The following is a 56897-nucleotide window of genomic DNA, read 5'->3' on the forward strand; positions in this document are numbered from 1 at the left end:
CTTGATCCCGAGATCCTCGGCGATCATCTGGCCCTTGGTCAGGATCGCGATGTCCTCGAGCATCGCCTTGCGGCGGTCACCGAAGCCCGGCGCCTTGACGGCCGCGACCTTGAGGCCGCCGCGCAGCTTGTTGACCACGAGCGTGGCCAGCGCCTCGCCCTCGATGTCCTCGGCGATGATCAGCAGCGGCTTGCCGGTCTGGACCACGGCCTCGAGCACCGGCAGCATCGCCTGGAGCGAGGAGAGCTTCTTCTCGTGGATCAGGATGTAGGGGTCTTCCAGCTCGGCGACCATCTTCTCCGCGTTGGTGATGAAGTACGGGGAGAGGTAGCCGCGGTCGAACTGCATGCCCTCGACCACGTCGAGTTCGGTCTCGGCGGTCTTGGCCTCCTCGACGGTGATGACGCCCTCGTTGCCCACCTTCTGCATGGCGTGGGCGATCATCTCGCCGATCTCCTTGTCGCCGTTGGCGGAGATCGTGCCGACCTGGGCGACCTCGTCGGAGGTCGAGACCTTCTTGGCGCGGGCGATGATGTCCTTCACCGCAGCGGCGGTGGCGAGGTCGATGCCGCGCTTCAGATCCATCGGGTTGATGCCGGCGGCGACGTACTTCGCGCCCTCGCGGACGATGGCCTGAGCCAGCACGGTGGCGGTGGTGGTGCCGTCACCCGCGATGTCGTTGGTCTTCGAGGCCACTTCGCGCACCATCTGGGCGCCCATGTTCTCGAACTTGTCGGCGAGCTCGATCTCCTTGGCGACCGTCACACCGTCCTTGGTGATCCGCGGGGCGCCGAAGCTCTTCTCGATCACGACGTTGCGGCCCTTGGGGCCGAGCGTCACCTTCACCGCGTCGGCGAGGATGTCGACGCCGCGAAGCATCTTGTCGCGGGCGTCGGCGGAGAAACGAACGTCTTTCGCTGCCATGGTTTGCCTCTTGTCGTTAGGTTGAACCCCAAGGCCGGAGCGGCCTCAAAGGGTCGGGACGGGTGATCCGATCAGAGGGCGACGACGCCCATGATGTCGGATTCCTTCATGATCAGGAGGTCCTGACCGTCGATCTTGACCTCGGTGCCGGACCACTTGCCAAACAGGACGCGGTCGCCCTTCTTGACGTCCAGCGGGTTGATGCGGCCGGTCTCGTCGCGGGCGCCGGGGCCGACGGCGACGATCTCGCCCTCTTGCGGCTTCTCCTTGGCGGTGTCCGGGATGATGATGCCGCCCTTGGTCTTCTCCTCGCTCTCGATGCGACGGACGACCACGCGGTCGTGCAGCGGACGGAAGTTCATGAGCTGCCCTCTTGCTTCAGGTCTGAAGTTGGCGTTGATGCGGCCGCGAGGCCGCGTCCAAACCCGACTGTTAGCACTCTGTCTCGGCGAGTGCCAAAGACCGCGGTGAGGTAGGCTCGGCGGCGTGTCGTGTCAAGACGGTCGCACCCCCGCGCGACGGCGTGATGGCGGGGCGGCCGCCCGTTCTTCCAGATGGATCCCATGCGCCGATGCTGAGCCTGCACGGACCCGAAGGCCCGCTGGCGATCGAGCCCGGCGGGCGCATTCCGGACGGGGCCGTCTGGCTCGACATGAACGATCCGACCCCGGAGGAGGCCGCCGCCGTGGAAGCGTCGACCGGGCTGCGCGTCCCGTCGCGGGCGGCTCTGGCGGAGGTCGAGAATTCGAGCCGCCTGCGCCGGGTGAAGGGCGGGCTCTCCCTCTCGACACCGATGATTACCTTCGAACGCAGCGACTCGCAGCTGAAGCCGCTGGGCCTCATGCTGACGAAGGACCACCTGGTCACCATCCGCTTCCACGAGTTGCGCAGCTTCGCCTCCGCGGCGAAGCGGATCGCCGAGGGTGACGGCAGCGTGACGCCGAGCGAGGTCTTCCTGGTCGTGCTGGAAGAACTCGTCGACAACCTCGCGGACGCGCTGGAGGACATGGCGACGGAACTCGACACGCTCTCGTCGCGGATCTTCGATTTCGATGTCCGCGGCCCCGAGCGGCGCCGGTTGGAAAGCCCGCCCCCGCGGCGCCGCGATCTGGCGCTGCGCCGGATCCTGCACGGGATCAGCCGCCGCGGGAAAGCGTTGGGGAAGATCCGCGCCAGCCTCCTCGGACTGGAGCGGATCGTCCCGTTCGTTTCAGCGGCTTGTGACGGGCTGGGCCTTCCCGAGGATGGCCGCTTCGAGACGATCAAACGGGATATCGAGTCCCTCGACGAGTTCGAGACGCGGCTGGCAGAAAACGTTCAATTTCTGCTCGACGCGGCACTAGGTCTTATCAACATCGAGCAGAACAATGTCTTCCGGGTGCTGACCGTCGTCTCGGTGGTCGGCGTGCCCCCGACCCTGATCGCGTCGATGTACGGCATGAATTTCAAGCACATGCCGGAATTGGACTGGACCTACGGCTACCCCTACGCCCTGGCCCTCATTCTCGTGAGCGCGCTCGCGCCGATCATATATTTTCGGATGCGGGGCTGGTTTTGATACTATAATTTTCGAGATGTTTTTATTATTCGCTATCAATAATACTGAAGTAATGACTCTATATAATACTGTTTTCGATTGATATCAGCACCGTATTATAGAACTCAAATGGTGATACCAAAATTCAATTTAGGATTAGGATTGGATTAACGCGTCCATGGTTTTGAAAGATGCATCACAAGCGGGTGCAGCCATGTTCAAGCGGACGACCTACAGCGAATCTCAGGCCAAGATCGATGCGCTCAATCGGTCATTGGCAATTATTGAATTCAATATGGATGGTCACGTCACAAGTGCGAACGAAAACTTCTTGAAATTGATGAAATACGCGCTCGACGAAATCATCAAGAAGCACCATTCGATCTTCGTCGATGATGCGTCCGTCAAATCGGATGACTACGCGGCCTTCTGGGCGAAGCTGAGGTCCGGTGAATACGTCACCGGCGAATTCCTCAGGCTCGACAAGGAGAAGCACCCTGTCTGGCTCGAGGCGACGTACAATCCGATCCTGGATGCCAGCGGCAAGCCCGTGAAGGTCATCAAGTTCGCCAGCGACATCTCGGTGAAGAAGAACCAGATCGACCGGCTGATGTCGATGATCGACAACATGCCCGTGGCGGTGATGACCGCCGATCCGCGCGACAACTTCCGGATCAATTACCTGAATACGACCTCGCGCCGTACCCTCGGTCCGCTCGAGCAACATCTCCCGATCAAGGTCGATGAGATGCTCGAACATTCGTTCGACGTGTTTCACAAGAACCCCCGCCACCAGCGCTCGATGCTGGCCGATGCCAGCCGCCTCCCGCACCGCACCAAGATCAAGGTCGGGCCGGAGACGCTGGACCTGCAGGTCACCGCGGTCAACGACGAGAAGGGGAACTACATCGGACCGATGCTGACCTGGTCGGTGGTGTCGGCCCAGGTCCACATGGCCTCCGAGGTCAACCGGGTGGTCGCGGCGGTCGGATCGGCGATCGAGGAGATGCAGCAATCGGCAGAGGGGCTCACGCAGTCGGCCAATTCCGCCCGACAGAGGGCCACCTCCGTGGCCGCGACCTCGGAGCAGATGAACAATGCCATCCAGGAGATCTCCGGGCAGGTCGGGCGGGTCTCAGAGCGGGCGCAGCAGATCGCCACCCAGGCCGGGACCACCGACGCGACGATGCGGCAGCTGGCCGAGAATGCCCGGAAGGTCGACGCGGTGGTGGGCATGATCAAGTCGATCGCCGACCAGACCAACCTTCTGGCGCTGAACGCGACCATCGAGGCTGCGCGCGCCGGCGCGGCCGGCCGCGGCTTCGCGGTGGTGGCCAGCGAGGTCAAGGCGCTGGCCGAGCAGACCGCCAAGGCGACCGGCGAGATCACCCAGCAGGTCTCGGCGATTCAGAGCACGACCGGCGAAGCGGTCGGCGCCATCGAGATGATCACCGCGGCCGTCGGCGAGCTGTCCAAGCTGACCCTGGCGATGGCGAGCGCTGTCGAGGAACAGGCGGTCTCGACCCACGAGATGTCGGGCAATATCGGCGGCGTCTCACAGGCGGCCAACGCGACCGGCCAGTTCGCCGAGGCGGTCCGGGGCATCGCCGGAAGCCTGGCGGACCACTCGTCGAGCCTGTCGGAGAGCGTGAACCGCTTCATGACGGCGAACTGATCCGATCGATCGGACGACGCGAACCGCTGCAGGCTCAGTCCCGGGCGAGCTGTGCCCGTCCAATGGCGAAGACCCGCCCGTCTCCCAGGAGGTGGGCGGTGAAACCCTTCGGGAACAGGCCTTCGATGGCCCTGTCGCGGACGTTGAGGCCCCCCGCATAGGCGCCGAAGGCCGGCATCACCACGCGGCTGCCGTCGGTGACGAAGCAGCGGCGGCGGACCGCGCGGCCGCGCATCGCGACCTTGCCGCAGGGATGGAGGTGCCCGGCGATCTCCCCGGGCGCGTCGCCTGGGCTCGGCTCGTGGCGCAGGACCAGGCCGCCCAGTGTCAGCGCGTCGGCGTAGCGGCCGCCGACCCCCTGGCTGATTGCGGCATCGTGATTGCCGGCGATCCAGACCCAGTCCCTGCCGTCCTGGAGCGCCGCCACCATGGCCCGGTCACCGGGCTCCATGCGCTCGGGTCCGCGGGCATCGTGGAATGAATCCCCGAGGGCAACGACCCGGGCGGGTTCGTGGCGCGCCACCGCCTCGTGCAGGCAGGCGAGCGTCTCGCGGGTGTCGTAGGGCGGCAGGAACTGGCCGGAGCGGGCCGCGTAGGACGAGCCCTTCTCCAGATGCAGATCGGACACGATCAGCGTCCGGTGCTCCGGCAGCCAGAGGCCGCCGCACAGGTCGAGCACCAGGGTCTCGCCCGCGAGGTGCAGAGTCGGGTGCTTGTGAGTCTTCTCGAGTTTCAGGCCGGCCGCCAAGATCGCATCCTCGGTGTCGTCGGGGGAGGGCGGATCGACCGTCAGGACAGGGCCTCTTGAAGAAGCTCCGCCTCGGCCTCGGCCAGGATCTCGTCGGCGCCCTCGCCGTAGACCCGCTCACGCCCGATCTCGAGCATCACGGATACGGAGAGCGGCGAGACCCGGTCGAGAGACCTGTACGTGATTCGCCCCCGGATGCGCTCTAGCATCATGCCGAGGCGCCTCACGTCGAGGAGTCCGGTTGCCGCATCCTGCCGCGCGGCGCGGAGCAGGAGATGGTCGGGCTGGTGCTTGCGCAGCACGTCGTAGATCAGGTCAGTGGAGATCGTGACCTGGCGCCCGGACTTCTTCAGCCCGGGATGGTGGCGCTCGATCAGCCCGGCGATCACCGCGCATTGTCGGAAGGTGCGCTTCATCATCGCCGACTCGTCGAGCCAGGCTTCCAGGTCGTCACCCAGCATGTCGACGGCGAACAGGTCGCCGATGAAGTCCGGATCGAGGGCGGCGCGCTCGGACACGTCACGGGTCGTCCAGATGGCGATGCCGTAATCGTTGGCCGCGAAACCGAGGGGGCGCAGGCCGTCGCGCTCCAGCCGCCGGGTGAGCAGCATGCCGAGGGTCTGGTGGGCAAGCCGGCCCTCGAACGGAAACGCCGTCAGATAGTGCCGCTTGCCCCGGGGAAAGGTCTCGACCAGGAGATCCTGCTCCCCCGGGAGCACCGAGCGGCGGCGCTGCTGCAGCAGATACGCGCCGATCTGCTCCGGCAGGCGGTCCCATTCGGACGGGTCGGCGATCAGCGCCCGGACCCGCGCAGCCAGGAAGGTCGAGAGCGGGAATTTCGCCCCCGCGTAGGACGGGATCGCCGGGTCTGTACCGGGCGGCGCGCGGGTCACGAGGCACTCGTCCTCTGCGAGCCCCTCGAAGCGCAGGGTCTCCCCGGCAAACAGGAAGGTGTCGCCCACCGTCAGGGTCTCGGCGAACTCGTCCTCGATCTCGCCCAGCACCCGGCCGGACTTGGGCAGGACCGTTCCGGGCTTGCCCCGCAGGCTCCGGCCGAGGCGCACCCGCACCCGCGCCGCCTCGACGATGGTGCCGACATTCATCCGATAGGCCTGGGCGGTGCGGGCGTCGCGCACCCGCCACAGCCCGTCCGGACCGCGCAGGATCTTGGCGAAGCGCTCGTAGGCACGCAGGGCGTAGCCGCCGGTGGCGACGTAATCGATTACCTGCTCGAAGGATTCCCAGGTCAGCCCGGCATAGGGCGTGGCCGAGACGATCTCGTCGTAGAGATCCAGCGGATCGAAGGCGTCGGCGCAGGCCATGCCGAGAACGTGCTGGGCGAGCACGTCGAGGGCGCCCCGGCGGGCGTCGGGGGTGTCCTGCGCGGCCTCCTCGACGGCGTCCAGCGCCGCTTGGCATTCCAGCATCTCGAAGCGGTTGCCCGGGACGAGATAGGCCTTCGAGGGCTCGTCCATCCGGTGGTTGGCCCGGCCGATCCGCTGCATGATCCGGCTCGCCCCCTTCGGCGCGCCGACATTGACCACGAGGTCGACGTCGCCCCAGTCGATGCCGAGATCGAGGGTCGCGGTGCAGACGATCGCCCGCAATTGCCCCGCCGCCATGGCGGCCTCGACCCGGCGGCGCTGCTGCGCGTCGAGCGAGCCGTGGTGGATCGCGATCGGCAGGGCGTCCTCGTTGAGCCGCCACAGCTCCTGGAACGTGTATTCTGCCTGGAGGCGGGTGTTAACGAAGACCAGCGTGGTGCGGTGGTCTTTGATCAGCGCGTAGATCGCCGGCATGGAGTGCCAGGCGGTGTGGCCGGAGATCGGCAGCGCCCGGCCGAGGTCGAGCATGCGCAGATCCGCCCGCGCGCCGCCGGCCACGGTGACGAGGTCGGCCATGGGCGCCGCGGTTTTCCCTCCCCCCTCTGCGGGGGAGGGTGGGCCGGCCGCCAGGCCAGCTCGGGAGGGGGGAGCGACGCTGCAAGACATCGCGCGACTGCCATGAAGGCTTTCGCCCGTTCCGGACGCCGGGTTCCCCTCTCCCCCCCTGCTGCGCGGAATACCCTCCCCCGCGGAGGGGGGAGGGGGAAGCGGGCCCTGCGGCACCAGATACTTCCGCAATTCGTCCGGCTCGCGCACGGTCGCCGAGAGCCCGATCGCCGAGAGCCCCGGGCTCAGGCGGTGCAGCCGCGCCAGCGCCAGCGACAGGAGATCGCCGCGCTTGGAGGTCACGAGCGCGTGGAGCTCGTCGAGGATCACGCAGCGCAGGCCCGCGAAGAACGCCGCGGCCTCGCGGTGGGCGATCAGCAGCGCCAGCTGCTCGGGCGTGGTCAGCAGGATGTCGGGGGGGCGGCTGATCTGCCGGGTCCGCTTATGCGCGGGCGTGTCGCCGGTGCGGGTCTCGACGCGCACCGGCAACGCCATCTCGGCGATGGGCGCGTCGAGGTTGCGGGCGATGTCGACGGCGAGCGCCTTGAGCGGCGAGACGTAGAGGGTGTGCAGCCCCTTCGGGACCAACTTCTGCCGCCCACGCTCCGAGAGTTCGACGAGGCTCGGCAGGAATCCCGCCAGGGTCTTTCCGGCGCCGGTCGGCGCCACCAGCAGGGCCGAGCGGCCGGTCCCGGCGATCCGCAGGAGTTCGAGCTGGTGCGGCCGGGGCGCCCAGCCGCGCGTCGCGAACCAGGCCCGGAACCGCTCCGGCAGGACCGCGGACGGATCGCTCAGGCGAGCGCCATCAGGAAGCGGTCAATCAGTTCCAGGGCTCGCTCGCTCATGGGGCCCGCGTAGCGGGCGAAGACATGGCAGCCGCCGGGATAGATCGCCGTGTGCCCGCCATTGCCCGCCGCGGCCCAGCGCGCCGACATGTACAGGGTGTCGTCGAGGAGCGGATCGGCGGTCCCGATGGTGAACAGGGCGGGCGGAAGACCCTTCAGGTCCGCGTAGATCGGCGACACGTCCGGCCGGCGCCGGTCGATGCCCTCACGGACGTAGCCATCGGCGAATCGGGTGAGGTCGCGGGTGTTGACCACCAGGCGCTCCTCGCCCCAGTTGCGCACCGACGGGGTCAGACCGAGGTCGAAGAAGCCGGCATTGAGGTTCGCGCCCCGGAAGGCCCGCGGCAGGCCGTGCTGGTCGCGCAGCCGCAGCAGCACCATCACGGCCAGATGCGCCCCCACCGACTCGCCGCCGATCGTCAGCGCATGGACCCCGAACTCGGCCTTGCCGGGCCCCGCCAGCCACAGGGCCGCGGCCTCACAGTCGAGGAGGGCGGCCGGGTAGGGGTGCTCGGGTGCCAGGCGGTATTCCACCGACAGGACGACGAAGCCGCAGGCGTCGGCGATGCGTTCGAGCCAGGGATCCTGCTCGTCCGCGGAGCCCCAGACCCATCCGCCGCGGTGGATGTGGAGATAGGCGCCGCGCAGCTTCGCACCCGGCTTTGGGCGGATCACCCGCAGCTTGAGCGGGCCGCCGGGACCGTCGATGGTCAGCCACTCGGCCCGGGCGCTGTTCGGCATCGCGGGCGCGGCCTTGGTCCCTGCCCGGCGCCGGGCGCGCACTTCGGCGATCGGCAGCGACCAGGGATCGGGCAGCGCGGCGTGGGCGGCGACGATCTCGGCATTGAGCCGGAGCGTCTCGGGATCGATCGTCGCCGGGTCGAAGAGGGCGTGGTCGATCATCGTGCGTCTGGTCCCGTCGGCACTCGAAGCCTCTCACGAAACGTCCGGGATCCGGAAATCGCCCCCTGGCCCGGGCGGGACAACGGGAATTCGGCGCCGGCTCCCTCCGTCGCCGAGTCCGACATCTTGGCGAGATCGACGCCGGTTGCCATCTCGGGTTGGCGGCAGAACCCTGCCAACGCCCGATCGGCCCTCGGGTTTCGACGCGGTGTGGTGTCCCGGCCACGGTTCCGCCCGCTTCATCCCCGATCCCCGCGGCACGACTTTTCACGAGGGTACGATGCTCGTCGATCACCAGCGGCGCCCACCGGGCTACGGGCAGGATGCACCGCCGCCGGGCGGTGTCTACGGGGCGGAGCCTTCTCGACCCCGGGACTCGGCCTTGCGGCGCTTCCTGGGCGGCTCCCCGGCCGGCGTGTTCCTGCGCCTGTTGCTCCTGTCGGTGCTGGTCGGCGCCTTCATGTCGATGCTCGGCCTGACGCCCGGGCGCCTGTTCTGGCGCCTGTACGATTCGGCGCGGGCGCTGTTGGAGATCGGCCTGGCATCGCTGCACGATTTCGGCGGCTGGATCGTCGCCGGGGCGATCGTTGTCGTGCCGCTCTGGCTGATCGCGCGGCTCTTCGCCGTCTCGCGCTGACCGACCGTCCGCCGGCGCGGGTTCACGAATCGTTCGCGACCGCTAAGCTGATGGCATGAGGCCCATGACCATCCGTTCGGGCCGGCCGACGCATCGCCGCGTGCTGGTCCTGGCCCTGCCGATGACGCTCGCCAACGTTACGACGCCGATGCTCGGCTTCGTCGGCGCGGCGGTGATCGGACGCCTCGGCGACGCGGCCCTGCTCGGCGCCATCGCGCTGGGCGCCGTGATCTTCGACGCGATCTTCTGGTCCTTCGGCACCCTGCGCATGGCGACCGCGGGGCTCACCGCGCAGGCGGTCGGGGCCCGCGACGATGGGGAGGTCGACCGGATCCTGGCCCGGACCCTTGCGGCGGGCGCCCTGATCGGCCTTGCCCTGGTGGTGCTCCAGTGGCCGGTCGGCGAGGCCGCCTTCGCGATCAGCGGGGCGAGCGGTGCCGTGGTCGCCGGCCTGACCACCTATTTCCACATCCGCATCCTGTCCGCACCCTTCGTCCTGGCGAACTACGGCGTACTCGGCTCGGTGCTGGGCCGCGGGCGGACCGATCTCGGCCTACTGCTCCAGGTGGCGATCAACCTGACCAATATCGCACTGACGCTCGCCCTGGTCCTGGGCTTTGGCCTCGGTCTGGCGGGCGCGGCGCTGGCGACCCTCGGCGCGGAGGCGCTGGGACTGGGATTTGGGCTCGTCATCCTGGCCCGGCTCGGCTCGCACCCGTTCCGGGTGCCGCTGCGCGACCTGCGTGATGCGGCGGCGCTACGCAGGACGCTCAGCGTCAACGTCGACGTGATGCTCCGGACCCTGGCGCTGATCACCGGGATCGTCCTGTTCTCGGCCCTGGGCGCCCGGCAGGGCGACGTGGTGCTCGCCGCCAATTCAGTGCTGTGGAATCTCTTCCTAATCGGCGGCTTCTTCCTCGACGGCTTCGCCACGGCGGCCGAGACCCTGTGCGGCCGCGCGGTCGGCGCCCGGGACGCGAACGCATTCCGGATCGCCGCCAGCTTAAGCCTGCGCTGGTGCCTGGGATTCGGGCTGGGCGTCAGCCTCCTGTCGTTCGTCGGCGGCCACGCGTTCATCGATTTCGTGACCACGAACGGCCCGGTGCGCGAGACCGCGCGGACCTATCTGCCGCTCGCCGCGCTGGCGCCGCTCGCGGCTGCGGCACCCTTCGCCTATGACGGCATCTATATCGGTGCGACCTGGACCCGGGCGATGCGCAACCTCACACTCTGCGCGCTGGCAGCCTATGGAACGGCACTCGGGATCGTGCAGACCCTGGATCTCGGCAATGCCGGGCTGTGGATCGCCTTCGTGACCTTCCTGGGTGCCCGCGGCGTCGGACAGGCCATCGCCTATCCCGCCCTCGCCCGGGCGACGTTCACGAGCACGGACTTGCAGGTGCTCCGCCCGGCCGCCTGACGCGGATTGCAGTGCCGCTCATCATGCAGGCCATCCGCGAACCGGATGTCGCCGCGGCTCGGGCACGCCCTAATGCGGATCCTTCCAGGTCGTGGCGACGGTGGCGGGCGCAGCCGGTGCCGCCTGGGCCACCGGACGCGGTGCGCGCGCTGCCACCGCATCCGCCCGGCGCGGGAGCGCCCGCCGCGGCGCCGCATATCCGTAGCGGCGGCTTCTCCGGACCCGGCGATGCCCCCGCTCGGACGCGTGCCCCACGAAGCCGCCGACCACCGCGCCGGCCACCGCACCGATCGGGCCGCCCACCAGTGCTCCCGCGACCGCGCCGGATCCGACCCCCAGCGTCGTCCGGCTCTGAGCCGAGGCAGCCCCCGGTGCCGCGAGGGCCGCGACCATGGTGAGTGCGGCCAACACTGTGCGCATGATTGAAATTCCAAACGTAGAGACTTGCGTTGCGGCCGCCTTTAAGCGGCGGAACATGACCAAACCGCGGCCTCGTTCCGCGAAGACCCGCGCCGGTGTCAAACGGCGGCGGAACTCACGGGACCCGACTTTCTGGGTGTGGCGCGCGCCGCCGCCTGCTTTAGGGTGCGCCGCAACGACGGGAGGCCGCCCGGCGGCCGCGGGACGAAGCAGGAGGAAGACACGCATGGCCATCACGACGGATCTGCGCCTGCGCCGGAGCGTGCTCTACATGCCCGGCTCGAATCAGCGCGCCCTCGACAAGGCGAAATCCCTGCCCGTGGACAGCATCATCCTCGACCTCGAGGATGCGGTCGGCCCGGAGGAGAAGGAGATCGCCCGGACGCAGGTCTGCGCCGCGGTCAAGAGCGGGGCCTATGGCGACCGGGAGCTGGTGATCCGGGTCAACGCGCCGCAGACGCCCTGGGGCGAGGCGGATCTCCACGCGGCCATCGAGGCCAAGCCCGACGCGATCTTGATGCCGAAGGTCTCGTCCTCGGCCGTGCTGGAGAGCATCGCCGACCGGCTCGAATCCCTCGACGCGGCCGAGGATATCGCGATCTGGGCGATGATCGAGACGCCGGCCTCGATCCTCAACATCCAGGAGATCGCCCGGGCCAAGCGCGATCCGCGCAAGCGCCTGACCTGCCTGGTGCTCGGCACCAACGACCTCGCCAAGGACACCTGGGCGAAGATCGTGCCGGGGCGGGTCCCGATGCTGCCCTGGATGATGATGGCGCTCGCCGCCGCCCGGGCCGAGGGCCTCGCGATCCTGGACGGCGTCTACAACGACATTGCCGATACGGACGGATGCCGGGACGAGTGTCGGCAGGCCCGCGACCTCGGCTTCGACGGCAAGACGCTGATCCATCCGACGCAGCTGGAGCCGGCCAATTCCTCCTTCGCGCCCACCGAGGAGGAGGTGCGCCGGGCGAAACTGGTGATCGAGGCGTTCGAGCGCCCCGAATACGCCAAGCGCGGCGCGATCAAACTCGAAGGCCGGCTCTACGAGCGGCAGCATCTCGGGGTGAACCGGCGCGCCGTGACCTGGGCCGAGGCGATCAAGGCGAAGGGGTTCTGACCCACCCTCCGCCGGCGGCCGTGAAGCGCGTCCGCTGGGTGCGCGCGTCGCGGGCCGTGACGGCGACCTGCCCGCCCTCCTCGAGCTCCGCCAAGGCACGCAGCACCAGGGCATGCTCCACCCCGAAGGTGCGGGCGAAGGCGCGGCTGTCACCCGGAAGGCCGAGGTCCAGCGCCGCCAGGAGTCCCGCCGCCAGCGGATCGAGGTCCGGATGCGCCCCCGAGATCCGCGCGAGGGCGGCGACGAACGCCGCCTCGTCGGGCGCCTGACTCACGCGGCGGCACGTGCCCGCAGGGTCACCAGCACCGACTTGGACGTCGGCGTGTCGCTCTTCTCACCGTAGGTCGAGAGCGGCACCAGCACGTTCAGCTCCGGATAGTAACCGGCGAGAGAGCCACGGGGCATGTCGAAGGGCACGAGGCGGAAATCCTCAGCCTGTCGGGCGACGCCGTCGTCGTGCGTCCCGACGATGTCGACCCGCTCCCCGAATCGGTCGCGGAGGTCCGCGCAATCGTCCGGGTGCGCGAACAGCACCCGGCGCTCGCCGTAGACCCCGCGGTAGCGGTCGTCCAAGCCGTAGATCGTCGTATTGTACTGGTCGTGGCTGCGGAAGGTCTGCAGGACGAAGGTGTCGCGTGCCTTCCGCGCGGCCTGATGCTCGGTCTCGGCCGGCAGGGATTCCGCCGAGAAGTTGGCCCGGCCCGACGGGGTCTCGAACACCCGTTCGGCGGCGAGATTGCGCAGCATGAACCCGCGCGGCTTGCGCACCCGGCTGTTGTAGCCGGCAAATCCCGGGATCGTGGCGGCGATCGCGTCGCGGATCCTGTCGTAATCGGCCGCGAACCCGGCCCAGTCGATCGCCGCCGAACCGAGGGTCGCCTCGGCGATGCCCGCGATGATCGCGATCTCGGAGCGCAGGTCCTTGGAGGCCGGCTTGTTGATGCCCCCCGAGCCGTGGACCATGCTCATCGAATCCTCGACGGTCACGATCTGCGTCTTGCCCCCGGCGTTCCGATCGATCTCGGTGCGGCCCATGCAGGGCAGGAGGTAGCCGATGGCGCCCGGCACCAGATGGGCATGGTTGAGCTTGGTGGCGATGTGGACGGTAAGCCGGCAGGAGGCCAGCGCCTGCGCCACCACCGGGGTATCGGGCGTCGCGCGCAGGAAGTTGCCGCCGAGCCCGATGAACGCTTTCGATGTGCCGTCCCGCATGGCGCGGATCGCCGCCAGGACGTTGTGACCAGGCTTGCGGGGCATCGCGAGCCCGAAATGATGCTCCAGGGCGTCGAGGAAGGCCGCGGGTGGCCGCTCGTTGATGCCGACCGTGCGGTCGCCCTGCACGTTCGAATGGCCCCGCACCGGGCACAGCCCCGCGCCGGGACGGCCGATATGGCCGCGCAGGAACAGGAGGTTGGCGATCTCGCGGACGGTTGCCACCGAGTGGCGGTGCTGGGTCACGCCCATCGCCCAGGTGGCGATCACGCGCTGCGCCTTCAGATAGACGTCCGCCATCGCGGCGATAGCGTCCATCGTCAGGCCGGACTGGTCGAGGATGGCCTCCCACGCGGTCGCCTCGACGGCGGCGCGGTAGGCGTCGAGGCCCGCCGTGTGGTGCTCCAGGAAGGCGTGGTCCAGCAGCGACGGGCGGCCGGCCGCCAGGGCCTCGGCATCGCGGGCGAACACGATCTTGGCGATGCCGCGGAAGGCCGCCATGTCGCCGCCGGAGCGGGGCTGGAGGTACTGGCTGGCGATCGGGCGGCTCGCGCCGCGCAGCATCTCGACGGTGTTCTGCGGGTCGGCGAAACGCTCCAGACCGCGCTCGCGCACCGGATTCAGCACCACGACCTCGGCGCCCCGCTCAGCGGCGCGGCGCAGGTCGCCAAGCATCCGCGGATGGTTGGTCCCGGGATTCTGGCCGACGCAGAAGATCGCGTCCGCCTTCTCGAAATCCTCCAGCAGGACGGTGCCCTTGCCGATGCCGATGGCGTCGATCAGGGCAACGCCGCTCGCCTCGTGGCACATGTTCGAGCAATCGGGGAAGTTGTTGGTCCCGTAGGCCCGGGCGAAGAGCTGGTACAGGTAGGCCGCCTCATTCGAGGCGCGGCCTGAGGTGTAGAACTCGGCTTGGTCCGGATGATCGAGCCCGCGCAACGTCGCGCCGATCTCCGCGTAGGCCTCCTCCCAGCTCACCGGAAGGTAGCGGTCGCTTGCCGCATCGTAGCGCATCGGGTGCGTGAGCCGGCCCTCACCCTCCAGGGCGTAGTCGCTCCAGCTCCGCAACTCGGTCACGGTGTGACGCGCGAAGAAGGCGGGCGGCGTCCGCTTGTCGGTCGCCTCCCAGGAGACCGCCTTCACGCCGTTCTCGCAGAATTCGAAGGACGAGCCGTGCTCCGGATCGCCCCAGGCGCAGCCGGGGCAATCGAACCCGTCGGGCTGATTGGCCTTCAGCAAGGCACGGGCGCCCGTGAGCGGCGCGCGGCTGCCGAGCAGGTGCTTGCCGCAGCTCTTCAGAGCGCCCCAGCCGCCGGCGGCGGAGGAACGCTTGGAAGACCCTTCGGACTGGGCCATGGATCGGTCCTGAATTGGCTGGCGCGAGCGATCTCGCAAACGCGAGATAAGCGTCTGCGCATGGGCCTCACAACGGCGCGCGGGCGCAGGCCCCTCATGCGTCGGACACAGGCTAAGCTTCGGCTCCGCAAAGCCTTTCTAAACGGCGTTCGCGATCGTTCAGGCGGCCCGGGCGAGATCCGCGGCCTCGCGGCCCACCAGCGACGTCAGGCTCGTGACGCCCGCCCGGTCCATCCGCTCCAGCAGGCCCGCCTTGATGCGCCCGACGAGCCCTGGACCGTCGTAGACCAGGGCCGAGTAGAGCTGGACGAGGCTCGCCCCAGCCAGGATCTTGATCCAAGCCGCCTCGGCCGAATCGACGCCGCCGACGCCGATGAGCGGCACCGCATCCCCGATCCGCAGCCGGGCCTGCGCCAGCATCCGGGTCGCCGGCCCGAACAGCGGCCGGCCGGACAGGCCGCCGGTTTCCCGGGCGAGCCCCCGCTCGACGAGGCTTTCCGGCCGCGCCACCGTCGTGTTCGACACGACCAGCGCCTGGACGCCCCGGCGCCGGGCGGTGGTGCAGACGGCGTCGAGGGCGTCCAAGGTCATGTCGGGCGCGATCTTCAACAGGATCGCCGCCGAAGCCCCCGCGGCGTCGCGGGCCTCCACCGTCCGGGCGAGCAGCTCGTCGAGGAACGCCTCCCCCTGGAGGTCGCGCAGCCCCGGTGTGTTCGGTGAAGAGACGTTGACGGTGACGAAATCGACGAGCGGCGCAAGGGCAGCCGTGCAGGCGGCATAGTCGGCGAGGCGGTCGGTCGAATCCTTGTTGGCCCCGATATTGACGCCCACGATCCCGGGCCGGCCCGCCCGGGCCTGCAGCCGGGCGGCCACCACCGCCAGACCCTCGCTGTTCAGCCCGTAGCGGTTGATCACCGCCCGGTCGGCGCGCAGCCGGAAGACCCGCGGCTGCGGGTTGCCCGGCTGCGGCCGCGGCACCACGCCACCGACCTCCACGAATCCGAAACCGAGGCCGAGCAGCGCGTCCGGCACCCGCGCGCCCTTGTCGAAGCCGGCCGCGAGCCCGACCGGATTGGGGAACCGGCGGCCGAGGAGTTCGACGGCGAGGCGCGGGTCGTCCTTCGGAATCCGCACAGGCGGTATCAGCGCGAGGGCCCGCAGGGTCAGATCGTGCGCGCGCTCCGCATCGAGGCGGTGCAGCAGCGGCCGCACGAGCGGGAAGGCGTGCCCAATCATGCCGGGGGGAGCCCGGCGGGGAAAACGTGGCGACCATCCGCGTCCAGGGGCAGCGGCTCCGCAGATATCACCGCTTCGAGCGGCAGCGCGCCGTAGAGATGGGGGAACAGATCGCCCCCCCGCGAGGGCTCGAAGCGCAGCGCCGCACCGAGCGTGTCGGCCTCGACGGCGATCAGGAGCAGGTCGGCCTGCCCGGCGAAATGGCGGGCCGCCGTCTCGGCGACCTGCGCTGCCGTAGAGAAGTGGATGAAGCCGTCCTGGCGATCGATGGGCGCCCCCGTGAACCGGCCCGCCGCCTCGGCCTCCCGCCACAGGCCCCGTGGACAGATCTTGTAGACGAGCGGCATCGAAGCTCCCCGGAACCGACGCGTGGCTGGATAGAGGCGCCGCCCGCCCGCGGCAACTCGGGACCGCCCCGGGATTCGAGGAGCGATTGCATTCTGCGGGCCGTAGTTCTACTTTCCTACGATGAGGCCGAGCGTCATAGCGCAGCGTCCGAACCGGGATATGTGCGCACGACCGTACAACGTCTGGTATTTCCGCTCGTAACCGCGGGGTGTCGACCATACCCGGCGGCGCAACGTTCCAGCGCCCCCACGGCAGCCGATTCCGGGCTGGCGGGATGGGGGTTGCCGGCCTCGTCAGGGTGATCCATCGAGCCCGCTATGCTGTCGCACGAGCAGATCTGGAACGCCATCGACCGGCTCGCCGAGCGCCACGGCTATTCGGCCTCCGGCCTTGCCCGGCGCGCCGGGCTCGACGCGACGAGTTTCAACCGGTCCAAACGCGTCGGCGCCGACGGGCGCAAGCGCTGGCCGTCGACGGAATCGGTGTCGAAGGTGCTGGCCGCCACCGGATCGAGCCTGGACGAGTTCCTGCGCCTCATCGAGGCCCGCGAGATCCCGGCGCGCACCATGGTCCCGTTGATCGGCCTGACCCAGGCCGGCGCCGGCCGCCTGTTCACCGATGAGGGCATGCCGACCGGCGGCGCGGGTTGGGAGGAGATCGAGTTTCCCGATCTCGGTGAGGAGCGCGCCTTCGCCCTCGAGATCCAGGGCGATTCCATGCTGCCCCTCTTCCGGGACGGCGACGTGCTGATCGTCTCGCCCACGGCCAGCGTGCGCAAGGGCGACCGCGTCGTGGTCCGCCTGCATGGGGGCGAGGTGCTCGCCAAGGAGTTGAAGCGTCGCACGGCCCGGACCGTGGAGCTGGCCTCCCTCAACCCCGAGCACGAGGACAGGGTCCTGAACCTCGGCGAGGTCGCCTGGATCGCCCGGGTGATGTGGGTGAGGCAGTAGCCGAAACGGCCCGGGGCCCTGTCGCGAATTCGGTCACGGATTCGGTCACGGCTTGGCCGAAGCGCCGTTCGCCGCTATCGCTGGCCCGTCGCGGGCCTTCCGCATCCGCTGAGCGCGAACGCAGCATGGCGAAGCCCGAGACGGATCGAGATGCCGGGGCGCGCGTGCCGCTGACGCACGAGGCCCGCACGCTCTTCGACGCCCTGCCCACGCCGAGCCTTTTGCTCGACGCGCAAGGCCACATCCACCACGCCAATCCCGCCGCCGAACGGCTCACGGGCCACCCGGCGGAGGCGCTGGTCCGGCAGGGTCTCCACCTGATCCTGGCCGCCCGTGCGACCGCACCCGATCCGGCCCGCGACGGGGACCAGGTATTTCCGGCGGCACATGCCGACGGGACGAGCTTCTGGGCCTGCCTCACCACGGCGCCTCTGCCCGGTACGACCGAACGGATCGGCCAGCTCATCGACATCACGGCGCGCCGGGAGGCGGAGGGGGCGCTCGCCCTGTCCCGGCAGCGCGAGGCGCTGGGCCTGCTGACCAACAGCGTCGCGCACGAGTTCAACAACTTCCTCCAGATCCTGATCGGCTACATCGACGGCCTGAAGCGCCGGCTCGGCGACCGCCAGGAACCGTTCATCCAGCGGGCGATCTCCCGCTCGGCCGACGCGACCGAGCGGGCCGCCATCCTGACCCGGCAGCTGCTCGCCTATTCCCGCCGCATCGCGCCGGAGGTGCGCGCGGTCGATCTCGACGCCATCGTGGCGGATCTCGCGGACCGCATCGGGTCCGATCTACCCTCCGGGGTCCGCCTGACCGTGACGGCCACGCCCGGCCTGCCGCGGGCGATCAGCAACCCGACGCAGATCGAGTTCGCCGTCCGGCATCTCGTGGCCAATGCCTGCGAGGCGATGCCGTCCGGCGGCATGCTGACGCTGTCGACCTTCCGGACCGATCCCGGCGACCGCGCGATGCAGGCGCCGGGCGAGGGGAGCGTCGGCATCCTCGTGGGCGATACCGGGCAGGGCATGTCGCCCGAGATGCTCGCCCGGGCGCTGGCGCCGTTCCAGACCAGCCGCGAGGCAGGGCGCGGCGCCGGCCTCGCGATCGTCCACGGCCTGATGAAACGTCAGAACGGCACGATCACCCTCGACAGCCGAAGCGGGGAGGGGACCCAGGTCCGGCTGTCGTTCCCGGCGGCGCCGGAGCGCACGCTCCACTGAATCTGTGGGAAACGGCATCGCGTGGATCGCGGCCAGGACTAAAACGCGCGGTGGGCCGTTCCCATATTGTTGCTGGCGCTCCGCGCCGTTCAGTTCTCGTCCTCAGAGGCGTGTACATGTTGACCCAGATCTCGCGCCGCCGGCGCGTGGCCGCCCTCCTGGCACTGGCCGCGACGCTGACCGTCGCGGCGCCCGCCGCCGAAGCCCGTCCGGGCGGGGGCGGCTCCATGGGCTCCCGCGGCTCGCGCACCTTCACGGCCCCCTCCGCCACGCCGACGGCACCGGGCGGCGGCATGACGATGCAGCGCTCGCAGACGGCGCCGTCCCCCGGCATGGGCAATCCGGGCCTGCAGGCTCCGGGCGCGTCCGGCCGCCGGTTCGGGGGCGGGTTCTTCGCGGGCCTGCTCGGCGCCGGCCTGATCGGCGCCCTGCTGGGCGGCGGCTTCTTCGGCGGCCTCGGCGGCCTGACCTCGATGATCGGGCTGCTGTTCCAGATCGGGCTCGTCGTCTTCGTGGTGATGCTGGCCCTGCGCTTCTTCCGCCGCCGGAACGAGCCGGCCGGGGCCGGCGCGCCCTACACGCGCTCGTCCATGGACGGCGCTCAGGGTCCCTCCGGCCCGATGGGTGGTGCCGGGGCCGGGGGCGGCCTGTTCGGCGGCTCACGCCCCGTGCAGACGCGCCCGGTGCAGGTCAGCCCGGCCGACTATCAGGCGTTCGAGCGGCTGCTTGCCGATGTCCAGGATGCCTATACCCGCGAGGATCGGGTAACGCTCGGCAATCTGTCGACGCCGGAGATGGTGAGCTACTTCGATGAGGAGTTGCGCAACAACGCCGCCCGCGGCGTCGTGAACAAGATCTCCGACGTGAAGCTCCTGCAGGGCGACCTGGCAGAGGCCTGGGCCGAGGACCGCACGGAATACGCCACCGTGGCCATGCGCTACGCCCTCAAGGACGTGATGGTGGAGCGCGGCAGCGGCCGGATCGTGCAGACCGACGCGCCGGAGGTCACGGAACTGTGGACCTTCCAGCGGCAGCCCGGCCGTGGCTGGGTGCTGTCGGCGATCCAGCAGACCCGCTGACCGCAACCGCGCCCCGGGGGCACATGATTCACGCCGGCGCCGTCACAGCGGCGCCGGCGTTTCTGTGTGCGTCCCAGAGGTTGGCGAGATCGACGAAGCCTGCCACCGGAATCTCCTCGGCCCGCGCCGTCTCGGCCAGACCGGCGGCGTCCAGCAGGCGGCTGGCCTCCGGTGTCAGCGCCTTGAGGCTCTGGCGCAGCATCTTGCGACGCTGTCCGAAGGCCGCACGGGTCACCGCCTCAAGGGCCCCGGCCCGGCAGGGCAGGGGACACGCCCGCGGTACCAGCCGGACCACGCTCGACGTGACCTTGGGTGGCGGCACGAAGGCCGAGGGGCTCACGTCAAACAGGATCTCGGCCTCGGTGCGCCAGCCGCAGAGGACGCCGAGGCGGCCGTAATCGGCCCGCTCCTCCGGCCCGGCCACAATCCGCTCGGCCACCTCGCGCTGGAACATCAGCACCGCCTGATCCCACCAGGGCGGCCAGACTTCGCCGTCGAGCCAGCCGGTGAGCAACGCCGTCCCGACATTGTAGGGCAGGTTGGCGACGATCCGCGCCGGCCCGGACCCCACGAGGGGCCGCGGATCGAAGGCGAGGGCGTCGGCATCGACGACGTCGAGGCGGCCGGGATAGTGGGCGGCGATCTCGGCGAGCGCCGGCAGGGCGCGGGCATCGCGCTCGATCGCCACGACCCGGGCGGCCCCCTCGGCCAGCAGCGCCCGGGTCAGGCCGCCCGGGCCGGGGCCGACCTCCACCACCGTCACGCCGTCGAGGGGCCCCGCGGCGCGGGCGATCCGGCCGGTGAGATTGAGGTCGTACAGGAAGTTCTGGCCGAGCGCCTTGCGGGGCTCCAGCCCGTGCCGGGCGACGACATCACGGAGCGGCGGAAGACCGTCCCCGGCGCTCACAGCTCGTCCTCGGGTTCGAAGTGCCGGGCACCCGGGGACCGGGGCCGACCGGCATAGATGCTGAACGGGATGATTTCGGCGCCGTCGGACGCCTGCGCGCGACCGGTTGCGTTGGCGGCAAGCTGCGCGGCGAGGCGCAGGGCCGCCATCAGGCTGTCGGCCCGCGCGATGCCCTGGCCGGCGATGTCGAAGGCGGTGCCGTGGTCCGGCGAGGTTCGCACGAAGGGCAGCCCGAGGGTGACGTTGACGCCGTCGTCGAACGCGATGGTCTTGATCGGGATCAGGGCCTGATCGTGGGTCGGCGCCAGGGCGACGTCATAGGTCGCGCGGGCGCGGGCGTGGAACAGCGTGTCGGCGGGCAGGGGCCCGCGGATGTCGATGCCGGCGGCGCGCAGGCGGGCCACCGCGGGGGCGAGCACATCCCGGTCCTCATGGCCGATCGTGCCGGCCTCGCCCGCATGGGGATTCAGGCCGGCCAGGACGAGGCGCGGCTCGGGCAGGCCGAATCTTTGCCGCAGGTCCCGGGCGACGATGGTGGCGGTCTCCTCCACCAGTTCCTGTGTGAGGAGGCGGGGGACGTCCTTGAGGGGCACGTGGATCGTCACCGGCACCACGGCGAGGTCGGCGCTCCAGATCATCATCACCGGCCGCGGCGGCGTGAGGCCGGGGGGCACCGCGAGGGCGGCCAGGAACTCGGTGTGGCCCGGATGGGCGAACCCGGCCCGGGTCAGCACGAACTTGGCGATCGGATTCGTTACCACGGCGCTGGCACGCCCGGCCTTCACGAAGCCCACCGCAGCGGTGATCGACTCGATGGTGGCGCCGGCATTCACCGTATCCGGCACGCCGGGCTCGGCGGCGACGAGGGCGCCGCTCGGAAGCGGCACCACCGGCAAGGCGCGGGGAAACACCTCCGCGGCGGTCTCGGGATCGACTTCGGCCACGGGAACGAGGCGTCCGAGACGGTTGGCCAGGCGCTCGATGAAGGCCGGATCGCCCACCAGGAAGAAGGGCGGCAGCGGATCCGCGCCGCCGCGCCCGAGCCAGGCGCTGAGCGCCAGTTCCGGACCGATCCCGGCGGGGTCTCCGAGGGTGAGGGCAAGCGGCGGCATGGACGGTCTATAGCGCCGGCGCGGCGTAGGCGCACCCGCGCTGTGAAGTTCCCACTTCTCCATTTGAGGAGGCCGGATCCGCGCGGTTCTCCCTCCCCCCCTCTCCGGGGGAGGGAGGGCGCGTGCCAGCTCCGCGGTGCCATACCCGGCGACCCGACTATGATCCCAACCGCGATGGGTAAAGCCGCAAGCCGATCCGCGGAACGTCACCGCACCGAGGCGATGCCGTCCGCCGTGGTCGCCGTGCCGACGTTCTGGCGCAGATCCGCCTCGCCGAGCGTCTTCAGCTCGACCCGCAGCAGCACCGTCTGGTTGCGCTCGCGCACGCCCGTGGCGGTGGCGATCGGCGAGTTGATGTAGTTCAGCGAGACGGTGGTGCACTCGTCCTGATAACCGCCGCCGAAGCTCGCCCCCGAGAGGTAGAACCGTCCCGGATTCTGGTAGACCGGCACGGTCCCGACCGAGTTGGCCAAGTAGGAGGTCAGCGCGTCCTGATAGGTGTTGCGCACGTCGAGATAGTGCGTGAGGTCGACCAGCAGCGAGCCCGAGATGAACCAGTTCGGCGTGATGTTGTAGGTGGCGGTGGCGGTGATGCCCTCGCGGTAATGGCTGTAGCCCAGCAGCGGCTGCGCCTCGTAGTAGGAGTAGAAGGCCGACAGGGTCAGCGGCAGGAACGGCGCGAACCGTGCCGTCGCGCCGGTCTCGAACCGCGCCACGTGGAAGTCAGCCTGGTTGAAGCGGGCGCGGGTGATGAAGGTGATGTTCTGGTTGGGCGAGACCTGGAACCGCCCCACGAAATCCGACCGCTGGGTCTCCAGTCCGGAATCGAGGCCGACATCGGCGATGTCTCCGCGGCGGAACGAGTTGACGCCGGCGAGCTGGATCGACTCGCCGAACAGGACGTTCGCGTACCAGCCCGACGGCGTCACGACCGAGTACTGGCCGCCGAGATTGGTGCGCACGCCGCCCTCGACCCGGTCGTAGCCCGAGAACTTGTCCCACTCGAACAGCGACGTGTCATCGAAGACGAGGCTCTGCGCGTCCTCGTTGGGCAGGTGGCCGATCCGCGTCTCGGACGGGCGCGCGATGATCTGGCCGATCGGCTCCAGGGTATGGACGCCGAGCGCGCCAAAATTGGCGACGAACGGATACCGGTAGTCCAGGCCGATCGCGGGCATCACCCGGCCGGCCAATCCCTGATCGACGTGCGCGATCTGTGGGACGAGGTCGTTCTGGTAGCCCGAGAAGCTCGTGCTGTTGAAGAACGCGTCGGTGCGCAGATAGGCGAAGGGCGTGAACTTCTGACCCATGTCGTCGATGAAGCTGCGCCGCCAGGAGAGTTCCGCCGAGGCGCGGGTGTTGTTGCCGGCGAGCCCCTGGATCGCGCAGGTCCCGCGCTGGAACACCGTGCAGGTCTGATAGAGCGGGAAGCTCACGCCGTTCACGCTCGGCGAGAACAGGTAGCTCGCGGTGCGCGGCAGGCCCTGATACTGGGTCGTCTCGCGGTTCAGGCTGGTGATGTTGGCCTGGAAGCGCACCTCGCCACCGATCTCCGCGGGGCCGTTGATGCGCTTGTCGTAGTCGATGACCGGCGCGACGATCGGCTGCTGCTTCTGCCAGTCGAAGCTCGACAGTCCCTTGAAGTAGTAGCCCCGCGCCTCGAACCACGAGCGGTCGCCCTGGCCGATCAGGTAGCCGGTCGAGGTCGCCTCACGGAAATAATCCGTGGTGATGTTCTGGTTGCGGATCCGGTAATTGTCGAGGAACCACTTGTCGGTGACGCCGACGACGTCCCAGCCGGTGCGCCAGCGCTCATTGATGTAGAACCGGCCCTGCGATTCAACCGAGCCGCGGAAGTCGCGCTCGCCGGCCCCGAGGGGGCTCGGCAGGAAGGCCGAGGGCGTGGTCTGCGAGATGCCTGACAGGCGCAGGTTGTAGAAGCCGTTGTCGATCCGCTGGCGGAACTCGCCCTGCGCCAGCACACCCTGGCGGCTGAGCACGGTCGGCGTCAGAGTCAGGTCGTAGTTGGGTGCGAGATCCACGAAGTAGGGGAGCGACACCCCGCTGCCCAGGGCCGTCGTCGAGATGAAGCGCGGCGTCAGGAAGCCGGTCTTGCGCTTCACTGTGGGATCGGGCGCCTCGAAATACGGCAGATAGGCAACCGGGATCCCGGCGATTTCAAGGGTCGAATCGTCGAAGTAGACCGTGTGGGTCTCGTTGTCGTGAATGATCTTCTGCGCCTTGATCTGCCAGAGCGGCGGCGTCTCGGGGTGGTCCTTACAGGGCTCGCAGGCGGTGTAGCTGCCGGACTCGAAGCTGGTCTGCTCGCCGTTCAGGCGCTCCGCCCGGGGGGCGGAGAAGCGGGTGCGCACCGTCTCGAACTTGCGCTGCACCGTCTGCTGGCCGCGGAAGGCGTCGACGAAGCCGGTCTTGAAGTCGTCGGTGAGTTCCATGCGCGCGCCGGTCACGACGCCGCCATCGGCTTCGGTGAGGCGGACGTTGCCCTCGGCGAAGACGCGGCCGGTGTTGCGGTCGTAGCGCACCCGGTCGGCCTGAAGCGTCCGCGGGCCGTAATGCAGCTCGGCGTTGCCCCGGGCGGTCACGGTGCTGTGGTCGTTGTCGTAGATCAGCTCGTCGGCCTCGACGAGGAGCTTCTCGCCCGGCTTGCCGGTCCTGAGTTCGGGCAAACCCTGGGCATGCGCCGACAGGCCTCCCGCCAGCGGCGCGGCGAGCGCCAGCATCGCCAGGAGACCTACCTTCCGCAGGATGTCGGTGACCTTACGCAACGCGCGTCCCAACCCCTGTGACGTCTGCCGCCACCAACCTCACCACCGGTCTCCCTGCCCGCGACGGATCGCGGGTGTCAGCCGTCTTCCTGGTACAGAAGCGTGAGCGTACCGAGAAGACTGCCTACCACGGCGGGGAACCACGCCGCCACCGGTGCGGCCACGAGTCCGGACGCGCCGAGCCCCTCCATGACCTGTCGGATCACGTAGAGGGCGAAGCCGGCCGCGACGCCACCGAGGACGAGTTTGCCAACACCACCAAAGCGGAAGAACCGTAAGGAAACGGTTGCCGCGACGATGACCATGGCCACGAACAAGACCGGTCTTGCCCACAGGACATCGTACTGGAGACGGTATCGCGTGGCGTCCAAACCGGCCCGTTCGGTCCGTGCGATGGTTGTGGGAAGTTGCCAGAAAGGCACAGATTCCGGGGGGGTGAAGCGCTGCCGCACCTGTCCGGGGTCGAGATTCGAGGCGATCAGGTAGGTGTCGAACGACTCGGGCGGTGCGTCCGGCGTCAGAACCCGCACATCCGAGAGCTCCCAGTAGCCGTCGTGGAGCGCGGCCCGGGCGGCCACGAGCTGGTCGACGAACTTGCCGGCATCGTCGAAGGCGAAGACCGACACACCGGAGAGGGTCGTGGTGCCCTCGATGGCGGTCTCGGCGCGCAGGATCGCCTCGCCGTCGATGCCCTTCTGGCGGATCCAGAGGTCCTTGCCCGAACTCGCCTTGGTCGCCTTCGCGAAGATCCGGGCCTCGATCTCGGTGGAGCGCTGCTTCAGCAGCGCCGAGACGGGGTTGTAGATCCCGACCGCGGCGGCCCCAAGGGCCAGAGCCACGAAGATCCCGGGCTGGAGGAACTGCCACGCGGAGATCCCGGCGGCCCGGGCGACGACCAGTTCCAGCTTGCGCGAGAGCTGGAGCAGCGCCGCCATGGATCCGAACAGGACCGCGAAGGGCAGCACGCCCTCCGCCACCGCGGGGGTGCGGTACAGGGACAGCTGGGCCATCAGGCCCGTGGAGGCACCCTCGGCCTCGCCGGCGCGGCGCAGCAGCTCCACGAAGTCCAGCGTGTAGACCAGCGCGAAGACGGTGACGAAGACACCCAGCACCGTGCGGGCGAAGCGGGCGGCGAAGTACCGCCCCAGGGTCGGACCGATCAGCATCACGGGATCAGGCCGCCGGGGCGAGGCGGCGGCCCGACCCGGGGCCGCGCAGTCCCCGCGCCAGGGCGGCGTTGAAGGCCTGCACCCGAGGCCGGCAATAGATCAGCAGGCAGGACAGCCCGATCGCGAGCAGCGGCACGCCGTAGATCGCCGCCACCGCGGCCTGGCTGCGCGCGGCCGCGCTGACCGCGGCGAAGCCGGCGATCCGCAGGCCGACCACGGCGAGGATCGCGCCCGCGATGGCGAGACCGCGCCCCTGGCGGGTGGTCCTCGGATCTCCGAGCGCCGCGAAGGCGATGAAGGCGAGGGCAAGGGGATAGAGGCAGGCGGACAGCCGATCGTGCAGTTCGGCCCGGAAGCGGCCCTTCTGCAGCTTGTAGTAGCCCTCGCTCTGATCGGGGAACAGGAGCTGCGTGGTCGAGCGCTCGCGCGGCTTGTAGATCGTGTCGGAATCCGGGGGCGCGAAGGCGGCGAGGTCGATCGTGTAGCGTTCGAAGGTCAGGATCGAGGAGTCGCGCGAGTCCTTCTGCTGCTGGTGGACGCTGCCGTTCTCCAGGATGAGGTAGCTCTGCCCGTCGATATCCACGGCGTTGCCGCGATCGGCGAGATAGACCTTGGTCTTGCCGGCTTCCCGGCGGTCCTGAATGAACAAGCCCTTCAGCGTGCCACCGGGTCCGCGCTCGCGGAAGTGGAAGGTGATGCCGTTGTCGAGCTGGGTGAACTGCCCCTCCTTGACCACGTTGGCGATGAAGTCGCCGCGGACTCGGGTGATCACGTCGCGCAGCTCCTGGAAGCTCGCCGGCATGACGACCACCACCAGGAACCCCACCAGGAAGCTGACGATCACCGCCAGCCTCCGGAACGGGCGCAGGAGCGCGCCCGGCGGCATGCCGGCCGCCGCCATCACGATCAGCTCGGAATCGCCATTCAGCTTGTTGAGGGCGTAGACACTGCCGATGAACAGCGCGACCGGGGCGATCACCACGATCAGCGTCGGCAGCGACAATCCCGTGACGAACAGGAAGACCAGCAGCGTCTGGCCCTTCGCGGTCACGAGATCGAGTTCGCGCAGGGCCTGCGTCAGCCAGATCGTCCCGGTCAGGCCGACCAGGCAGGCCAGGGTGGCGCCCAGGGCGATCCGAAAGATGTAGCGCTCGATCTGCCTCATCGGCCCGGCAGTCCCGCCCCAGCATCGTCCCGCATGGCAGCCCCGGCGTCCAGCGAAAGACGATGCGTATCGAAAGAACGCGCCCGGCGCACCGAATTCGTCATCCGGCCCGTCGCTCCAATCCCTACGCGCCCCCGGTGCGGCAGGGACCCGACAAAAGGGGCGATTCGAGGGCTCTCAAGCCGCGTTGCGTTCTCCGTCTCAGCGGCTACACAGGGCGGATGGCCCGCGCGGCGGCGTGCGGGCGGTATGGACGGCTCCGGACAATCGGGCAGGGCGGACGGGTATGGCGGACGGTATCGAGATCGGTTTCGGTCCCCTCGAACGGGGCGGCCAGGGCCCGGGAGGATCCGGCGATCTCGTCGTTTTCGTCGGCGACGACCTCGCCCTCGGGACCGGAGCCCGGGAGGTGCTGGGCGCCGCCGGGGCGGATCTCGTCGCCCGCGCGGCCACGTCCGAGAAGTTCAAGGGCCGTTCCCTCAGCGCCATGGTCCTGGCCGCACCCTCGGGCATCGAGGCGGACCGTCTCGTGGTGGTGGGCCTCGGCTCCGACAAGGACCGGGCCAAGACCGACTGGCCGGTGCTCGGCGGCTTCACCGCCGGCAAGGTCTCGGGCCGCACGGCCCGCGTGGTGCTCGACTGGCCGGGCGCGACCGTGACCGCCCATCAGGCCGGCGAGTTCGCCCTGGGCGCGCGGCTGCGCGTCTATACGTTCGATCGCTACAAGACCAAGAAGAAGCCCGACGCCGAGGACAAGGCCGGAACGGCATTGACCCTGTTGCTGGCGGATCACGGCGCGGCTACCCGCGAAGGAGAGGGGGCCAAGTCTCTCGCCGAAAGCGTCGTCCTGGCCCGCGACCTCGTGAACGAGCCGCCGAACGTGCTCTTCCCGGAGGAATTCGCCCGGCGCGCCTCCGAACTCACCAAGCTCGGCGTCGAGATCGAGGTGCTGGAGCCGGCCCGGATGCAGGAGCTCGGCATGGGCGCGCTGCTGGCTGTGGCGCAGGGCTCGGTCCGGGAGCCGCGGATCGTGATCATGCGCTGGAACGGCGGGCCGGCCGGCGAGGCGCCGGTGGCCTTCATCGGCAAGGGCGTGATCTTTGATTCCGGCGGCGTCTCGATCAAGCCCGGCGGCGGCATGGAGGACATGAAGGGCGACATGGGCGGGGCGGCCGCGGTGGTCGGCGCCCTGCACGCGCTGGCCGCCCGCAAGGCGCGCTGCAACGTGATCGGCGCCATCGGCATCGTGGAGAACATGCCGGATGGCGGTTCGTATCGGCCGTCCGATATCCTGACCTCGATGTCCGGCCAGACCATCGAGGTGATCAACACCGATGCCGAGGGTCGGCTCGTGCTGGCCGACGTGATCACCCATGTTGTCCGCAGCTACAAGCCGAAGGCGATGGTGGATCTCGCCACGCTCACCGGGGCGATCATCGTGGCTCTGGGCCAGGACATCGCCGGGATGTTCTCGAACGACGACGCGCTGGCGGGCAACATCCACGCCGTGGGCGAAGCGACGGGTGAGAAGGTCTGGCGGATGCCGCTGATCCCGGCCTACGACAAGGCGATCGATTCGAAGTTCGCCGACATGAAGAACACCGGCGGGCGCCATGGCGGCGCGGCCACCGCGGCCTCGTTCATCAAGCGCTACGTCGAGGACGTGCCGTGGGCGCATCTCGACATCGCCGGCGTGGCGATGTCGTCGAATGCCAGCGAGATCAACCGCAGCTGGGGCGCAGGCTGGGGCGTGCGCCTCCTCGACCGGCTGGTCCGGGACCATTACGAGGCCCGGTAGGATCGGCCCGGCCATCCCGGCCCTGCCCGATCGGATCGCGTGCCCGGCATGAAGCCCGCCCCCCCGAGAACCGTGCCCGATCCGGGTCGGGGTGGTGCGCGCCCGGGGGGCGCGCTGCTCGCGGCGTCCGCTCCGATCCTGGCGATGCTGGCCGCGCTGGTGCTGGTGGCGGTCACCGGCTTCAGCCAGCGCTCGGCGATGCCGGAGACTGTCGAGCCCTGGGTCTTCGGATTCTTCGCCGGGCGTTACCCGCTCTTCGCCTTCGCACTGGTCTACGGGCTCGCGCATCTGGCCCGCGTGGCGGCGGAACCGGGTCCGGCCTCCGGCGCGCGCCGCATCGTGTTCGGTGTCGCCGGCGCGGTGATCCTGGCCCTGGCGGGGCTGTATCCGACCTTCGGCGGGGTGATCCTGCGGGCGGGCTTCGCCACCGGTGGGATGGCCTACCTGACACATCAGCCCCTGTGGCTCGCCTACGGGCTCGGGGCCGGGGTGGCGGCGGCCCTGTTCGGCGGCGTCGCGGGCGTGGCCGCATTCACGGCGAATCGCCCGCTGCGGCCGCGGCTGAGGCGGCTGGGCGCCGGGGCGCTCGCCTTCCTGACCCTCTGGTTCGGTGCCATCGTGCTGGGTCTCTCCGGCCCTCTGGGGCTCGGCCCCTGGCCGCGCCGGGCCCTCCGGCCCGAGGAGACCGGCCTCGCCGCATTGCTGCTGGTCGCCGCCGCGCTGCCGCACGCCCTGCTGACGACAGCGCGCCGACTTCGTCCAGCCGCCTGAGCGCCGCGCCTTGCGGGGCGCCCGTCGTTCCCGCAGAGTCGGCGCGTTCTGCGTTGAGGGACTCGGCCGTCGAGAGTCGGGCCCGAGGGAGGCTTCGCGATGGATGAGGCGAACGTGATCGCGCACGGCGCTCAAGCGGCCACGTCGCGGTCGACGACGGGCGCGTCGATCGAGGCGGGCTCACCGGACCGTCCCTGGCTCGATGCGTATCCCCGCAGGGTCCCGGCGGAGATCGATCCGGCGCGGCTCGGGACCCTGGTCGACCTGTTCGAGACCAGCGTGACCGCCTTCGCCGACCGGCCGGCGATGCTGTGCTTCGGCTCGACCCTGACCTACGCGACCCTGGGCCGGCAGGCCCGCGACCTTGCGGCTTGGCTCCGGGCCGAGGGGCTGTCGAAGGGTGACCGCGTCGCCATCATGCTGCCGAACGTGCCCGCCTACGCGGTGGCGATCTTCGGCGTGCTGCTCGCGGGCGGCACGGTCGTGAACACCAATCCACTCTACACCCCCCGGGAGCTCACGCAGCAGATCGCGGATTCCGGGGCGCGGATCCTGCTCGTGCTGGAGAATTTCGGCGCCACGGTCGCCGCCACCCTGTCGGACCTCGCCCTCGACCGGGTCGTCCTCGTCGGGCCCGGCGACGGCCTCGGCCTGAAGGGCCGCGTCGTCAATCTCGCCAGCCGGCACGTGCGCAAGGCGGTGCCGCCGTTCCGGCTGCCGGAGGGTCTCGCGGTCCCTTTCGCCACCGTTCTGCGGCGCGCGCGGGGACTGCCCCGGGCCGCGGCCTCGGTCGGTTCGGAGGATCTCGCCTTCCTGCAATATACCGGCGGCACGACCGGCATCGCGAAGGCGGCGATGCTGAGTCACCGCAACATCATGGCGAATGTCGAGCAGTCGCAGCTCTGGTTCGACTCGAAGGATCCGAGCGTCCCGCGCTGCTGCGTCACGGCGCTGCCGCTCTACCACATCTTCGCGCTCACCGCGTGCTTCTTCCAATTCATGCGCAGCGGCGGATCGTGCCTGCTCATCCCCAACCCGCGGGATTGCGACGGCATGGTCAAGACGCTGAGCCAAACGCGCTTCACCCACCTCATGGGCGTGAACACGCTGTTCAACGTGCTGATCAACCACCCGAAAATCGGGACGGTGGACTTCTCGAAGCTCGATTTCGTGGTCGGCGGCGGCACCGCGGTCCAGCGGGCGGTGGCCGAGCGCTGGAAGGCGCTGACCGGCAACACGATCATCGAGGGCTACGGCCTGTCGGAGACCTCCCCGGTCGTCTGCGTGAATCCGCGTGGGATGCGCGACTTCTCCGGCACCATCGGTTTCCCGCTGCCGTCGACCGAGGTCTCGATCCGCGACGCGGCCGGCCGGGCGGTCCCGCCCGGGCAGCCGGGGGAGATCTGCGTGCGCGGTCCGCAGGTGATGCGCGGCTACTGGAACCGCCCGGAGGAGACCGCGCGCGCCCTGACGGCGGACGGCTTCTTCCGCACCGGCGACGTCGCCGTGATGCTCCCGGACGGCCAGTTCAAGATCGTCGATCGGATGAAGGACATGATCCTCGTCTCCGGGTTCAACGTCTACCCGAACGAGGTGGAGGAGGTGCTCGCCGCCCATCCCAACGTGCTCGAATGCGCCGTCGTCGGGGCGCCGAGCGAGGAGACCGGCGAGATGGTCGTCGCCCACGTCGTCCTGAAGGATCCAACCGTCGCGCTCGAGGCCCTGCGTGCCTACGCGCGCACGCAGCTCACCGGCTACAAGGTGCCCCGCCGGGTCGTGCTCCACGACACGCTGCCCAAGACCAATGTCGGGAAGGTGCTGCGCCGGGTGCTGCGCGACGGGACCCCGGAGGCCTGACCGGCCCGCGACCGCCGGACGCGGCCCGACGCAGGTAACTGCCCAACCCCGCTCGCCGAAAGGTGAGACTGCGGCGCTTGCGTCCCTGTCGGCCCGGGCCGATCTGTGGGCTGTTCGCGCCGAGGATGCGAGGAGGCGACCATGCTGATCAAGACCAGGCGCGGATGGGAGATCCCCGAGCACCTCGCCACGCCCGAATCCTTGTTCCTGAACCGCCGCACGCTGATCGGCGGCGCGGCCGCCCTGGCCGCCGGTTCGCTGCTCGGCAGCCGCGCAGCATGGGCGGCGGGGGGCGATCAGCCGCTCTACCCGGCTCAGCAGAACCCGGCCTACACCCTCGATCGACCGGTCACGCCCGAACGATTCAGCGCCGATTACAACAATTTCTACGAGTTCGGCACATCCAAGACCGTGCTCCCGGCCGCGAATGCGCTCAAGACCCAGCCCTGGACCCTGAAGATCGACGGTCTCGTCGAGAAGCCGTTCGAGATCGGCGTCGACGACCTGATCCGGAAGGTCGGCCTGGAGGAACGGCTCTATCGCCACCGCTGTGTCGAGGCGTGGTCGATGGCGGTGCCCTGGACCGGCTTCCCGCTCGCGAAGCTGGTGGCCCTCGCCAAGCCGAGTTCGGGGGCGAAGTACATCCGGTTCGAGACCTTCATGGACAAGGCCATGGCCCCGGGCCAGCGGGCGTTCTTCTACCCCTGGCCGTACACCGAGGGACTGACCCTGGCGGAGGCCGGCAACGATCTCGCCTTCGTGGTGACCGGCATCTACGGCAAGCCGCTGCCGAACCAGTTCGGCGCTCCGATCCGGGTCGCCGTGCCGTGGAAATACGGCTTCAAATCCGCGAAGTCGCTGGTGAAGATCTCGTTCACCGCCGACCGGCCCAAGACCTTCTGGGAGGGCCTGCAGGCCTCGGAGTACGGATTCTGGGCCAACGTGAACCCGGCGGTGCCGCATCCCCGCTGGAGCCAGGCGAGCGAGCGGGTGCTCGGGACCGACCAGCGCGTGCCGACCCTGATCTACAACGGCTACGGCGATCAGGTCGCGGGGCTGTACAAGGGCCTGGAGGGCGAGCGGCTGTTCGTCTGAGCCGCCCCCGCGCCGCTCAGTAGGTCCAGCGCTGGGCCTTCGAGACCAGGAAGTCACGGAACGCCTGGACCCGCGCGACGGAGCGCATCTCCTCGGCGTAGACGAGGTAGCTCTCCAGGCTCGGCATCTCGGTCTCGCGCAGGACCTGCACGAGCTGCTGGTCCCCGTCCACCGCGTAGTCGGGCAGGATCCCGATTCCGGCGCCCGCCTCCATGGCGCGCTGGAGGGCGCCGATATTGTTCACCGTCAGGTGGACGTGGCGCCGCTCGCGGCCGTCGCGCCCGGCATCGGCCAGCCAATGGGCGGCGAGCAGGTATGACGGCTCGTTGCCGCCGAACGACACGAGGCGATGGTCATCGAGGTCCTCGATCGTCTTGGGTTCGCCGAAGCGCTTGACGTAATCCTGGCTCGCGAACGCATGGTAATGCACCGTGAACAACCGGCGTTGGATCAGGTCCGGCTGGGCCGGGCGGCGCATGCGGATCGCCACGTCGGCCTCGCGCATGGCGAGATCGAGTTCCTCGTTGGTGAGGATCAGCTCGATGCGCACGTCCGGGTAGAGGTCGAGGAACTCGCCCACGCGCTGCGACAGCCAGGACGTTCCGAGCCCGACCGTCGTGGTGACCTTGAGGTCACCGGTCGGCCGCTCCGAAGTTTCCACGAGCCGCGCGCGGGTGTTTTCCAGGCGCAGCTTCATGTCCCGCGCCGCCCGGAACAGCAGGTCGCCCTGTTCGGTCAGCAGCAGACCCCGCGCATGGCGGTGGAACAGCGGCGCCTTGAGCTCACGTTCGAGGGCACTGATCTGACGGCTCACCGCCGACTGGCTGAGGCCGATGTCGTCGCCCGCCTTCGTGAAGCTGCCGGCCTCCGCGACGTTGAGGAAGATCCGGATCTTATCCCAATCCAAGGCCTGAACCCCTACCAGCGCGTGCCCGGGGCCGCATCCCGGCCAGTCCGGCACGCGGCGCATCGGGCGGTTCACCGGGCGACCGGCACGGCGTCGAACGCGGACATCCGCGCGCGTCACCGCGTGGGAATGCAAGCGCAGCATCCCGGCGCAGTCGGCACTCCTATGCACACGGTGCATGGTCGCGCGCAAGCACCGGCTGGGGATTTGTGAAAATACCGGTGCACCGGTACCGGTCGCACTCCGCCGGCGGGATTCTACTCGGCCGCGGCTGCCCGGATCGGATCCTCGCCGATCTCCAGATTGGCCAGGAACTTCTCCGCTTCGAGTGCAGCCATGCAGCCCATGCCGGCGGCGGTGATCGCCTGACGGTAGACGTCGTCCGTGACGTCCCCCGCGGCGAACACACCCGGAATCTCGGTCTCCGTGGTGCCGGGCTTCACGGTGAGGTAGCCGCCGTGGCGCATCGGCAGTTGCCCCTCGAAGATCGCGGTCGCCGGCTGGTGTCCGATCGCCACGAACACGCCGTCGGCCTTCACCTCGTCGATCGCACCCGTGCGCGGGTCCTGAAGACGGACATGGGTGACGCTCGGCGCTGGCTTCTGCACGCCGCAGATCTCGGCGATCTCCCGATGCCACAGCACGGTGACGTTCGGATGCTTGAACAGGCGTTCCTGCAGGATCCGTTCGGCCCGGAACGAATCGCGGCGGTGGACCACGGTCACCTTGCTGGCGATGTTGGCGAGGTAGAGCGCCTCCTCGACCGCGGTGTTGCCGCCGCCGACCACCACCACCTCCTTGCCGCGGAAGAAGAATCCGTCGCAGGTGGCGCAGGCCGAGACGCCGCCGCCCTGAAACGTCGCCTCGGAGGGGATCCCGAGCCATTTGGCCAGGGCACCCGTGGCGATGATCAGCGCGTCGCAGGAATAGGTCTCGCCCGAATCGGCCTCCAGCCGGAACGGCCGCTGCTCGAGATCGACCTTCGTGATGTACTCCGACACGATGCGGGTGCCGACGTGCTCGGCCTGCAGCCGCATCTGCTCCATCAGCCAGGGCCCCTGGATCGCCTCGGCGAAGCCCGGGTAGTTCTCCACATCGGTGGTGATCATGAGCTGGCCGCCCGGCTGGAAACCCGAGATCAGCAGCGGCTCGACCATGGCGCGGGCTGCATAGATCGCCGCCGTGTAACCGGCCGGACCCGAGCCGACGATCACCAGCTTGGCATGCGTGTGGGGCATCTCTCTCGGTCTCCTCAGGCGCGATCGGCCGTGCGGCGTGCGGCATAGGCATCGGCCAGCGCCTGCGCGATCACCGGCGTCGCGTCGATGGGCTTGTACGTCAGGTCCACCAACTGACCGGTGAACGGCCGCAGCGCTCCGGCGATGGCCAGACCGGCGAACATCCGCCGATGGCGGATATAGGTGCGCGGCAGGTCGAAGAGCAGGACCGGCGCACCGGTCGCCACCGCCTCGCTCACCATGTTGGCGGAGTCCGAGGTGACCACGATCGCCTCGGCCAACGCCAGCATGGCGACGTAGGGGTTGTCCCCGGTCCCGTCCCAGAGGAACCCGCCCGTGTCGGCGGCGAGGGCCTTCACGGCGTTCCGGAGCGGGTCCGGGGTGCGGCGGGAGATCGTCACCATGAGACGGCAGCCCTGCGCCACCAGCCCGTGCAGATCCCCCACGAGGCGGATCATGTCGGTCTTGCGGTAGCTCAGATGCCGGCTGTCGCCGCCGACCAGGACCGCCACCCGCGGCCCGTCGAGGCGCGCGAGCCGCGGATCGGGGCGGGCGCGGGCCGCGGCCAGGCGCGCCGCGGTGACGAGATGCGGGGCTGTGAGCGTCGTGAAGACGTTGGGACCGCGCAGGTCGTCGTAATCCGGAACCCAAATGAAATCGGCGCTGTCCTCGCCCGTGCGCGGGTCCTTGAGGAAGGCCGTGAAGGTGCGGCCGCCGGTGGCGTTCCGAACCGCCCGGAGATAGGGCACGGCCCGGCGCCCGGAGGCGATCAAGAGGTCGGGATAGGGCCCCGCCAAAGCGCCGGCGCGGCGACGGGGTCCCTCCCGCGGGTCGATGGGCCCCCAGGGCGCCATCCAGCCGAACGGCCCGGACGCGGGGACCTGCCGGATCTCGAAGTCGAGGCCCAGCGTCTCGGCGATCCCGACGCACTGGTTCTCGTCGCCGGCCTTGCCGTCCGTGACGATCCAGGCGCGGGCGCGCGCGAGCTCGGGCAGGAGTTCGGATCGCGCCTCCGGCCGGTTGCGCAGGGCGGATTTCGCCTCCGTCACGTCGATGCTTGCCATGCCCCTCGCTCAGGAAACCCGCTTCTGCTCCGGTGCCAAGCCCGACCGCCGGCGCACCGCATTCCGAGATCGGCCCCTCGATCCCATCCCTTCCCCTCATCCTGACGTGACCGCGTCAGCGGGCCACGAAGGAGGGCTGCACAAATCGCGCGGCCAGCTGGAGGCCTCCGCTGCGCTCCGGCACCCCAGGATGAGGTGGTGGAATGGCGAACTTCACCTGAAGACATCCCGCATCGCCGCATCTCGCCTGCCTTGGCAACGTCTGTCGGCAAAGCACACCTAATCCCGCGGGAGATCCCGCGCGAGCCACTGGGCAAAGATGTCGGCGATCGCTGCCAGCCGACGCCCCTCGAATTGCGGATCGTACCACGCGCCGCCGTAGCTCGACGGCGTCGCGGTCATCTGCGGGTGTCGCCCGAGGATCTGCCCCGTCTGCCCGATGAGCAACGCCTCGCCTTCCAGGTAATCGGTCTGGAAGTTGCCACCCGAGCCATGACGGGCGCCGCTGCCGACATAGGGCCGCAGCGACAGGCCGCTCACCACCACGACGAGGCGCGGTCCTCGCCCCCCGATCCGATCCGCGAACGTCCTGCGCAGGGCCTCGGTCAAGTCGGTGGCCAACGCCTCCGCCTGCAGACCCGCGCCCTTGTCGCGCAAGGGTCGCACGTCGACGCGGATATCGGAAAACCGGGCGGTCGCCGGAAAGTCATCCGCCGCCGCGGAGCCCGCGGCGGCGAGGAGGATCAACCCGGCGAGCCGGCCCCGAAAACGCGGGCCCATGCGCTCAGCCGCCGAACCGGACGGCCACGACCTCGTAGGACTTGCCTCCGCCCGGCGTCGTGACTTCGACGGTGTCCCCGACGCCCTTGCCGATCAGCGCCCGGGCGATCGGCGAGGTGATCGAGACGCGCCCCGCATGCACGTCGGCCTCGGGCTCGCCGACGATCTGGTAGGTCTTCTCCTCCTCCGTGTCCTCGTCCACGAGCTTCACGGTGGCGCCGAACTTGATCTTGTCGCCGGACAGCTTCGCCACGTCGATGATCTCGGCACGCGCGATCATGCTCTCCAGCTCGATGACGCGCCCCTCGTTGTGGGACTGAGCTTCCTTGGCGGCGTGATATTCGGCGTTTTCCGACAGGTCTCCGTGCGCGCGGGCCTCAGCGATGGCCGCCACGATGCGCTGGCGCTCCACCTGCTGGCGGTGTTTCAGCTCCTCTTCGAGGGCTGCGAAACCACGCACCGTGATCGGAACCTTGTCTATCGTCATCGTCTCGCGCCACAATGAAGAGGCCCGGCCGAGAGTGTAGCACTCCCTCCGGGCCACGAGATTAAGTCAGCGGAACCCTGAGGCTCAGGCCGCAAAGTATTCCTGCAACGCGCGGACCTTGAGATCGCCTTCTAGATAGGCCTTGATCCCCTCGGCCGCGGCCATCGCGCCAGCTAGAGTGGTGTAATACGGCACCTTATGCAAGAGGGCGGCGCGCCGGAGCGACCGCGAATCCGAGAGTGCGCCCGCCCCCTCGGTGGTGTTGAGGACGAGCTGGATGCCGCCGTTCTTGATGGCGTCGACCACGTGCGGCCGCCCTTCGAGGACCTTGTTGATCCGCTCGGCCGGGACGGCGTTCTCCACGAGGAAGCGCTGCGTGCCGCCGGTCGCCAGGATTGAGAAGCCGAGATCGGACAGGAGCTTCATGGTCGGCAGGATGCGGACCTTGTCGGCATCGCGCACCGACACGAACACAGCGCCGGCCTTAGGCACCTGCGTGCCCGAGCCGAGCTGGCTCTTGGCGAAGGCGACCCCGAAGCTCGTGTCCAGACCGATCACCTCGCCGGTGGAGCGCATCTCCGGCCCGAGCAGCACGTCGACGCCCGGGAACCGCGCGAAGGGAAACACGGCTTCCTTCACGGCGATGTGCGGCAGGGTCTTCGGCTTCAGGCCGAAGGTGGCCAGCGGCTCCCCCGCCATGACCCGGGCGGCGATCTTGGCGATCGGCTCACCGATCACCTTGGCGACGAACGGGACCGTGCGCGAGGCCCGGGGGTTCACCTCCAGGACGTAGATGGCCCCGTCCTTGATGGCGTATTGCACGTTCATCAGGCCGACGACGTTGAGCGCCAGGGCCATGGCCTTGGTCTGCCGCTCCAGCTCGGCCATGATCTCGGGGGAGAGCGAGCGCGGCGGCAGCGTGCAGGCCGAGTCGCCGGAATGGATGCCGGCCTCCTCGATGTGCTCCAGGATGCCGGCGATGAACACGTCCTTGCCATCGCAGACCGCGTCGACATCGACCTCCACGGCGTCCGACAGGTAGCGGTCGAACAGGAGCGGGTTTTTGCCCAGGACCGTGTTGATCTGGCCGGTCTTGTCGTTCGGGTAGCGGGCCTTGACCTCCGAGGGGATCAGGCTCGGCAGGGTGTCGAGCAGATAGTCGGCGAACTGGGTCTCGTCGCGGATGATCGCCATGGCGCGGCCACCGAGCACGTAGCTCGGGCGGACCACGAAGGGCAGGCCGAGATCGGCGGCGACCAGGCGTCCTTGCTCCACCGAATAGGCAATGCCGTTCTTGGGCTGCTTCATCCCCAGCTTGTCGAGGAGCCGCTTGAACTGGTCGCGGTCCTCGGCGAGGTCGATGGCGTCCGGCGAGGTGCCGAGGATCGGCACGCCGGCGGCCTCGAGCGCCCGGGCGAGCTTCAGCGGGGTCTGGCCGCCGAACTGTACGATGACGCCGTGCAGGGTCCCGGCCTGCCGCTCGGTCTCGATGATCTCCAGCACGTCCTCAGCGGTCAGCGGCTCGAAGTAGAGCCGGTCCGAGGTGTCGTAGTCGGTCGAGACCGTCTCCGGATTACAATTGACCATGATGGTCTCGTAGCCGGCCTCCGACAGCGCGTAGCAGGCGTGGCAGCAGCAATAGTCGAACTCGATGCCCTGGCCGATCCGGTTCGGGCCGCCGCCTAGGATGATGATCTTGTTGGCCCCGGTCGGCTGCGCCTCGTCCACCACCGCGCCCGCGAAGGGCGCCACGTAGGTCGAGTACATGTAGGCGGTGGGCGACTTGAATTCGGCCGCGCAGGTGTCGATCCGCTTGAAGACCGGCCGCACCGCGAGCGCCCGACGGGCGGCGCTGACCGCGGCCTCGTCGGTGCGGGCGAGCACGGCGAGGCGGGCGTCCGAGAAGCCGGCCGCCTTGAGCTGGCGGAAGGCGCCGGGCGTCGTCGGCAGGCCGTGGGCCTTGACCCGGTTCTCGAGGTCGATGATCGCCTGGAGCTGCTCCAGGAACCACGGGTCGATCTTGCAGGAGGCGTAGACCTGCTCGTGGCTGACGCCCAGCCGCAGGGCCTGCGCGACCTTCAGGAGCCGGTCCGGGGTCGGCGTGCCGATGGCCGCCTTGATGGCGTTGTGGTCGTCGCCCTTGCCGAGGCCCTCGATCTCGATGTCGTCGAGGCCGGTCAGCCCCGTCTCCAGGGAGCGCAGGGCCTTCTGGAGGGATTCCGCGAAGCAGCGGCCGATCGCCATGGCCTCGCCCACCGACTTCATGGCGGTGGTCAGAGTCGGTTCGGCGCCCGGGAACTTTTCGAAGGCGAAACGCGGGATCTTTGTGACCACGTAGTCGATCGTCGGCTCGAACGAGGCCGGGGTCGCGCCGCCGGTGATGTCGTTGGCGATCTCGTCGAGGGTGTAGCCGACCGCGAGCTTGGCCGCGACCTTGGCGATCGGGAAGCCGGTGGCCTTTGACGCCAGCGCCGAGGAGCGTGAGACGCGCGGGTTCATCTCGATCACGATCATCCGGCCGTTCTCGGGGTTGATCGCGAATTGCACATTCGAGCCGCCGGTCTCGACGCCGATCTCGCGCAGCACCGCCAGGGAGGCGTCGCGCATCACCTGGTATTCCTTGTCGGTGAGCGTCAGCGCAGGCGCCACGGTGATCGAATCACCGGTATGCACGCCCATCGGATCGATGTTCTCGATGGAGCAGACGATGATGCAGTTGTCGTTCCGATCCCGGACGACCTCCATCTCGTACTCCTTCCAGCCGAGCACGCTCTCCTCGATCAGCACCTCGTTGGTCGGCGAGGCATCGATGCCGCGCTCGACGATGTCGAGGAATTCCTCACGGTTGTAGGCGATGCCGCCGCCGGTGCCGCCCATGGTGAAGGACGGGCGGATGATCGCCGGCAACCCGACCTCGGCCAGCGCCATGAGGGCCTGGCCGATGGCGTGCTCGCCGTAGCGCTTGCGCCGGTCGGTCTCACCGACCGCCCAGCTCTTCTCAAAGGCGGTCAGCGCCGCCTGGCGCGCCGCGGGATCGGTGTCGGCGGCCTCGATGCGGGCGATCTCGGCGAGATACTTCTCCCGGTCCGCCTTCTTGGCCGCGGAGGCGTTGGCGAGCGCCGATTTCGGGGTGTCGAGCCCGATCTTGGTCATGGCGTCGCGGAACAGGTGCCGGTCCTCGGCCTTGTCGATGGCATCGGCGGTGGCGCCGATCATCTGGACGCCGTACTTGGCCAGCACGCCCATCTTCTGGAGCGACAGCGCGCAGTTCAGCGCGGTCTGGCCGCCCATCGTCGGCAGGATCGCGTCGGGGCGCTCCTTCTCGATGATCTTGGCGACGATCTCCGGGGTGATCGGCTCGACATAGGTCGCGTCCGCCATGTCCGGGTCGGTCATGATGGTCGCGGGATTCGAGTTGACCAGGACGATCCGGTAGCCCTCTTCCCGCAGCGCCTTGCAGGCCTGGGTCCCGGAATAGTCGAACTCGCAGGCCTGCCCGATGATGATCGGCCCCGCACCGATGATCAGGATCGAGGAGATGTCGGTGCGCTTGGGCATCTGCGGCCTTGTCAGGCCATGCGTATCCGATCAGGCACGGCCGGTCTCGGCCCTGCTTTCGGACGCGCGTGGCGGGATTGTCGTTGAGCGCCGCGTTTACACGGGCCTCGGGCGCTTTGAAAGACCGGGGTCGGCCTGCGCGTTCCCCGGCGCCGCAGCCCGCGGATCGCTTGGTCAGCCCAGACTCGAACAATTCTCAAGTCTTTGAGTCCGCATGCATCGTATTGCCGAGTCTTTTCCAGATCCGTAAAGGTCGACCGATCGACGGTCCCGTCGATTCAAACGAGACCAATTCGAGATAGACGATGATCAGGAAAACGGTCAGCGCCGCGGTGCTTGCGTTCGCCGCAGCGACAGCGGTTCACGCCACGGAAGTCTCCATCAAGACGCTCAACAGCGGCCCGGGCGGGATGATGGTCTTCGATCAGGCCTTCGTGAAGATTCAGCCCGGCGACACGGTTCGGTTCGTACCGGCCGACAAGGGACACAACGCCGAACTCATCAGGGGCATGGCGCCCGAGGGCGCGCCGACCTTCAAGACCGTGGTCGGCAAGGAGGAGACCGTGACCTTCGAAAAGCCCGGCCTCTACGGCTTCAAGTGTTCGCCGCACTACATCATGGGCATGGTCGGGCTGATCGAGGTCGGCGACAGGCCGGAGAACCTGGAGACCGCCAAGGCGGCGCAGCACGGCAAGCTCGCTGCCAAGCGCTTCGAGCCCCTGTTCGAGCAGGTGCGGTAGCGGTGCCGGGGGTGGCGCAGGCCACCCCTCCTCAGAAGCCGGCGTAGAGCGCGGCCAACGCCCGGTCGATGGAAAGATAGAAGATCCCGAAGGCGACCACGGCGGCGGCAGCGAATTCCAGGGCGACGTTGGGGAGCGTCTGCGCCCGGCGCAGGGCCTCGCGGCCGAAATACACGGAGACCCAGGCGAGGGCGAGGACGGCCGGCAGGGCGAACAGGTACGACACCGTGCTCTCGACGCGGTCGAGGCCGCCGGTCGGGTCGATCAGCGCCCGGATGTTGCGCACCCAGGGGGCGTAGACGGCGGCGTAGAGAGCCGTCAGCCACGACAGGCCGACCGCGATACCGAGATGGACCGTGAAGGTGCGGTGCAGGCGGGAGAAATCGTCGCGTGCCTCGTCGATGGTCATCCGGCATTCCCCTGCGACGGAGCCGGCCGGCGCGGATGCGCCGCCGCTCTCTGGCCGTCGTGGGTGTTCTTAAGCCGGCGGATTCGGCGGATTTTATGGCCCGGGCGCGGCCCGATTGGGATCGCGCCGGGGATCCGGTCAGGCAGGCTTCACCGTCTCGGGCTCGCCCGCGCGCATCAGCGTGACGAAGCGCTCGAACAGATAGTGGCTGTCGCGCGGGCCGGGCGAGGCCTCCGGGTGGTGCTGCACCGAGAAGGCCGGACGGTCGGTCAGCGTCAGCCCGCAATTCGATCCGTCGAACAGCGAGACGTGGGTCTCCACGGCGGTCGCCGGCAGGCTCGCCGGGTCGACCGCGAAGCCGTGGTTCATCGAGACGATCTCGACCTTGCCGGTGGTCTTGTCCTTCACCGGATGGTTCGCGCCGTGGTGACCCTGGCCCATCTTCACGGTCCGGCCGCCGAGCGCGAGGCCCATGAGCTGGTGCCCAAGGCAGATCCCGAAGGTCGGCACCTTCGCGTCGAGCAGGTTGCGGATCACCGGCACCGCGTAGGCGCCGGTCGCCGCCGGATCGCCGGGGCCATTCGACAGGAACACGCCGTCCGGTTTCATCGCCAGGATTGCCTCGGCGCTGGTGGTGGCCGGCACCACGGTGACGTCGCAGCCGGCCTCGGCCAGCAGCCGCAGGATGTTGCGCTTCACCCCGTAATCGATGGCCACGACCTTCAGGCCCTGGCCCGGCGCGCGCGTGCCGTAGCCGTTGCCCAGCGCCCACACGGTCTCCGACCATTCCGAGGCGGCGCGGCTCGTCACCGGCGGCACGAGGTCGAGCCCTTCCATCGGCGCCAGCGCCGCCGCCCGGGCCTTCAGGGCCTCCCGGTCGAACCGGCCCTCCGGATCGTTGGCGATCACGGCGTTGGGCATGCCCCGGTCGCGGATGCGAGCGGTGAGTGCCCGCGTATCGACCCCGGTGATGCCCACGATGCCGCGGGCCTTGAGCCAGCCATCGAGATGCGACGACGAGCGCCAGCTCGACGGCTTCGTCACGGCCGAGGCGATGACCGTGCCGCGCACGCCGGAGGCCGGCGCCGCTCCGAGGCTCTCCAGATCCTCGTCGTTGGTGCCGACATTCCCGATATGGGGGAAGGTGAAGGTGACGATCTGCCCGGCATAGGACGGATCGGTCAGGATCTCCTGGTAGCCGGTCATCGCCGTGTTGAAGCAGACCTCGCCGTCCGCGATCCCGGTCTGCCCGATGCCGAAGCCTTCGAGAACGGTCCCGTCGGCGAGGACCAGCAGAGCCGTGGCGACGGGCTCCGACCAGGGCTCGGGGGCCCGGGGCCCGGGGGCATGCGCGGCGGAGTCTTGCGGCATGGGCTGAGTCTCGCTTATGTCCGACCGAAGGCGGGCGCCGCAACGCGGCGCTCTCGGCTTGCGGCATGATCGTGTGCGGCGCTCTTAGCGAGCGGCCCGCGATGGGGTCAATGTGGCCCTGCGGCCCGCAGGGCTCAACACCGACGAGCCGAAAGACCCGCAATCCGCAGGCCAGCCCGCCGTTTTTCCGTTGGAAGGTTCCTCGACATGCTGCGCGCCCGCTTCACCACCGAGATGAAGGAGGCCATGAAGGCCGGCGACAAGGGCAAGCTCGCCACCGTGCGGATGATCCAGGCCGCCCTCAAGGACCGGGACATCGAGGCCCGCGGCAACGGCAAGGATCCGATCGCCGACGAGGAGATCCTGTCGCTCCTCCAGAAGATGATCAAGCAGCGCACCGAATCGGCAGCCGTCTACGAGCAGGGCGGCCGCCCGGAACTCGCCGCCAACGAGCGTGCCGAGATCGGAATCATCGAGAGCTTCCTGCCCAAGCAGATGGACGAGACCGAGATGAAGGCGGCCGTCGAGGCGGCGATCCTGGAGACCGGCGCCGCCGGCCCGAAGGACATGGGCCGGGTGATCGGCGCCCTGAAGGGCACCTTCGCGGGGCGGATGGATTTCGGCAAGGCGAGCGGCCTGGTGAAGGACGCGCTCGCCGCGAAGGGCTGACGAGCGATCAGCGCTCGCGAGCCGTCCGCGCCCTGACGTAGCTGCGCAGGACCGCGTTGATTCGGCTCTGATAGCCAGTGCCCGCGTGCTTGAAGTAGGCGAGTACGTCGGCATCCAGGCGGATCGAGACCGGAACCTTGCGCGGTGGCAGCACTGCCTCGGCGCGCGACCAGTCGATGTCGAGGGGCGCGGCATCGGGATCGCCCGCGACCGCTTCCGCGATCTCCGAATCGCGCATCGCGCCGATCCTGTTCAGATCGGTTGATCCGCGCGCACCCTCACGCTCCGAAGCGCGTCGTGTAGGCTTGTCTCTCATTGCGCCTCGCCGCTCGCGCGGAGATGATCCGGATGATGCCAGCCCGATCGGTCCAGACCACGGCGATCACGCACTGCGCGAGCCGACCAAGGCTGACCTTCCGGACTTCGCCATTCCTGATCGTCTGTACGGTCAGGTGGGGATGATCGAAGACGCCGATCGCGTCCCGGAAATCGATACCGTGCTTCTCGAGATTGAGCGTCCGCTTGCGCTCATCCCATTCGAAGCCAACCACCGGCATGTACATAGTCCGGAATCAGGGCTGTGTCGATACAAACGTATATACAGGATCGGCGATCGCATCGCACCGGACTCGCAGCTGTGGAAGCTTGCAGGGCCGGTCAGAGCGCATTCTCCACGCTATCCCCACCCGACATCACTCCGTCCGTGGGGCGGGACTCAACCCCCTTCACTACGCTAGGATACGCGGTCCCGAAGCCGACCCCAGGTCCCGTGCGCTATCCGTCCCACATCCTGGAAGAGATCCGTGCCCGGCTGCCGGCCTCCTCGGTGGTGGGGCGGCGGGTTCAGCTCAAGAAGGCCGGCCGGGAATGGCGCGGCCTGTCGCCGTTCAACGCCGAGAAGACCCCGTCCTTCTACGTGAACGACCAGAAGCAGTTCTATCACTGCTTCTCGTCCTCGAAGCACGGGGACATTTTCACCTTCCTGATGGAGACGGAGGGCCTGAGCTTCCCGGAGGCCGTCGAGCGGCTGGCCGGGGAGGCGGGCGTCAGCCTGCCCGCGCCGACCGAGGACAACCGCGCCGCGGAGACCAAGCGCGCCGGGGCCATCGAGGTGATGGAGATGGCCGCCCGCTGGTTCGAGGAGCGGCTGCTCTCGAGCAAGGGCAGCGAGGCCCGCACCTATCTCGAACGGCGCGCGCTCGGGCGCGAAACCCAGCAGGCCTTCCGCCTGGGCTACGCGCCGAACGACCGCTATGCCCTGCGCGATCATCTGGCCGGGCAGGGCGTCGACAAGGCGCTGATGATCGAGATGGGGCTTCTGGCGACCGGGGAGGGCGTCTCGGTCCCGTACGATTATTTCCGCGATCGGGTGATGTTCCCGATCACCGACACGCGCGGCCGGGTCGTGGCCTTCGGCGGCCGGGCGCTGTCGAAGGATGTGCGCGCCAAGTACCTGAACTCCCCTGAGACGCCGCTCTTCCACAAGGGCCGGACGCTCTACAACCTCCACGGCGCCCGGAAGGCCGCGCACGAGCGCGGCTCGATCATCGCGGTCGAGGGCTACGTCGACGTCATCGCCATGACGCTCGCCGGCCACCCCGAGACGGTGGCGCCCCTGGGCACCGCACTCACCGAGGATCAGCTCGCCCTGCTCTGGCGCCACGCCGACGAGCCGATCCTGTGCTTCGACGGCGACAAGGCCGGCCAGCGTGCGGCCTTCCGGGCGCTCGACATCGCGCTGCCGCTCCTCGAACCGGGCCGCTCGCTCCGGATCGCCCTGCTGCCCGGCGGACAGGACCCGGACGACCTGCTGCGCTCCGGCGGGCCGGGGGCGATCGATCAGGTGCTGAAGGCGGCGCTGCCCCTGTCCGAGCTGCTCTGGCGGCGCGCCCTGGAATCCGGACCCGTCGACACGCCCGAACGGCGGGCCGGGCTGACCCAGACCCTGCGCGCGACCGTCGCGGCCATCCGCGACGAGACCGTGCGGCGCTACTACCGCGACGACATCGAGGAGCGGCTTCGCGGCCTGTCGCCCCGCGGGGCGCGGGTCGCCGCGGGACCGGGTGCCCGCGGCCGTACGCGGTTCGTACGGCCCGGCGAACCGGTCTCGCCGCGCATCACCGGCAGCCCGAGCGCGTCGATGACGGCCTCGGCGGGGTTCACCGGCGCCGCTTCGGTCCGGGAGGCGGTGATCGTCGGCACGCTGCTGGCGCATCCCGAGATGATCGGGGAATTCGGCGAGGCGATCGGCGATCTGGACTTCGAGGCCCCGGATGCGCGGGCTCTGCTGTCGGTTCTCCTGGACTGCGCGGCCGAGGGCGAGCGCACCGATCCGAACGTGTTGCAGAGCCGCATCACCCGCGCCGGGCTGAACGCAGGTGCAGAGAGGATCCTGGCCCTCGCCCGCTCGCGGGACCGCTCGACGCTGGCTCCGCACGCGGATCCCGCACACCGTATGGATGCCCTTCGGCAAGCCATGATCTTGCACCAGCAGGCAGGCGCGCTACATACCGAACTTCGCGAAGCACGGCAGGCGTTTGAGAACGATCCGACCGATGCCGGGTGGGCATGGCTCTGCGAAGTGAAGGCGAGGCTGGAAACCGTCATCGCCGCCGAGGCTGAGGCCGACTTGCCGGTGTCGGGTGACTCGACGGCCGCGTGACGGCTGTGTCATGGCGGAGGCGGCGGCGGCAGGGAGCGGCTCGCCATAGTTAACAATCGGTCAAGCCTCAGGCTTGCATACGGAAACCGACGCAGGCGACCGGAGCGATTCGGCGCCGTTCTCTTACAGCGGCGCCGACGGCGTAGACCGGCCCAGCCAGGGCCTCCGCAACGCGCCACGTGCGAAACAATAGGCTGAACATGGCGACGAAGGCAACGGAACGGGACGAGACGGACGCTGCCCCTGAGCAGCAGACCGACGGGCCGCTCCTCGACCTGACGGATGCTTCGGTCAAGCGGATGGTCAAGCTCGCCAAGAAGCGCGGCTACGTGACCTACGAGGAGGTCAACGAGGTCCTGCCCGAGGGCCAGTCCGACCCGGATCAGCTCGAGGACGTGCTGTCGCAGCTGTCCGAGATGGGCATCAACGTGGTCGAGGCCGAGGAGACCGACGAGGCCGCCGGCGAGAAGCCCGCCGAGAGCGACGAGGAGGAGCCTGAGGGCGGCGAGGTCGCCGAGGTCGCCCCGGCGCGTGCGGTGACGGTCGCGACCACCACCAAGGAGCCCACCGACCGCACCGACGATCCGGTGCGGATGTACCTGCGCGAGATGGGCTCCGTGGAGCTGCTCTCCCGCGAGGGCGAGATCGCCATCGCCAAGCGCATCGAGGCCGGCCGCGAGGCGATGATCGCGGGCCTCTGCGAGAGCCCGCTGACCTTCCAGGCGATCATCATCTGGCGGGACGAGCTCGTGGAGGGCAAGGTCCTCCTGCGCGACATCATCGATCTGGAGGCGACCTATGCCGGTCCGGACGGCAAGAACGCGCCGCAGATCGCCGAGGGCGAGGACGCCGCCGAGGACGGCGAGCCGCCGGCCCCGCCGGAGGGCGGCGACGACGAGGACGACCTGGAGAACAACGTCTCGCTCGCCGCGATGGAGGCCGAGATCAAGCCGCGGGTCCTCGAGACCTTCGATGCGATCGCCGCGAATTACCGCAAGCTGCGCAAGTCCCAGACCGAGGGCACCGAGCGCAAGGCCGCAGGCGAGAAGAACACCCCGGCCCAGAACCAGAAGCAGGCCGAGCTGAAGGACATCGTCGTCGCCGACGTGAAGTCCCTGTCGCTGAACAACAACCGCATCGAGGCGCTGGTCGGGCAGCTCTACTCGATCAACAAGCAGCTGATCGGCCACGAGGGCCGCTTGATGCGCTTTGCCGAGAGCCACGGCGTGGCCCGCGACGAGTTCCTGCGTCACTACCAGGGCTACGAGCTCGATCCGAACTGGATGGAGCGTGTCGGCACGCTGGGCGGCAAGGGCTGGAAGAACCTGGTCGAGAAGGGCTCGCGGCAGGTCACCGACCTGCGCGCCCAGATCCTCGACCTCGCCTCCGAGACCGGATTGGAGATCGGCGAGTACCGCCGCATCGTCAACATGGTCCAGAAGGGCGAGCGCGAGGCTCGGCAGGCCAAGAAGGAGATGATCGAGGCGAACCTGCGCCTCGTGATCTCGATCGCCAAGAAGTACACGAACCGCGGCCTGCAGTTCCTGGACCTGATCCAGGAGGGCAACATCGGCCTGATGAAGGCCGTGGACAAGTTCGAGTACCGGCGCGGCTACAAGTTCTCGACCTACGCCACGTGGTGGATCCGGCAGGCGATCACCCGCTCGATCGCCGATCAGGCGCGCACGATCCGCATCCCGGTGCACATGATCGAGACGATCAACAAGATCGTCCGCACCTCGCGCCAGATGCTCCACGAGATCGGCCGCGAACCGACGCCTGAGGAACTGGCCGAAAAATTGGCCATGCCCTTGGAGAAGGTGCGAAAAGTTCTGAAGATCGCCAAGGAGCCGATCTCCCTCGAAACGCCGATCGGCGACGAGGAGGACAGCCATCTGGGTGACTTCATCGAGGACAAGAACGTCGTCCTGCCGATCGACGCGGCGATCCAGTCGAACCTGCGCGAGACGACGACGCGGGTTCTGGCCTCGCTCACGCCGCGCGAGGAGCGGGTGCTGCGCATGCGCTTCGGCATCGGCATGAACACCGACCACACCCTCGAGGAGGTCGGCCAGCAATTCTCGGTGACCCGCGAGCGCATCCGTCAGATCGAGGCGAAGGCCCTGCGCAAGCTGAAGCACCCGTCGCGCAGCCGGAAGCTGAGGAGCTTCCTGGACAATTGAGCCCCCGCCGCGGCCGCTGCCGCGGCGCTTTCCCGTCGTCCGCGCCGTCACGACGCCGCGCGGCATTCAACCTGGCGCCATGCTCGAACGCCGCCCGCCAACGCCCGGAGTGCCGACGGCCTTCGCGGACGGCACCGAGGCCGACGATGTCCCGTTCGGGGCCATCCAACCCTCCGTGGGCATCCGCGACTGGTTGCTGGGCGAAGGCGCGCGTCTGCAGAACGCCGACGACATGCTGTCCGGTCTGGCCGAGCGGCTGATCGCCATCGGCGTGCCGGTGGACCGGGCGTCCACGGCCATCGACACCCTGCACTCAGAATATGCCGGCGTCGGCCGGATCTGGACCCGGGACGGCGGCACCACGGTTCGATTGTTCCCGCACGGTGCCCGCTCAACCGATGCGTACCTCAACAGCCCGTTCCACACAGTTCACGAGACCGGCGAGTGGCTGATCCTGGACCTCAGCGAGACGTCCGACGACGCCTACGCGATCGTCCCGGACCTGAAGGCGGAAGGCTACACCCACTACGTCGTGGCCCCGCTGTTCTTCACCAACGGCACCAAGAACGGCATCACCTTCGCGACCCGCTCGCCGGAGGGGTTCGGGGCCGACGACATCGCGATCCTGCGCTTCGTCATGCCGGCGCTGGCCGCCGTCATGGAGATGCGCGTCCTCAACAAACAGCTCGACCACGTGCTGCGGCTCTATGTCGGCGACGAGCCGCACCGGGCGATCCTCGCGGGCGATATCCGCCGCGGTCAGGTCACGCGGATCCGCTCGGCGATCCTGTTCGCCGACATGCGCGACTACACCCGGACCTCCGCCGACATGAGCCCCGAGGAGGTGGTGGGACTGCTCAACGTGTTCTTCGACTGCCTGGTGCCGCCGATCGAGCGCGAGGGCGGCGAGGTGCTGAAATATCTCGGCGACGGCCTGCTGGCGATCTTCCGTGAATCGGGCGACGACCTCGGCGGCGCCGCCAAGGGCGCGCTGACGGCGGCGCAGCACGCCCTGGCGGCCTTGGACGAGGCCAACGCCCTGCGCCAATTCCCGGTGCCGGTGGCTGCCGGGATCGCCCTGCATCACGGCGAGGCGGCCTACGGCAATGTCGGCTCGGGCTCCCGGCTCGACTTCACCGTGATCGGCCGGGACGTGAACCTGGCCAGCCGCCTCGCACAGCTCAACCGCATCCTCGGCGAGCCGCTGCTGATGTCGAAACCGTTCGTGGATTTCCTCTGGGGCGACCCGATCCCGCTGGGCGAGCACGTGCTCGACGGCTTCCGGGAGCCGATGGCCGTGTTCAAGCCGAAATTCCTGCGCCCCCGCAAACCGGTTTGAGGCCGCGCCGCGACGGGTTCGTCCGCGGCAGCAGAACGGCGGTTTCGTGCGGGACTTCGGAACCGTGGGCGCAGCACCCCCGAACTCCAACGCCGTCAGAATTGCCAGGCCGGAGCGAACTCGGAACTGTAGGCTGATTGCCGGCAGCCCCAGACGGGATCGATCATCCTCGCGAGCGCGCGCCGTGCCAGGGCACAGGAGCGCGCCACGACGTCGTTCGGAACATTCGGCTTTTTTAATATCTCAAGACAGGCATGAAGACTTATGTTATATTGGCCGACATGATAGGCGTTGGCTGAATATTCTTCCAGCATTCCATATTCATAGACCCAGGGATTCAGCGATATGCCTTCGCTCGGCAATGTTAGGGCAATGCCCGCCTCGGCATAGCGGAACCCCTCCGGAAATCTGTCCTTACTCCGGCAATACCGGCTGGCCCCATGGCGCGCTTCTGCCCGCGCCGGGCGGACCAGGATCGCCCGATCGTACAGATGCAACACCGTGTCTTCGGGCTCATCGACGCGTTCCGCGTTCACGGCAGCCATCAGCAGGCTGAAATAGACTTCTTCATTCCATCGACATAGCTCAGCGCTCTTCACAAAACAATCAAGCGCCTTACGGTAGTCCTTCGCTGCATCATATGTACTGCCCAGATACATCGTGTACCGCGCGACCATGAACGGGTCTTTCTCGACCGCCAGCGCCTGTTCCAGGATGGCGATGTCGCGGGCATCGGCGGTCGTGTCGTGATGGCGTGCCCCGTCTTCGCCCCGGCGCATCGCGAGGGGGAGGATCGGCGTCTCCGGATCCCCAGGGCATTCGAGAAACTCGTGCAGAACGCCGCGATAACGCCAGTTTTTCTTGCTGCTGACCAGTTGTTTACGCCAGTACCGCGTATGGGTGTCGACGATCTCGAACCTGTATCCTGCCTCATGAAGCTTCGGCATGACGAAGTCCGGAGGGATGATCAGCTCGTCATCGGCGTCGATGATGAGCGCGTACTGCGCGTGCGGACGGGCGAGCTTTAGGGCCTCGTTCCGATTGAACGCGAAATCGACCCAGGGCCGCTCGACGAGCCTGCCGGGCATGTCCGCCATCGCGGCGCGGATGACATCCTGCGTCCCGTCCGTCGATCCGGTGTCGACGATGACCCAGTGATCGATGATTGGGAGGACGGAATCGAGGCACCGCCGGATGACATGCGCCTCGTCCTTGACGATCATCGACAAGCAGATTGTCTGACCGGATCTTTTCATGCCAGCATCGCCTAAACATACGTGCGTGCGTCGCACGCGCGAACCTGTCACCTCATAGCTGAGCTCGCCGCGCGTCACAAATCAGAGAGTTTATTTTGCTATTGGATGCATAATAGTTCAGCGATTATCATACGTTATTGGCAAATAATACTGCGTGAAAGATGATTATTGATAGATAGCGATCACGACACAGAAATGTTTCATAAAACAGGCCCGCCCATGACGGACACGGTTCCCGGCCGGCACGGTCGGAGAGGATCCGCCTGCTGCATTCCCTGTAACGCGAACGCCCCCCTCATCCCGAGGCGCCGAACCGGAGTTTTGGGAGGAGGGCATTGGTCCCCGCGGCCAACACGCCCGACAGGCTTCCCGCCCAGCGCTTCGGGCGGTGACGAGGCGCGCGCAGACATGGCCCCACCGGCTGGGCCCCCCGGGCGCAGCCCCGGCGCGGTCAGCCCCGCAGCGTCATCGTGGCGCCAGCGACGCTGAAGTCGCGCAGGCGGCGTAGGAACGACATGCCCAGCAGGCTGGTGCTGAGGCGGCCGCGCGGGATCACCACCGCCTCCACGTCGCGCACCGTGATCGAGCCGATCTGCATCACCGCAATCCGGATCGGCGCGACCCGGACGGCTCCGTTCGCGGTGTTCCAGACACGGGTGAAGTCGGTGGGACCGACCCGGATCCCGATCCGCGCGGCATCCTCCTCGGAGAAGGCGCAGGCGCTCGCACCGGTATCCACCATCATCGGCAGCGTGCGGCCATCCAGCAGGACGGTGACGAGGAAATGGCCGTTGCGACCGGCCTGCAGGGCCACGCCCGCGGGCGCTCCGGCGTCGGGTGCCGGTTCGACCGCCGGGGCGATGATATGGGCAACCGGCTCTGTCCGGGACCGCTCACGCAGCTTCTGGACGGCGGTGGCGGCCAGGAAGCCGAACGTACAGACGAGCAGGATGGTGCGCACGCAAGTCCGTTTCTGTGCGTCGGTGCCGGCGCCCGGGACGCGAGCCGAGATCGGGCCGATGAGACCTCGAACCCATGAAGGGATCGTGCGCGCGGGCTGCGGCAGTGGCCGGGGGAAGGCCGATTCCGTTCGGCTTGGTGTCCGATCGGTGACCGCGATCCACGATTGTCGCCGGCCCGGACGGAGCTGGCCCGGCAGCGGGGTTGACCGGCGCGGGCCGTAGCGCCACATCTGCATCTGTTCCAGGGAGATCCCCGGCAAGGGGCTGAGAAACCGCTGGCACGTCCGTCAGGACTTGCGGCGCGGAAATCCTTCGAACCTGATCCGGCTCATACCGGCGTAGGGATTGGACCGCGGCCGCCTGACAGGCAGGCCACAGCTTCTCACCGAAGCACAGGGCCCATTCTCCGCGACGGCACCTTGTGGAGAGATGCGTGTCCCTGGACCGCCCCCCGTCACCGATCGGACGCCGCCGTGGCGCGGCCAGCCCCTCAGAGCGGGCCGGCCTGCCCGTTCGCGCCGACATCGCAATCGTCGGCGGCGGCCTGATCGGCCTGTCGATCGCCTGGCGGCTGGCCCGTGCGGGCCGGTCCGTGGTGGTGCTGGAGCGCGAGACGATCGGCGCCGGGGCTAGTCTCGCGGCCACCGGCATGCTGGCACCGGCGGCCGAGCACGAGCCAGGCTCCGATCCGCTGCTGCCGCTCGCCCTCGACTCGCTCCGGCGTTGGCCGGGGTTTCGCGACGCGCTGGAGGCCGAGTCGGGTCAGGCGATCGATTACCGGCCGGATGGAACCCTGGTGCTGGCCGTCGGGCGCGACGAGGTCGAGCGCCTGCGCTTCCGCCACGATCTGCAGCGCCGGTCCGGCCTCGACGCGACGTGGCTGCCCGGCAGCGAGGTCCGGCGCCTGGAGCCGGGCCTGCGCCCCTCCGTCACCGCCGGCCTTCACTGCCCGCTGGATCATCAGGTCGATCCGTGCCGTGTCATGGCGGCCCTGGCGGAGGCCTGTCGGCGGGCCGGGGTCGTCGTGGTCGAGCACGCACCCGTGACCGCCCTGGACTGGTCGGGGGGCCGCGTCACGGGCCTGCGCGCCGGCGAGGACGGCGTCGCGGCCGGAACCGTGATCCTGGCATCCGGCGCCTGGAGCGGTGAGGGCGGGTTGCTCCCGCCGACGCTCACGCTGCCGGTGCGCCCGCTCAAGGGCCAATCCCTGGCCCTGCGCACCACCGCGCGCACGGGCACCCTCGGCCGAATGGTCTGGACCGAGCAGGTCCACATGGCCCCGAAGAGCGACGGCCAGCTCATCGTCGGCGCCACCGTGGAGGATTGCGGCTTCCGTCCGGGCGTGACCGCCGGCGGCCTCTACGCGCTGCTCGAAGGCGCCCGCCGGGTGCTGCCCGGGATCGAGGAGATGGAGGTCGAGGCCGTGTGGAGCGGCTACCGTCCCACCTCCGACGACGACGCACCGATCATCGATACGCTGGCACCGGGTCTGGTCGTCGCCACGGGGCACCACCGCAACGGCTACCTGCTCGCCCCCGTCACCGCCGATGCCGTGGCCGAATTGGTCATGGGCGGCGCCCTGCCGGAGTTCGCCCGCCCGTTCACCCGGGCGCGGTTCGCGCAGCCGGAGCCCAAGAGGGCGTCGGCATGAGGCTGTTCGTCAACGGCGAGCCGCGCGACTGCGCAGCCGAGACCATCGACGGCCTGTTCCGCGTCGAGGCGGAGGAGACCGGCATGGAGAGTCCGCAGGGCATCGCCATCGCGCTGAACGGCCGCGTCGTGCGCCGCCGGGATTGGGGCGAGACCCCGGTCGCCGAGGGTGACCGCGTCGAGATCGTCCGCGCCATGCAGGGAGGTTGAGCATGGACCCCACCGTCACGCCGCTGCGCCCCGGGACCGGGGCGGATGGTTTCACCGTGGCCGGGGTGGCTCTGTCCTCCCGGCTGTTCATCGGCACCGCCGGGTATCCGACCCAGGCGATCATGCGCGACGCCGTCGCGGCGAGTGGCGCCGAGGTGGTGACCGCCTCGATCCGCCGGGTCTCGCTCCAGGGCCACGGCTCCGACACGGTGACCATCCTGAAGGGCAAGCGCTTCCTGCCGAACACCGCCGGCTGCGAGACCGCCCGCGATGCGATCATGACCGCCGAACTCGCCCGCGAGGCTTTCGACACCAACTGGATCAAGGTCGAGGTGATCGGCGACCGCGAGACCCTCTACCCGGACGTGACCGAGCTGATCGAGGCCTGTCGCCACCTCGTCGATGACGGCTTCGTGGTCCTGCCCTACTGCAACGACGACCCGATCGTCTGCCAGCGCCTGGAGGATCTCGGCTGCGCCGCGATCATGCCCATGGGGTCGCTGATCGGCTCCGGGATGGGAGTGGCCAACCCGGCAAATCTCGAACTGATCTGCCGCCGGGCCAAGGTGCCGGTGGTGGTCGATGCCGGGATCGGGACCGCCTCGGACGCGGTGATCGCCATGGAGCTCGGCGCCTCCGCCTGCCTGATCAACACCGCCATCGCGAAGGCCGACGATCCGGTCCGCATGGCCCGCGCCATGGGCCGGGCGGTCGAGGCGGGGCGCGACGCGCATCTGGCCGGGCGGATCCCCCGCCGGGGCCGGGCCGAGCCGTCGAGCCCGCAGCTCGGCCTCGTCGGCTCGTGAGGATGCTGCCGTCGCCGCTGCTCGCGGTGACGGACCGGCACGGGCATCCACGGCCCCTCGCCGAGACCGTGCGGGCGATCCTCGATGGCGGCGCCCGCTGGATCTGGTTTCGCGACCGCGATCTGGAACCGGACGCGCGCCGCCGCCTCGGCGCGGCCGTGGCCGAAGCTGTCCGGGCCCGGGGCGGGGTCCTGACGGTGGGCGGCGACGTCGCCCTGGCGCGCGCCCTCGGCGCCGACGGGGTGCATCTGGGCGGCGGTTCGGGTCCGGAGGCGATCGCGGCGGCCCGGTCCGCCCTGGGGGCGGCGGCGCTGATCGGCGTGTCGGCCCACGCGTTTCAGGAGGCCGTGCGGGCCGCGGCGGCCGGCGCCGATTACGTGACGCTGAGCCCGATCTATCCGACCGCGAGCAAACCGGGCTACGGACCGGCGCTCGGTCCGGACGGTCTCGCGGCGGCGCGGGCCGCCGGCCTTCCGCTGGTGGCGCTCGGCGGGATCGGCCTCGACCAGATCGCGGCCTGCCGCGCGGCGGGCGCGGCAGCGATCGCCATCATGGGCGGATTGATGCAGGCCGACGATCCGTCGGACGCCGCGCGGGACCGGCTGAAAGCCTGGAACGCGGCGCCATGCGCGCGCACGTGATCGGTCTAGCGTCTACGCGCCGCTGATCCGAGCCGGCTATCCGCCTGACCAGCCGAGCCGTCCGAACGGGGTCTCATCGAGGGACCCGTCCGAGATCTACTTCTCAGACGGCCCATAGGGCGGCCGCGGAATCGCCCGGTGCGCGGCCCGCAACGCCGCCGACCAGCGCTCGCGCAGGTCGTGGAAATAGCCCTCGCCGGCCTCGATCCGGTGGTTCACCTCGAGCGTCGGCGCGTTCCGGCGGGCGACCGCGATATCGATCGGCAGGCCGACGCCGAGATTCGACCGCATGGTCGAATCCATCGAGACCAGGCTGACCTTCAGGGCGTCGTACAAATCGGTCCGGTAGGTCACCGCCCGGTCGAGGATCGGCTTGCCGTATTTGTGTTCGCCGATCTGGAGGAACGGGGCGTCCGTGCTGCACTCGATGAAGTTGCCGGCCGAGTAGATGAGATACAGCCGCATGTCGCCGGTGCCGATCTGTCCGCCGAACAGCAGCGAGATCGAGAACCGGATGTTGGCCGCCTCGAACCCATCCTTCTCGATCGACCGCACCCGGCGGATGGCACGGCCGATGAGCTGCGCCGCCTGGAACATGGTCGGCGCCTCGACGAGCTTCTGCGCCGGCTCCTCCCCCTCACCGGGCACGCCCTCCTGAAGCAGGCTCAGCACCGATTGGGTGATCGACAGGTTGCCCGCCGAGGCCAGCATCATCACCCGCTCGCCCGGCACGTTGAAGTGGTGCAGCTTCCGGTAGGTCGAGATGTCGTCGAGCCCCGCGTTGGTGCGGGTGTCGGCCACCATCACCAGCCCTTCTTCGACCAGGACACCGACACAGTACGTCATCGTCTTCGGGCTTTCATGCGATGGGACCGCCGTCGCGGGACTCAGGACTGGGCGGCGGCCCTGCCTTGCTCGACGCGAAGCTTCACGTCCAGTGTCTCGGTCCCGCCACCGGTCCGGCTGCCCCGGATCGGCGCGGCGCCGAGATAATCGAGCCCGGTGGCCACGCGGATGTAGCTGTCGGACGGGCTCATCGCGAAGCACGGATCGAACGCCACCCAGCCGAGATCCGGCACCAGGGCCTCAGCCCAGCCGTGCGGCGCCTCGACCGTGGCCTCGCCGTCATCGCGGGCGCGGTAGCCCGCGACGTAGCGCGCGGGGATGCCGACATGCCGGGCCGCCGCGATGAAGACATGCGTCAGATCCTGACAGACACCCCGCTCCGCCGCGAAGGCCTTCGCGGCCGGGACAGCATTGGCGGCCGGGCCGGGCTCGTAGGCCACGACTTCGGGAACGGCCCCCATCAGGCGGTGGAGCAGCGCCAGCGGCGCCGCGTCGCCGGCCGTGGCGACGCGCTCCGCGAAGACCTGCAGCTCCGTGCTGGTCGCGCAGAGATCCGTGTCGCGCAGATAGAACGAATCCGGCAGACGTTCGACGGTTCCGCGCACGATCCCCTGGGTGTCCTCGGTGTCGACCTCGCCGCTGACCCGGATCGTCAGGGCGTCGGCGGCCTCGTCAGGGGTGAACCAGTGAACCAGGTTCCCGAATCCGTCCTCGCGGGCGGTCAGGCGCCCGTCGACGGTGGTGTCGATCCGCCACCCTCGGACGTACTGGCCGTCATGGTCCCGCGGTGTCAGCCGCAGGACCTGGACGAGCCCGCGGGCCGGCTGCTCGTAGGTGTAGATGGTCTCGTGGATCACGCGGATGCGCATGCGCGGGGGGCCTGTGCGTCTTCGTC

At 69.1% G+C, this 56897-nt stretch carries 51 protein-coding genes and 1 riboswitch (1 of these 52 running past the window's edge); of the genes, 21 read left to right on the forward strand and 30 right to left on the reverse strand.

The annotated features are described in order from the left end of the window. A partial coding sequence (gene groEL / locus MKK69_RS27930) for a chaperonin GroEL (protein WP_243973423.1) occupies positions 1–924 on the reverse strand: 924 nt, incomplete at its 3' end. Positions 925–995: 71 nt separating this feature from the next. Beyond that, a complete protein-coding gene (gene groES / locus MKK69_RS27935) occupies positions 996–1286 on the reverse strand; it encodes a co-chaperone GroES (RefSeq protein ID WP_243973424.1) in 291 nt (96 codons plus the stop codon). A gap of 209 nt (positions 1287–1495) precedes the next feature. Between groES and MKK69_RS27940 the strand changes: the two genes are divergently transcribed. Together MKK69_RS27940 and MKK69_RS27945 are read left to right on the forward strand one after the other, a co-directional pair. After that, positions 1496–2482: a CorA family divalent cation transporter gene (locus tag MKK69_RS27940; protein ID WP_243973425.1), complete on the forward strand. Its 987-nt coding sequence runs from the start codon at positions 1496–1498 to the stop codon at positions 2480–2482. A 193-nt stretch (positions 2483–2675) separates the two neighbouring features. Next, complete coding sequence (locus tag MKK69_RS27945; protein WP_243973426.1) at positions 2676–4136, forward strand: methyl-accepting chemotaxis protein; 1461 nt, start codon at positions 2676–2678, stop codon at positions 4134–4136. A gap of 34 nt (positions 4137–4170) precedes the next feature. Here the strand turns inward: MKK69_RS27945 and pdeM are convergent, their stop codons facing one another. From pdeM to MKK69_RS27960, 3 genes are read right to left on the reverse strand one after another with little or no spacing between them, the layout of a single operon-like run. Further along, positions 4171–4884: a ligase-associated DNA damage response endonuclease PdeM gene (pdeM, locus tag MKK69_RS27950; RefSeq protein WP_243973427.1), complete on the reverse strand. Its 714-nt coding sequence runs from the start codon at positions 4882–4884 to the stop codon at positions 4171–4173. 41 nt (positions 4885–4925) lie between these two features. Next, positions 4926–7610, reverse strand: coding sequence for a ligase-associated DNA damage response DEXH box helicase (locus MKK69_RS27955; RefSeq protein WP_243973595.1), 2685 nt, complete (start codon positions 7608–7610; stop codon positions 4926–4928). Further along, positions 7607–8563: an alpha/beta hydrolase gene (locus MKK69_RS27960; RefSeq protein ID WP_243973428.1), complete on the reverse strand. Its 957-nt coding sequence runs from the start codon at positions 8561–8563 to the stop codon at positions 7607–7609. The genes MKK69_RS27955 and MKK69_RS27960 overlap by 4 nt, the downstream gene beginning before the upstream one ends. A gap of 280 nt (positions 8564–8843) precedes the next feature. Here MKK69_RS27960 and MKK69_RS27965 point away from each other — a divergent pair, with 280 nt between their 5' ends. Both MKK69_RS27965 and MKK69_RS27970 read left to right on the forward strand, forming a co-directional pair. Continuing rightward, the gene (locus MKK69_RS27965) at positions 8844–9200 is read left to right on the forward strand and encodes a DUF6460 domain-containing protein (protein ID WP_243973429.1); all 357 of its coding nucleotides are present in this window, start codon (positions 8844–8846) and stop codon (positions 9198–9200) included. A 64-nt stretch (positions 9201–9264) separates the two neighbouring features. Further along, positions 9265–10620 (forward strand): MATE family efflux transporter, encoded by a 1356-nt coding sequence (locus MKK69_RS27970; protein ID WP_243973430.1) that lies wholly within the window; start codon positions 9265–9267, stop codon positions 10618–10620. 69 nt (positions 10621–10689) lie between these two features. Here the strand turns inward: MKK69_RS27970 and MKK69_RS27975 are convergent, their stop codons facing one another. Further along, the gene (locus MKK69_RS27975; RefSeq protein WP_243973431.1) at positions 10690–11040 is read right to left on the reverse strand and encodes a hypothetical protein; all 351 of its coding nucleotides are present in this window, start codon (positions 11038–11040) and stop codon (positions 10690–10692) included. Positions 11041–11266: 226 nt separating this feature from the next. On the opposite strand from MKK69_RS27975, the gene MKK69_RS27980 reads away from it, so the two are divergent. Further along, the gene (locus tag MKK69_RS27980) at positions 11267–12160 is read left to right on the forward strand and encodes an HpcH/HpaI aldolase/citrate lyase family protein (RefSeq protein WP_243973432.1); all 894 of its coding nucleotides are present in this window, start codon (positions 11267–11269) and stop codon (positions 12158–12160) included. On the opposite strand, the gene MKK69_RS27985 is transcribed toward MKK69_RS27980, so the two are convergent. From MKK69_RS27985 to MKK69_RS28000, 4 genes are all read right to left on the reverse strand, one after another. Further along, complete coding sequence (locus tag MKK69_RS27985) at positions 12141–12434, reverse strand: hypothetical protein (RefSeq protein ID WP_243973433.1); 294 nt, start codon at positions 12432–12434, stop codon at positions 12141–12143. The two genes, MKK69_RS27980 and MKK69_RS27985, sit on opposite strands and share 20 nt — an antisense overlap. Next, complete coding sequence (locus MKK69_RS27990) at positions 12431–14728, reverse strand: FdhF/YdeP family oxidoreductase (protein WP_243973434.1); 2298 nt, start codon at positions 14726–14728, stop codon at positions 12431–12433. Before MKK69_RS27990 ends, MKK69_RS27985 begins: the two co-directional genes overlap by 4 nt. A 159-nt stretch (positions 14729–14887) precedes the next feature. Further along, complete coding sequence (locus MKK69_RS27995) at positions 14888–15964, reverse strand: quinone-dependent dihydroorotate dehydrogenase (protein ID WP_243973435.1); 1077 nt, start codon at positions 15962–15964, stop codon at positions 14888–14890. After that, the gene (locus MKK69_RS28000) at positions 15961–16311 is read right to left on the reverse strand and encodes a DUF952 domain-containing protein (protein WP_243973436.1); all 351 of its coding nucleotides are present in this window, start codon (positions 16309–16311) and stop codon (positions 15961–15963) included. The genes MKK69_RS27995 and MKK69_RS28000 overlap by 4 nt, the downstream gene beginning before the upstream one ends. A gap of 318 nt (positions 16312–16629) precedes the next feature. On the opposite strand from MKK69_RS28000, the gene MKK69_RS28005 reads away from it, so the two are divergent. The 3 genes from MKK69_RS28005 to MKK69_RS28015 all read left to right on the forward strand — a co-directional run bounded on the left by MKK69_RS28005 (position 16630) and on the right by MKK69_RS28015 (position 19564). Next, positions 16630–17262, forward strand: coding sequence for a helix-turn-helix transcriptional regulator (locus tag MKK69_RS28005; RefSeq protein ID WP_243973437.1), 633 nt, complete (start codon positions 16630–16632; stop codon positions 17260–17262). A gap of 125 nt (positions 17263–17387) precedes the next feature. Next, a complete protein-coding gene (locus MKK69_RS28010; protein WP_243973438.1) occupies positions 17388–18485 on the forward strand; it encodes a two-component system sensor histidine kinase NtrB in 1098 nt (365 codons plus the stop codon). Between the two features lie 116 nt (positions 18486–18601). Continuing rightward, positions 18602–19564, forward strand: coding sequence for a TIM44-like domain-containing protein (locus MKK69_RS28015; protein WP_243973439.1), 963 nt, complete (start codon positions 18602–18604; stop codon positions 19562–19564). A gap of 28 nt (positions 19565–19592) precedes the next feature. On the opposite strand, the gene rsmA is transcribed toward MKK69_RS28015, so the two are convergent. The 5 genes from rsmA to lptF form a co-directional block, all read right to left on the reverse strand. Then, complete coding sequence (gene rsmA, locus MKK69_RS28020) at positions 19593–20471, reverse strand: 16S rRNA (adenine(1518)-N(6)/adenine(1519)-N(6))-dimethyltransferase RsmA (protein ID WP_243973440.1); 879 nt, start codon at positions 20469–20471, stop codon at positions 19593–19595. Beyond that, positions 20468–21583: a 4-hydroxythreonine-4-phosphate dehydrogenase PdxA gene (pdxA, locus tag MKK69_RS28025; RefSeq protein ID WP_243973441.1), complete on the reverse strand. Its 1116-nt coding sequence runs from the start codon at positions 21581–21583 to the stop codon at positions 20468–20470. The genes rsmA and pdxA overlap by 4 nt, the downstream gene beginning before the upstream one ends. A 206-nt stretch (positions 21584–21789) precedes the next feature. Further along, a complete protein-coding gene (locus MKK69_RS28030) occupies positions 21790–24369 on the reverse strand; it encodes an LPS-assembly protein LptD (RefSeq protein ID WP_243973442.1) in 2580 nt (859 codons plus the stop codon). A 77-nt stretch (positions 24370–24446) separates the two neighbouring features. Further along, positions 24447–25535 carry an LPS export ABC transporter permease LptG gene (lptG, locus tag MKK69_RS28035; protein WP_243973443.1) on the reverse strand — a complete coding sequence of 363 codons (1089 nt, stop codon included), beginning with the start codon at positions 25533–25535 and terminating at the stop codon, positions 24447–24449. 7 nt (positions 25536–25542) lie between these two features. Continuing rightward, positions 25543–26703 carry an LPS export ABC transporter permease LptF gene (gene lptF, locus MKK69_RS28040; protein ID WP_243973444.1) on the reverse strand — a complete coding sequence of 387 codons (1161 nt, stop codon included), beginning with the start codon at positions 26701–26703 and terminating at the stop codon, positions 25543–25545. Positions 26704–26989: 286 nt separating this feature from the next. Between lptF and MKK69_RS28045 the strand changes: the two genes are divergently transcribed. The 4 genes from MKK69_RS28045 to msrP all read left to right on the forward strand — a co-directional run bounded on the left by MKK69_RS28045 (position 26990) and on the right by msrP (position 32224). Beyond that, the gene (locus MKK69_RS28045) at positions 26990–28501 is read left to right on the forward strand and encodes a leucyl aminopeptidase (protein ID WP_243973445.1); all 1512 of its coding nucleotides are present in this window, start codon (positions 26990–26992) and stop codon (positions 28499–28501) included. A gap of 48 nt (positions 28502–28549) precedes the next feature. Then, on the forward strand, positions 28550–29272 hold the full coding sequence (locus tag MKK69_RS28050; protein ID WP_243973446.1) for a hypothetical protein: 723 nt from the start codon (positions 28550–28552) through the stop codon (positions 29270–29272). Between the two features lie 99 nt (positions 29273–29371). Then, positions 29372–31129, forward strand: a complete 1758-nt coding sequence (locus MKK69_RS28055; protein ID WP_243973447.1) for an AMP-binding protein — start codon at positions 29372–29374, stop codon at positions 31127–31129. A 141-nt stretch (positions 31130–31270) separates the two neighbouring features. Then, complete coding sequence (msrP, locus tag MKK69_RS28060) at positions 31271–32224, forward strand: protein-methionine-sulfoxide reductase catalytic subunit MsrP (protein ID WP_243973448.1); 954 nt, start codon at positions 31271–31273, stop codon at positions 32222–32224. A gap of 16 nt (positions 32225–32240) precedes the next feature. On the opposite strand, the gene MKK69_RS28065 is transcribed toward msrP, so the two are convergent. The 6 genes from MKK69_RS28065 to carB all read right to left on the reverse strand — a co-directional run bounded on the left by MKK69_RS28065 (position 32241) and on the right by carB (position 40258). Beyond that, entirely contained in the window at positions 32241–33131 is an 891-nt protein-coding gene (locus tag MKK69_RS28065) for a LysR family transcriptional regulator (protein WP_010681976.1), read from the reverse strand. A gap of 257 nt (positions 33132–33388) precedes the next feature. Beyond that, a complete protein-coding gene (gene trxB / locus MKK69_RS28070) occupies positions 33389–34369 on the reverse strand; it encodes a thioredoxin-disulfide reductase (RefSeq protein WP_243973449.1) in 981 nt (326 codons plus the stop codon). A 14-nt stretch (positions 34370–34383) separates the two neighbouring features. Continuing rightward, positions 34384–35433, reverse strand: a complete 1050-nt coding sequence (locus MKK69_RS28075) for a mitochondrial fission ELM1 family protein (protein ID WP_243973450.1) — start codon at positions 35431–35433, stop codon at positions 34384–34386. Between the two features lie 279 nt (positions 35434–35712). Further along, a complete protein-coding gene (locus tag MKK69_RS28080; protein WP_243973451.1) occupies positions 35713–36213 on the reverse strand; it encodes a hypothetical protein in 501 nt (166 codons plus the stop codon). Positions 36214–36217: 4 nt separating this feature from the next. Next, entirely contained in the window at positions 36218–36694 is a 477-nt protein-coding gene (greA, locus tag MKK69_RS28085) for a transcription elongation factor GreA (RefSeq protein ID WP_243973596.1), read from the reverse strand. 90 nt (positions 36695–36784) lie between these two features. Then, positions 36785–40258, reverse strand: coding sequence for a carbamoyl-phosphate synthase large subunit (gene carB / locus MKK69_RS28090; RefSeq protein WP_243973452.1), 3474 nt, complete (start codon positions 40256–40258; stop codon positions 36785–36787). Between the two features lie 305 nt (positions 40259–40563). Here carB and MKK69_RS28095 point away from each other — a divergent pair, with 305 nt between their 5' ends. Beyond that, entirely contained in the window at positions 40564–40998 is a 435-nt protein-coding gene (locus MKK69_RS28095; protein ID WP_243973453.1) for a pseudoazurin, read from the forward strand. A gap of 31 nt (positions 40999–41029) precedes the next feature. On the opposite strand, the gene MKK69_RS28100 is transcribed toward MKK69_RS28095, so the two are convergent. Continuing rightward, positions 41030–41407, reverse strand: a complete 378-nt coding sequence (locus tag MKK69_RS28100) for a hypothetical protein (RefSeq protein WP_243973454.1) — start codon at positions 41405–41407, stop codon at positions 41030–41032. Between the two features lie 138 nt (positions 41408–41545). Next, positions 41546–42778: a glutamine-hydrolyzing carbamoyl-phosphate synthase small subunit gene (gene carA, locus MKK69_RS28105; protein ID WP_243973455.1), complete on the reverse strand. Its 1233-nt coding sequence runs from the start codon at positions 42776–42778 to the stop codon at positions 41546–41548. 207 nt (positions 42779–42985) lie between these two features. Between carA and MKK69_RS28110 the strand changes: the two genes are divergently transcribed. Beyond that, positions 42986–43447, forward strand: coding sequence for a GatB/YqeY domain-containing protein (locus tag MKK69_RS28110; RefSeq protein WP_243973456.1), 462 nt, complete (start codon positions 42986–42988; stop codon positions 43445–43447). A gap of 7 nt (positions 43448–43454) precedes the next feature. On the opposite strand, the gene MKK69_RS28115 is transcribed toward MKK69_RS28110, so the two are convergent. Next, the gene (locus tag MKK69_RS28115; RefSeq protein ID WP_243973457.1) at positions 43455–43685 is read right to left on the reverse strand and encodes a BrnA antitoxin family protein; all 231 of its coding nucleotides are present in this window, start codon (positions 43683–43685) and stop codon (positions 43455–43457) included. Between the two features lie 40 nt (positions 43686–43725). After that, on the reverse strand, positions 43726–44004 hold the full coding sequence (locus tag MKK69_RS28120) for a BrnT family toxin (RefSeq protein ID WP_243973458.1): 279 nt from the start codon (positions 44002–44004) through the stop codon (positions 43726–43728). A 212-nt stretch (positions 44005–44216) separates the two neighbouring features. Here MKK69_RS28120 and dnaG point away from each other — a divergent pair, with 212 nt between their 5' ends. From dnaG to MKK69_RS28135, 3 genes are all read left to right on the forward strand, one after another. Beyond that, positions 44217–46109: a DNA primase gene (gene dnaG, locus MKK69_RS28125; protein ID WP_243973459.1), complete on the forward strand. Its 1893-nt coding sequence runs from the start codon at positions 44217–44219 to the stop codon at positions 46107–46109. A 200-nt stretch (positions 46110–46309) separates the two neighbouring features. Further along, entirely contained in the window at positions 46310–48292 is a 1983-nt protein-coding gene (gene rpoD, locus MKK69_RS28130) for an RNA polymerase sigma factor RpoD (protein WP_243973460.1), read from the forward strand. 79 nt (positions 48293–48371) lie between these two features. Further along, the gene (locus tag MKK69_RS28135; RefSeq protein ID WP_243973461.1) at positions 48372–49631 is read left to right on the forward strand and encodes an adenylate/guanylate cyclase domain-containing protein; all 1260 of its coding nucleotides are present in this window, start codon (positions 48372–48374) and stop codon (positions 49629–49631) included. Between the two features lie 95 nt (positions 49632–49726). Here the strand turns inward: MKK69_RS28135 and MKK69_RS28140 are convergent, their stop codons facing one another. Further along, the gene (locus tag MKK69_RS28140; RefSeq protein ID WP_243973597.1) at positions 49727–50854 is read right to left on the reverse strand and encodes a glycosyltransferase; all 1128 of its coding nucleotides are present in this window, start codon (positions 50852–50854) and stop codon (positions 49727–49729) included. A gap of 484 nt (positions 50855–51338) precedes the next feature. Continuing rightward, entirely contained in the window at positions 51339–51848 is a 510-nt protein-coding gene (locus MKK69_RS28145) for a TIGR02281 family clan AA aspartic protease (protein WP_243973462.1), read from the reverse strand. A gap of 235 nt (positions 51849–52083) precedes the next feature. Then, positions 52084–52212, forward strand: a riboswitch (TPP riboswitch). Positions 52213–52282: 70 nt separating this feature from the next. Between MKK69_RS28145 and thiO the strand changes: the two genes are divergently transcribed. Genes thiO through MKK69_RS28165 form a run of 4 tightly spaced genes read left to right on the forward strand, consistent with a single transcriptional unit; the run spans position 52283 to position 55156 of the window. Then, positions 52283–53500, forward strand: a complete 1218-nt coding sequence (thiO, locus tag MKK69_RS28150; RefSeq protein WP_243973463.1) for a glycine oxidase ThiO — start codon at positions 52283–52285, stop codon at positions 53498–53500. Next, on the forward strand, positions 53497–53709 hold the full coding sequence (gene thiS, locus MKK69_RS28155; protein ID WP_243973464.1) for a sulfur carrier protein ThiS: 213 nt from the start codon (positions 53497–53499) through the stop codon (positions 53707–53709). Before thiO ends, thiS begins: the two co-directional genes overlap by 4 nt. A gap of 2 nt (positions 53710–53711) precedes the next feature. Beyond that, the gene (locus MKK69_RS28160) at positions 53712–54515 is read left to right on the forward strand and encodes a thiazole synthase (RefSeq protein ID WP_243973465.1); all 804 of its coding nucleotides are present in this window, start codon (positions 53712–53714) and stop codon (positions 54513–54515) included. 2 nt (positions 54516–54517) lie between these two features. Next, positions 54518–55156, forward strand: a complete 639-nt coding sequence (locus MKK69_RS28165) for a thiamine phosphate synthase (RefSeq protein WP_243973466.1) — start codon at positions 54518–54520, stop codon at positions 55154–55156. Between the two features lie 96 nt (positions 55157–55252). On the opposite strand, the gene MKK69_RS28170 is transcribed toward MKK69_RS28165, so the two are convergent. The 3 genes in view from MKK69_RS28170 to MKK69_RS28180 are tightly spaced (at most 41 nt apart) and all read right to left on the reverse strand, a layout consistent with a single transcriptional unit that may run on beyond the window. Further along, on the reverse strand, positions 55253–56002 hold the full coding sequence (locus MKK69_RS28170; protein ID WP_243973467.1) for a peptidase: 750 nt from the start codon (positions 56000–56002) through the stop codon (positions 55253–55255). Between the two features lie 41 nt (positions 56003–56043). Next, positions 56044–56871, reverse strand: coding sequence for a transglutaminase family protein (locus tag MKK69_RS28175; RefSeq protein ID WP_243973468.1), 828 nt, complete (start codon positions 56869–56871; stop codon positions 56044–56046). Between the two features lie 24 nt (positions 56872–56895). Then, a protein-coding gene (locus MKK69_RS28180; RefSeq protein ID WP_243973469.1) for an alpha-E domain-containing protein crosses the window boundary here: on the reverse strand, positions 56896–56897 show a 2-nt sliver of it. 946 nt of this gene lie beyond the right edge of the window; a 2-nt sliver of its 948-nt coding sequence is all that appears in the window; the start codon falls outside the window, past its right edge — the gene reads right to left on this strand; the stop codon is cut by the window's right edge — 2 of its three bases fall inside, at positions 56896–56897.

The organism is Methylobacterium sp. J-026, from assembly GCF_022829585.1.
Taxonomy (GTDB): Bacteria; Pseudomonadota; Alphaproteobacteria; order Rhizobiales; family Beijerinckiaceae; genus Methylobacterium.

Bases quoted from the DNA above. Each gene is read 5' to 3' on its own strand.
- groES (WP_243973424.1), bottom strand. From the start codon at position 1,286: ATGAACTTCCGTCCGCTGCACGACCGCGTGGTCGTCCGTCGCATCGAG.
- MKK69_RS27940 (WP_243973425.1), top strand. From the start codon at position 1,496: ATGCTGAGCCTGCACGGACCCGAAGGCCCGCTGGCGATCGAGCCCGGC.
- MKK69_RS27945 (WP_243973426.1), top strand. From the start codon at position 2,676: ATGTTCAAGCGGACGACCTACAGCGAATCTCAGGCCAAGATCGATGCG.
- MKK69_RS27960 (WP_243973428.1), bottom strand. From the start codon at position 8,563: ATGATCGACCACGCCCTCTTCGACCCGGCGACGATCGATCCCGAGACG.
- MKK69_RS27965 (WP_243973429.1), top strand. From the start codon at position 8,844: ATGCTCGTCGATCACCAGCGGCGCCCACCGGGCTACGGGCAGGATGCA.
- MKK69_RS27970 (WP_243973430.1), top strand. From the start codon at position 9,265: ATGACCATCCGTTCGGGCCGGCCGACGCATCGCCGCGTGCTGGTCCTG.
- MKK69_RS27975 (WP_243973431.1), bottom strand. From the start codon at position 11,040: ATGCGCACAGTGTTGGCCGCACTCACCATGGTCGCGGCCCTCGCGGCA.
- MKK69_RS27980 (WP_243973432.1), top strand. From the start codon at position 11,267: ATGGCCATCACGACGGATCTGCGCCTGCGCCGGAGCGTGCTCTACATG.
- MKK69_RS27990 (WP_243973434.1), bottom strand. From the start codon at position 14,728: ATGGCCCAGTCCGAAGGGTCTTCCAAGCGTTCCTCCGCCGCCGGCGGC.
- MKK69_RS27995 (WP_243973435.1), bottom strand. From the start codon at position 15,964: ATGATTGGGCACGCCTTCCCGCTCGTGCGGCCGCTGCTGCACCGCCTC.
- MKK69_RS28000 (WP_243973436.1), bottom strand. From the start codon at position 16,311: ATGCCGCTCGTCTACAAGATCTGTCCACGGGGCCTGTGGCGGGAGGCC.
- MKK69_RS28005 (WP_243973437.1), top strand. From the start codon at position 16,630: ATGCTGTCGCACGAGCAGATCTGGAACGCCATCGACCGGCTCGCCGAG.
- MKK69_RS28010 (WP_243973438.1), top strand. From the start codon at position 17,388: ATGGCGAAGCCCGAGACGGATCGAGATGCCGGGGCGCGCGTGCCGCTG.
- MKK69_RS28015 (WP_243973439.1), top strand. From the start codon at position 18,602: ATGTTGACCCAGATCTCGCGCCGCCGGCGCGTGGCCGCCCTCCTGGCA.
- pdxA (WP_243973441.1), bottom strand. From the start codon at position 21,583: ATGCCGCCGCTTGCCCTCACCCTCGGAGACCCCGCCGGGATCGGTCCG.
- lptG (WP_243973443.1), bottom strand. From the start codon at position 25,535: ATGCTGATCGGTCCGACCCTGGGGCGGTACTTCGCCGCCCGCTTCGCC.
- lptF (WP_243973444.1), bottom strand. From the start codon at position 26,703: ATGAGGCAGATCGAGCGCTACATCTTTCGGATCGCCCTGGGCGCCACC.
- MKK69_RS28045 (WP_243973445.1), top strand. From the start codon at position 26,990: ATGGCGGACGGTATCGAGATCGGTTTCGGTCCCCTCGAACGGGGCGGC.
- MKK69_RS28050 (WP_243973446.1), top strand. From the start codon at position 28,550: ATGAAGCCCGCCCCCCCGAGAACCGTGCCCGATCCGGGTCGGGGTGGT.
- MKK69_RS28055 (WP_243973447.1), top strand. From the start codon at position 29,372: ATGGATGAGGCGAACGTGATCGCGCACGGCGCTCAAGCGGCCACGTCG.
- msrP (WP_243973448.1), top strand. From the start codon at position 31,271: ATGCTGATCAAGACCAGGCGCGGATGGGAGATCCCCGAGCACCTCGCC.
- trxB (WP_243973449.1), bottom strand. From the start codon at position 34,369: ATGCCCCACACGCATGCCAAGCTGGTGATCGTCGGCTCGGGTCCGGCC.
- MKK69_RS28075 (WP_243973450.1), bottom strand. From the start codon at position 35,433: ATGGCAAGCATCGACGTGACGGAGGCGAAATCCGCCCTGCGCAACCGG.
- MKK69_RS28080 (WP_243973451.1), bottom strand. From the start codon at position 36,213: ATGGGCCCGCGTTTTCGGGGCCGGCTCGCCGGGTTGATCCTCCTCGCC.
- carB (WP_243973452.1), bottom strand. From the start codon at position 40,258: ATGCCCAAGCGCACCGACATCTCCTCGATCCTGATCATCGGTGCGGGG.
- MKK69_RS28095 (WP_243973453.1), top strand. From the start codon at position 40,564: ATGATCAGGAAAACGGTCAGCGCCGCGGTGCTTGCGTTCGCCGCAGCG.
- MKK69_RS28100 (WP_243973454.1), bottom strand. From the start codon at position 41,407: ATGACCATCGACGAGGCACGCGACGATTTCTCCCGCCTGCACCGCACC.
- carA (WP_243973455.1), bottom strand. From the start codon at position 42,778: ATGCCGCAAGACTCCGCCGCGCATGCCCCCGGGCCCCGGGCCCCCGAG.
- MKK69_RS28110 (WP_243973456.1), top strand. From the start codon at position 42,986: ATGCTGCGCGCCCGCTTCACCACCGAGATGAAGGAGGCCATGAAGGCC.
- MKK69_RS28115 (WP_243973457.1), bottom strand. From the start codon at position 43,685: ATGCGCGATTCGGAGATCGCGGAAGCGGTCGCGGGCGATCCCGATGCC.
- MKK69_RS28120 (WP_243973458.1), bottom strand. From the start codon at position 44,004: ATGCCGGTGGTTGGCTTCGAATGGGATGAGCGCAAGCGGACGCTCAAT.
- rpoD (WP_243973460.1), top strand. From the start codon at position 46,310: ATGGCGACGAAGGCAACGGAACGGGACGAGACGGACGCTGCCCCTGAG.
- MKK69_RS28135 (WP_243973461.1), top strand. From the start codon at position 48,372: ATGCTCGAACGCCGCCCGCCAACGCCCGGAGTGCCGACGGCCTTCGCG.
- MKK69_RS28140 (WP_243973597.1), bottom strand. From the start codon at position 50,854: ATGATCGTCAAGGACGAGGCGCATGTCATCCGGCGGTGCCTCGATTCC.
- thiS (WP_243973464.1), top strand. From the start codon at position 53,497: ATGAGGCTGTTCGTCAACGGCGAGCCGCGCGACTGCGCAGCCGAGACC.
- MKK69_RS28160 (WP_243973465.1), top strand. From the start codon at position 53,712: ATGGACCCCACCGTCACGCCGCTGCGCCCCGGGACCGGGGCGGATGGT.
- MKK69_RS28165 (WP_243973466.1), top strand. From the start codon at position 54,518: ATGCTGCCGTCGCCGCTGCTCGCGGTGACGGACCGGCACGGGCATCCA.
- MKK69_RS28170 (WP_243973467.1), bottom strand. From the start codon at position 56,002: ATGACGTACTGTGTCGGTGTCCTGGTCGAAGAAGGGCTGGTGATGGTG.
- MKK69_RS28175 (WP_243973468.1), bottom strand. From the start codon at position 56,871: ATGCGCATCCGCGTGATCCACGAGACCATCTACACCTACGAGCAGCCG.